General features: G+C 56.0%; 35 protein-coding genes, 1 rRNA gene and 1 pseudogene. 22 read left to right on the top strand and 15 right to left on the bottom strand.

Annotated elements, in window-relative coordinates; translation table 11 throughout:
- From rrf to birA, 3 genes are all read left to right on the top strand, one after another.
- A 5S ribosomal RNA gene (rrf, locus tag ACOTX5_RS21210) occupies nucleotides 1-94 on the top strand; the annotation flags it as partial.
- 134 nt (nucleotides 95-228) lie between these two features.
- Nucleotides 229-1,257 (top strand): UDP-N-acetylmuramate dehydrogenase, encoded by a 1,029-nt coding sequence (gene murB, locus ACOTX5_RS21205; RefSeq protein ID WP_017384196.1) that lies wholly within the window; start codon nucleotides 229-231, stop codon nucleotides 1,255-1,257.
- The gene (gene birA, locus ACOTX5_RS21200) at nucleotides 1,254-2,216 is read left to right on the top strand and encodes a bifunctional biotin--[acetyl-CoA-carboxylase] ligase/biotin operon repressor BirA (protein ID WP_017384195.1); all 963 of its coding nucleotides are present in this window, start codon (nucleotides 1,254-1,256) and stop codon (nucleotides 2,214-2,216) included. The genes murB and birA overlap by 4 nt, the downstream gene beginning before the upstream one ends.
- A 35-nt stretch (nucleotides 2,217-2,251) precedes the next feature.
- Here birA and bcsG read toward each other — a convergent pair whose 3' ends face one another.
- The 3 genes from bcsG to bcsE are packed head-to-tail and all read right to left on the bottom strand — an operon-like array spanning nucleotide 2,252 to nucleotide 5,677.
- A complete protein-coding gene (gene bcsG / locus ACOTX5_RS21195) occupies nucleotides 2,252-3,931 on the bottom strand; it encodes a cellulose biosynthesis protein BcsG (RefSeq protein ID WP_017384194.1) in 1,680 nt (559 codons plus the stop codon).
- Nucleotides 3,924-4,118 carry a cellulose biosynthesis protein BcsF gene (gene bcsF / locus ACOTX5_RS21190; RefSeq protein WP_017384193.1) on the bottom strand — a complete coding sequence of 65 codons (195 nt, stop codon included), beginning with the start codon at nucleotides 4,116-4,118 and terminating at the stop codon, nucleotides 3,924-3,926. Before bcsF ends, bcsG begins: the two co-directional genes overlap by 8 nt.
- Nucleotides 4,115-5,677 carry a cellulose biosynthesis c-di-GMP-binding protein BcsE gene (bcsE, locus tag ACOTX5_RS21185; protein WP_017384192.1) on the bottom strand — a complete coding sequence of 521 codons (1,563 nt, stop codon included), beginning with the start codon at nucleotides 5,675-5,677 and terminating at the stop codon, nucleotides 4,115-4,117. The genes bcsF and bcsE overlap by 4 nt, the downstream gene beginning before the upstream one ends.
- Before the next feature lie 174 nt (nucleotides 5,678-5,851).
- On the opposite strand from bcsE, the gene bcsR reads away from it, so the two are divergent.
- The 9 genes from bcsR to ACOTX5_RS21140 all read left to right on the top strand — a co-directional run bounded on the left by bcsR (nucleotide 5,852) and on the right by ACOTX5_RS21140 (nucleotide 21,713).
- Nucleotides 5,852-6,040, top strand: a complete 189-nt coding sequence (gene bcsR, locus ACOTX5_RS21180; RefSeq protein WP_003861175.1) for a cellulose biosynthesis protein BcsR — start codon at nucleotides 5,852-5,854, stop codon at nucleotides 6,038-6,040.
- An 11-nt stretch (nucleotides 6,041-6,051) separates the two neighbouring features.
- Nucleotides 6,052-6,804: a cellulose biosynthesis protein BcsQ gene (bcsQ, locus tag ACOTX5_RS21175; protein ID WP_003861177.1), complete on the top strand. Its 753-nt coding sequence runs from the start codon at nucleotides 6,052-6,054 to the stop codon at nucleotides 6,802-6,804.
- On the top strand, nucleotides 6,801-9,416 hold the full coding sequence (gene bcsA / locus ACOTX5_RS21170; protein WP_023295581.1) for a UDP-forming cellulose synthase catalytic subunit: 2,616 nt from the start codon (nucleotides 6,801-6,803) through the stop codon (nucleotides 9,414-9,416). The genes bcsQ and bcsA overlap by 4 nt, the downstream gene beginning before the upstream one ends.
- A gap of 10 nt (nucleotides 9,417-9,426) precedes the next feature.
- Nucleotides 9,427-11,850: a cellulose biosynthesis cyclic di-GMP-binding regulatory protein BcsB gene (gene bcsB, locus ACOTX5_RS21165; RefSeq protein ID WP_071888808.1), complete on the top strand. Its 2,424-nt coding sequence runs from the start codon at nucleotides 9,427-9,429 to the stop codon at nucleotides 11,848-11,850.
- 6 nt (nucleotides 11,851-11,856) lie between these two features.
- Nucleotides 11,857-12,963 carry a cellulose synthase complex periplasmic endoglucanase BcsZ gene (gene bcsZ, locus ACOTX5_RS21160; protein WP_017384189.1) on the top strand — a complete coding sequence of 369 codons (1,107 nt, stop codon included), beginning with the start codon at nucleotides 11,857-11,859 and terminating at the stop codon, nucleotides 12,961-12,963.
- Entirely contained in the window at nucleotides 12,945-16,427 is a 3,483-nt protein-coding gene (bcsC, locus tag ACOTX5_RS21155; RefSeq protein ID WP_045910936.1) for a cellulose synthase complex outer membrane protein BcsC, read from the top strand. Before bcsZ ends, bcsC begins: the two co-directional genes overlap by 19 nt.
- Before the next feature lie 120 nt (nucleotides 16,428-16,547).
- A complete protein-coding gene (gene hmsP / locus ACOTX5_RS21150; protein WP_045910935.1) occupies nucleotides 16,548-18,554 on the top strand; it encodes a biofilm formation regulator HmsP in 2,007 nt (668 codons plus the stop codon).
- A gap of 159 nt (nucleotides 18,555-18,713) precedes the next feature.
- Entirely contained in the window at nucleotides 18,714-20,000 is a 1,287-nt protein-coding gene (gene dctA / locus ACOTX5_RS21145; protein ID WP_015571524.1) for a C4-dicarboxylate transporter DctC, read from the top strand.
- 222 nt (nucleotides 20,001-20,222) lie between these two features.
- A complete protein-coding gene (locus tag ACOTX5_RS21140) occupies nucleotides 20,223-21,713 on the top strand; it encodes a M16 family metallopeptidase (RefSeq protein WP_023295577.1) in 1,491 nt (496 codons plus the stop codon).
- Between the two features lie 62 nt (nucleotides 21,714-21,775).
- Here ACOTX5_RS21140 and ACOTX5_RS21135 read toward each other — a convergent pair whose 3' ends face one another.
- Complete coding sequence (locus ACOTX5_RS21135; protein WP_017384186.1) at nucleotides 21,776-22,705, bottom strand: sugar kinase; 930 nt, start codon at nucleotides 22,703-22,705, stop codon at nucleotides 21,776-21,778.
- A 230-nt stretch (nucleotides 22,706-22,935) separates the two neighbouring features.
- On the opposite strand from ACOTX5_RS21135, the gene pdeH reads away from it, so the two are divergent.
- Both pdeH and ACOTX5_RS21125 read left to right on the top strand, forming a co-directional pair.
- Nucleotides 22,936-23,709 carry a cyclic-guanylate-specific phosphodiesterase gene (gene pdeH / locus ACOTX5_RS21130; RefSeq protein ID WP_015571521.1) on the top strand — a complete coding sequence of 258 codons (774 nt, stop codon included), beginning with the start codon at nucleotides 22,936-22,938 and terminating at the stop codon, nucleotides 23,707-23,709.
- 65 nt (nucleotides 23,710-23,774) lie between these two features.
- Nucleotides 23,775-25,817 (top strand): AsmA family protein, encoded by a 2,043-nt coding sequence (locus tag ACOTX5_RS21125; RefSeq protein WP_045357941.1) that lies wholly within the window; start codon nucleotides 23,775-23,777, stop codon nucleotides 25,815-25,817.
- A 131-nt stretch (nucleotides 25,818-25,948) separates the two neighbouring features.
- Here the strand turns inward: ACOTX5_RS21125 and ACOTX5_RS21120 are convergent, their stop codons facing one another.
- The 3 genes from ACOTX5_RS21120 to ACOTX5_RS21110 form a co-directional block, all read right to left on the bottom strand.
- Nucleotides 25,949-27,271, bottom strand: coding sequence for an MFS transporter (locus tag ACOTX5_RS21120; RefSeq protein WP_045910934.1), 1,323 nt, complete (start codon nucleotides 27,269-27,271; stop codon nucleotides 25,949-25,951).
- Nucleotides 27,272-27,531: 260 nt separating this feature from the next.
- Nucleotides 27,532-28,557, bottom strand: a complete 1,026-nt coding sequence (gene yhjD / locus ACOTX5_RS21115; protein WP_023295574.1) for an inner membrane protein YhjD — start codon at nucleotides 28,555-28,557, stop codon at nucleotides 27,532-27,534.
- A gap of 50 nt (nucleotides 28,558-28,607) precedes the next feature.
- Nucleotides 28,608-29,507 carry a LysR family transcriptional regulator gene (locus ACOTX5_RS21110; protein ID WP_017384184.1) on the bottom strand — a complete coding sequence of 300 codons (900 nt, stop codon included), beginning with the start codon at nucleotides 29,505-29,507 and terminating at the stop codon, nucleotides 28,608-28,610.
- A gap of 119 nt (nucleotides 29,508-29,626) precedes the next feature.
- Between ACOTX5_RS21110 and ACOTX5_RS21105 the strand changes: the two genes are divergently transcribed.
- Nucleotides 29,627-30,385, top strand: coding sequence for an SDR family NAD(P)-dependent oxidoreductase (locus ACOTX5_RS21105; RefSeq protein WP_047726912.1), 759 nt, complete (start codon nucleotides 29,627-29,629; stop codon nucleotides 30,383-30,385).
- Nucleotides 30,386-30,559: 174 nt separating this feature from the next.
- Nucleotides 30,560-31,162 (top strand): response regulator transcription factor, encoded by a 603-nt coding sequence (locus tag ACOTX5_RS21100; protein ID WP_017384182.1) that lies wholly within the window; start codon nucleotides 30,560-30,562, stop codon nucleotides 31,160-31,162.
- Here the strand turns inward: ACOTX5_RS21100 and ACOTX5_RS21095 are convergent.
- Together ACOTX5_RS21095 and ACOTX5_RS21090 are read right to left on the bottom strand one after the other, a co-directional pair.
- Entirely contained in the window at nucleotides 31,141-31,479 is a 339-nt protein-coding gene (locus tag ACOTX5_RS21095) for a lysozyme (RefSeq protein WP_015571514.1), read from the bottom strand. The two genes, ACOTX5_RS21100 and ACOTX5_RS21095, sit on opposite strands and share 22 nt — an antisense overlap.
- Nucleotides 31,480-31,556: 77 nt before the next feature.
- Nucleotides 31,557-32,090, bottom strand: a complete 534-nt coding sequence (locus tag ACOTX5_RS21090; RefSeq protein ID WP_045910933.1) for a GNAT family N-acetyltransferase — start codon at nucleotides 32,088-32,090, stop codon at nucleotides 31,557-31,559.
- Nucleotides 32,091-32,236: 146 nt separating this feature from the next.
- On the opposite strand from ACOTX5_RS21090, the gene ACOTX5_RS21085 reads away from it, so the two are divergent.
- Nucleotides 32,237-33,823 carry an STY4199 family HEPN domain-containing protein gene (locus tag ACOTX5_RS21085; protein WP_045910932.1) on the top strand — a complete coding sequence of 529 codons (1,587 nt, stop codon included), beginning with the start codon at nucleotides 32,237-32,239 and terminating at the stop codon, nucleotides 33,821-33,823.
- A gap of 33 nt (nucleotides 33,824-33,856) precedes the next feature.
- On the opposite strand, the gene ACOTX5_RS21080 is transcribed toward ACOTX5_RS21085, so the two are convergent.
- From ACOTX5_RS21080 to ACOTX5_RS21065, 4 genes are all read right to left on the bottom strand, one after another.
- Entirely contained in the window at nucleotides 33,857-35,506 is a 1,650-nt protein-coding gene (locus ACOTX5_RS21080) for an alpha,alpha-trehalase (RefSeq protein ID WP_126489828.1), read from the bottom strand.
- Nucleotides 35,507-35,747: 241 nt separating this feature from the next.
- Nucleotides 35,748-36,035 carry a hypothetical protein gene (locus ACOTX5_RS21075; RefSeq protein WP_032672213.1) on the bottom strand — a complete coding sequence of 96 codons (288 nt, stop codon included), beginning with the start codon at nucleotides 36,033-36,035 and terminating at the stop codon, nucleotides 35,748-35,750.
- A 162-nt stretch (nucleotides 36,036-36,197) separates the two neighbouring features.
- A complete protein-coding gene (gene gorA / locus ACOTX5_RS21070) occupies nucleotides 36,198-37,550 on the bottom strand; it encodes a glutathione-disulfide reductase (protein ID WP_045910931.1) in 1,353 nt (450 codons plus the stop codon).
- Nucleotides 37,551-37,620: 70 nt separating this feature from the next.
- Nucleotides 37,621-38,463 carry a 23S rRNA (adenine(2030)-N(6))-methyltransferase RlmJ gene (locus ACOTX5_RS21065; RefSeq protein ID WP_006808562.1) on the bottom strand — a complete coding sequence of 281 codons (843 nt, stop codon included), beginning with the start codon at nucleotides 38,461-38,463 and terminating at the stop codon, nucleotides 37,621-37,623.
- Between the two features lie 208 nt (nucleotides 38,464-38,671).
- Here ACOTX5_RS21065 and prlC point away from each other — a divergent pair, with 208 nt between their 5' ends.
- Complete coding sequence (gene prlC, locus ACOTX5_RS21060) at nucleotides 38,672-40,714, top strand: oligopeptidase A (RefSeq protein WP_045910930.1); 2,043 nt, start codon at nucleotides 38,672-38,674, stop codon at nucleotides 40,712-40,714.
- A 7-nt stretch (nucleotides 40,715-40,721) separates the two neighbouring features.
- Nucleotides 40,722-41,474, top strand: coding sequence for a 16S rRNA (guanine(1516)-N(2))-methyltransferase RsmJ (rsmJ, locus tag ACOTX5_RS21055; RefSeq protein ID WP_045910929.1), 753 nt, complete (start codon nucleotides 40,722-40,724; stop codon nucleotides 41,472-41,474).
- A 91-nt stretch (nucleotides 41,475-41,565) separates the two neighbouring features.
- Here rsmJ and uspA read toward each other — a convergent pair whose 3' ends face one another.
- Nucleotides 41,566-42,003: a universal stress protein UspA gene (uspA, locus tag ACOTX5_RS21050; protein ID WP_003861223.1), complete on the bottom strand. Its 438-nt coding sequence runs from the start codon at nucleotides 42,001-42,003 to the stop codon at nucleotides 41,566-41,568.
- A gap of 283 nt (nucleotides 42,004-42,286) precedes the next feature.
- Here uspA and uspB point away from each other — a divergent pair, with 283 nt between their 5' ends.
- On the top strand, nucleotides 42,287-42,622 hold the full coding sequence (uspB, locus tag ACOTX5_RS21045) for a universal stress protein UspB (protein ID WP_003861224.1): 336 nt from the start codon (nucleotides 42,287-42,289) through the stop codon (nucleotides 42,620-42,622).
- Nucleotides 42,623-42,676: 54 nt separating this feature from the next.
- Here uspB and pitA read toward each other — a convergent pair whose 3' ends face one another.
- A complete protein-coding gene (gene pitA, locus ACOTX5_RS21040) occupies nucleotides 42,677-44,176 on the bottom strand; it encodes an inorganic phosphate transporter PitA (RefSeq protein ID WP_003861225.1) in 1,500 nt (499 codons plus the stop codon).
- Between the two features lie 228 nt (nucleotides 44,177-44,404).
- Here pitA and ACOTX5_RS21035 point away from each other — a divergent pair, with 228 nt between their 5' ends.
- Nucleotides 44,405-45,607: an NAD(P)/FAD-dependent oxidoreductase gene (locus ACOTX5_RS21035; protein ID WP_045910928.1), complete on the top strand. Its 1,203-nt coding sequence runs from the start codon at nucleotides 44,405-44,407 to the stop codon at nucleotides 45,605-45,607.
- 142 nt (nucleotides 45,608-45,749) lie between these two features.
- Nucleotides 45,750-46,256: pseudogene (locus tag ACOTX5_RS21030) on the top strand (TnsA endonuclease N-terminal domain-containing protein); the annotation flags it as partial.
- Between the last annotated feature and the right edge of the window lie 117 nt (nucleotides 46,257-46,373).

Below are 46,373 nucleotides of genomic sequence, written 5' to 3'. Positions count from 1 at the left end.
TCCCACCTGACCCCATGCCGAACTCAGAAGTGAAACGCCGTAGCGCCGATGGTAGTGTGGGGTCTCCCCATGTGAGAGTAGGGAACTGCCAGGCATCAAACAAGTGAAGAGGCCATCCGCAAGGATGGCCTTTTTGCGTTTGTGCACCTGCTTCCTTTCCATAAACAAATCACCTATCCCCCCATATATACGGTAAACTATCCCGGTTTTTGCATCAGGATAGCGTCTATGAATCACTCCCTTAAGCCCTGGAATACCTTTGGTATTCAACGGAATGCTAATCAAATTGTACGTGCCGACAGTGCTCAGCAGTTGCTGAATGCATGGCAAAACGCAACAGAAAACGGTGAACCCGTACTTATTCTGGGCGAAGGAAGTAATGTCCTGTTTCTCGATGATTTTGCGGGGACGGTAATCGTCAATCGCATCATGGGGATTGAGCGTAAAGAGAGCGCTGACAGCTGGCATTTACACGTGGGTGCTGGCGAGAACTGGCACCATCTGGTGCAATATACCCTCGAAAAAGGGATGCCAGGGCTGGAAAACCTGGCTCTGATCCCGGGCTGTGCAGGATCATCTCCTATTCAAAACATCGGTGCCTACGGCATCGAACTGAAACACGTCTGCGAATATGTCGACTGTATCGAACTCGCGACCGGAACGGCGAAGCGCCTGACCGCAGAGCAGTGCCGCTTTGGCTATCGCGACAGCATTTTCAAGCACGACTATCAGGATCGTTTCGTCATTGTGGCCGTTGGCCTGCGCCTGGCGAAAGCCTGGAAACCCGCTCTGACTTACGGCGATCTGACCCGTCTCGACCCGGCTACCGTCACACCGCGTGAGGTATTTGATTCCGTTTGCCACATGCGAATGACCAAGCTCCCGGACCCGAAAGTAAACGGAAATGCGGGTAGTTTCTTCAAAAACCCGGTGATCAGCAGCGAAAATGCAAAAGCGTTTCTCGCCGGCTGGCCAACGGCCCCGCATTATCCTCAGGCGGATGGTAGCGTGAAGCTGGCCGCAGGCTGGCTTATCGATCAGTGTGAATTAAAAGGTACGACTCTTGGTGGCGCTGCTGTTCATCGTCAGCAGGCGCTGGTACTGATCAACCAGTCCAACGCGACAAGTGAAGATGTCGTCAACCTGGCGCATCATGTGCGCCAGCGCGTGGGCGAAAAATTCGACGTCTGGCTGGAGCCTGAAGTTCGCTTTATTGGCCGAACGGGCGAAGTGAATGCCGTGGAGACCATTGCGTGAAGGACAATACTATTCCGTTAACTCTCATCGGTATCCTTGCCGATGGCGAGTTTCATTCTGGCGAGCAGCTGGGCGAACAGCTGGGCATGAGCCGTGCTGCGATCAATAAGCATATTCAAACGCTCCGCGACTGGGGCGTGGATGTGTTTACGGTGCCGGGAAAAGGCTACAGCCTGCCGGAACCGATCCAGTTACTGAATGAAGAGGTCATCCGCAGCCAGATTGGGCACGGTAACGTCGCGGTATTGCCGGTCATTGATTCGACGAACCAGTATCTGCTGGATCGCCTGAGCGAGCTGAAATCCGGTGATGCCTGCGTTGCCGAGTACCAACAGGCAGGACGTGGCCGCCGGGGGCGTAAGTGGTTCTCACCATTTGGCGCCAACCTCTACCTTTCCATGTATTGGCGGCTTGAACAGGGGCCAGCTGCGGCCATCGGGCTGAGCCTGGTGATCGGCATTGTGATGGCAGAGGTGCTGCACGATCTGGGTGCCGATCAGGTGCGGGTAAAATGGCCCAACGATCTGTATCTCAACGATCGAAAGCTGGCGGGGATCCTGGTTGAACTGACGGGAAAAACAGGCGATGCCGCACAGATCGTCATTGGGGCGGGACTGAACATGGTGATGCGAAACGTGCAGAACGATGTCGTGAACCAGGCCTGGACCAACTTGCAGGAAGCGGGGATCACCATCGATCGCAATACGCTTGCCGTCCGCATGATCAATGAGTTGCGTAGTTCGCTGACGCTCTTTGAACAAGAGGGGTTAGCGCCATTCCTGTCCCGCTGGGAAAAGCTGGATAACTTTATTAACCGACCGGTGAAGCTGCTGATTGGAGATAAAGAAATTTACGGCACATCACGCGGCATTGACGCGCAGGGCGCGTTGCTTCTTGAACAGGATGGCGTGATTAAGCCCTGGGTGGGCGGTGAAATTTCGTTACGAAGTGCGGAGTAACCCTCTCCCCACAGGGGAGAGGGTGTAGCAGGTCATCACTGCGGATACGGCACCCAATCCCCGGCATTCAGTCGGACATAAGGCTTATTCTGATACTGGATCACCACCGCATTGGCGTTTTCCGATACCTCCGCCGTCTGCGGCAGCCCGCTGGTGAGTTGATCCCAATTCGCGCTATCTTCCACAAACAGCTTACCGTCTACAGCGCGAGCAACCAGTTCCGAGATAGCCAGGTAGCTGCTTGGCTGGGTGATTTCAATGGGCGCTCCCTGATGCGGCGCCTTCATGCCAAAGAACTTAATCCCGGCCGGAACGTTAGTGATGGACGGGCTTGGGATATCGCGCAGACCAGACACCTGCATCCTGTCGCCTTTCAGCGCCCCTCCGTGTTCTGGTACCACCACCACCATCACTTTGCGACCTGATTTTTCCAGCTCGTTGAAGAACGCGTTCAGCTCGTCAAAGAACTTCTGAGCACGGGCCTTATAATCGGCCGTTTTACTCACGCCGGGATAATGGTTCCCGTCGTGCAGCGGCAGCGTGTTATAGAACGTCGCACTACGTGTCCCTTCCTCTTTGCCGACGGTATCTAACCAGCGCTGAAGCACGGCGGTATCGTCATACACCGGCGAGCCATCAAAGCCCAGCAACGTTACCGGCAGCCCTTTCTGGTCCATCAGCGGGGCCTGCATGCCACCCTGTTCACGCACTTCTTTCAGGAAGTTACCGAACTGACCGTTATGGCCCATCATCAGGTGCTGGGTAAAGCCCAGTTTTGCGAGGTTATCAAACAGATAACACTGGTTAGCTGCCGGCTGGTAGAGGTTCTTATGCGAAGGCTGTCCGCAGCTGGCGCGCAGCAGGCGGATAGCCGCCGGGCCGCTGTACGACGTGGCCGAGTTGAAGTCCTTAAACTGAATATCGAAATGCGACCACAGTGGGTGCGACATCAAACCAGCCGCGTCAACGTCAGCCCAGGACAGAGAACAGATGTTAATGACCAGCAGCTCAAACGGCTGAGCATCGGCAGGCAGCGCGTCCGGGAATTTCGTCTGACGCTTATCTTCCGCAGCGTAAAAACTGGAGAGCCACGCGTTCAGGTTAGTGGATGTCGGCGGTGCAGTCTGCGCAGGAATATCCCCAACCACAGGCGTATCCCCTGCTGTCGCAACGGTCGCGGCGGCGGAACCGCCCGTGGTGGTCACGGTTGTCGTCGGCTGACCGGCTGGCCACAGCGAGAAGCTCGGGCCCGTCAGCGTCAGGACGTTAAGCCAGATCATAATCGCGACGACAAACACCGTCACCCGGATCCACTGAGACAGGAACAGCCAGGCGACCAGCAGGACAAATACCGCGCCAATCATCTGCCAGTTAATAAAGCGCTCAACCAGATCGAGCATATAGTCCGCACTGAAACCTGCGACCTGGGAGCCCTGGCTCATGATGCTTTCAGGGCCGGGCAGCCAGGTATCATGCCAGAACAGGGCGAAACCGATGGGGATAGCGACCCAGTGACGTATACGGTGCAGCCTGAGGTTCGGGATTGGCATCAGCAGGAATGCCATAAACACCAGGTTAAGCAGAGGGTGGAAATTAAGATAGCCTGCCCACAGCAGACCAAACTTCACCAGAAAGTAGAAATTCCAGCCGGACAGGCCGCGCCAGTATTGCCAGAGTGGCGAGGGCGCCGAAGAGGTATAGGTAGAATTAGTCATGTTTTCGGTTTGCCTTGACGTTCGGAGCGCGAGTCAGTGTTCCGGCGGGTTTAATATAGCGAGGTTTGACGAACAGTAATCTGATCGTATCGCGAATACGGCGCAGGGAATGGCGTGCATAGTAGCCAAGCGGCAAAAAAATCAGCGCGCACAGAACAACCAGTTGGATGATATCGCTGATATTCATAATGGCGCGCTCTCCTTGTTCTCATCCAGTAAGCGTAGCGGCTCGGGTACCCGTCGCCAGACATGCCCGTCATGTTTCGCGTTCAGAACCGGTTTGGCGCCGCTTGTGACAGGCAACGGTTTGGCCCACTTTTCAGGTGGCAGGGCACGCATCTGGACAAGCTCAGCCGCGATCAGGTTATCTTCAAACCAGACCATACGGTTCGAGAAGATATCCGCGGTAGGAAGCGGGAAGATATGGTTAAGCGCAGTATCCAGATCGTTCACCCGGCAGAAGGAGAGGAACAGCACCAGGCGGTTATCGCCAATGGTCATGATGTCCCCGATACGGTTAGGGCGGCACAGAGTGAGCGCCTGCTCAACGCGAATACCCGGCACGGGGCGCAGGGCAACCATCACCCCTTTTCCGTCTGCCGGTAACAGCGTATTGCTCATCATGTTGCCCACCGCATCGCAGAAGGTGTCCCATTTCTGGTAGCCGCGCAGTTTCATCGGCTGCGTCATTGAAAGCAGGGTGCTGATATCTTCCGGAACATGTCGATTAAACTGCTGGCCCTGGATGCTTTCGATCAGCGTCAGACAGCGCGACAGGGGAGCATTCCACGGAATGACCATATTCGCGCCGCAGCCCAGTAATAAGCGCTCATCGGTGGCGCGCAGGCTGGTATTATTTTCACGCACCACAATTTTTAACGCGCTGCCGCGCTGGCGACGTAATGTGTGAATGTGCCTTGCCAGCGTTTCGATTTGGTTATTCTGGATCAACGAGAAGATAATAGTCGCCGCCTGCGTGGTGCGCGCCTCATCAAATAAGGCTTCATTGGTATCGAACAGTGACCAGTGCTCAGACAGTGCAGGCGCACCTTCCAGTACCGCAATATGGCTCAGAACGCGTTTTTCATCACTGCGTGGCTGAACTACTGTTTCTTCTTGTTGAGCAAGATGCCACTCATCCCCGACATGTTTGAGGGTAAGTTGTTGTCGGGAGCTTACCCCTTTTTCATTGCACCAGAAAGCCACGTCGTAAAGATGGCTGTCGGTCTGGACCCGAATACTGGCCAGGCCATAGAGAGAACGGTATTCACTCATTAAAAGTGAAAAAAGCTTGTCATTATTACTGCCTGGGTTAACAACCAATAAGGTGCAATTTTGATTTTTTGCCCATCTGTTGATTCTTCCCAGCCATTTCAGCAGCTTTTCAGACGGTATATTTTGCAGGCCATCATTAGAGCATTTTAGAATCAGTAAATAGTGCTCAGGAACAATAGAACACTGAATATCGCGGGGTAAAAAGTATAGACTGTCAGCCTCCGCAGGCATGGAAAATAATCGTACTGTCTGGGGCCCACGGTCACTGTCGAGCCTGATGATTGACTTCGGCTCTTCGCCCATCGTAATGACGGCCACGCGGGAATCCTTCCCCTGCGCCGCTATCGTCTGGTTTACCAGACTGATGGCATCTTCATTACGATCCGTATTAACCCACCAGACTCCTCCGACTGGCATGTGGCGCAATTCGTCCCATAATGACTGGATGCCAATAGAAAATATGGAGTCCACGGTGTCCCTCTTTTCGTCGAATTTCTATGTCTCTCAGTTTACTAGCGAAAGCGTAGAAATAAACCTAACATTGAAATTAAAGAACATCAGATTTAGCATGTAAATGAAATTTAATGGGCAGGACGCCTCGCTGCATCTGAATCTTATGATTTTACTCAAAGGGATGAAAAAAGAATGCAAAATAACGAACCCGCAACCCCAGTCGACTCAAGTCTGGGTTACACATTCCAGAACGATTTTTTGGCACTCACGCAGGCTTTTTCTTTGCCTGAAATAGATTACACCGATATTTCCCAGCGTGAACAGTTGGCGGCGGCTATTAAACGTTGGCCGTTATTAGCTGAGTTTGCCCAACAACAATAAGGAAGCCATTGATGGCTGTACTAGGATTACAGGGCGTCCGTGGTGGGGTGGGTACAACTTCCGTTACCGCGGCGCTGGCGTGGTCATTGCAGGTATTAGGTGAATCGGTACTGGTCATTGATGCCTGTTCCGATAATTTGCTGCGCATGTCATTCAATGTCGACTTTACGCATGCAAACGGCTGGGGACGCGCGCTTCTGGACGATAAAGACTGGCGGGATGCGGGTTTGCGTTATACCTCCCAGCTCGATTTGCTTCCCTTTGGTCAATTGACCGAAACCGAGCGCGGGAATGAAGCCGCGTACCAGCGCCTGTTCTCTCGCTTCATCACCGCATTGCAGAGCCTGAAAGAGAGCGGGCACTATCAGTGGATCCTGCTGGACCTGCCGCACGGTGCCGCGTCGCTGACCCGCCAGCTGCTGGCGCAGTGCGACCATGTGCTCTCCATCGCGAACGTAGATGCGAATTGTCATATCCGTCTGCATCAGCAGCCGATGCCTGCCAATGCCCATATTCTGATCAACGATCTGCGCATTGGCAGCCAGATCCAGGACGATCTCTACCAGGTCTGGCTCCAGAGTCAGCGCCGCCTGTTGCCGATGGTGATCCATCGTGACGAAGCGATGGCGGAGTGCCTCGCGTCCAAACAACCTCTCGGGGAGTACCGTAGCGATTCACTGGCGGCGGAAGAGATCCTGACGCTGGCAAACTGGTGTCTGCTGCACTTTGCTAAACGGCCGGAGCCTGCCGGGAGTTCAGTATGAGCCGCCTGACTAACTGGCTGCTCATTCCGCCGGTCAGTTCGCGCTTAAGTGAACGCTACCGCCATTACCGTCATCACGGCGCCTCGTCGCTGAGCGCTGCGCTGGGCTGTTTGTGGATGATTCTGGCGTGGATGTTCATCCCCCTCGAACATCCCCGCTGGCAACGCATTCGTGCGCGCCACGGTGAACTCTATCCGCATATCAACCCTGACAAGCCGCGTCCGCTGGATCCCGCGCGCTACGCTATTCAGTCCATCTGGCTACTAACGACCTCAACGGGCGCGGAGAAAAAAACGTCCCGCTGGCGCAGCTTCGATCGTGTGCAGAACCTGCGTGAACACTACCACCAGTGGCTTGACCGGCTACCTGACCGGGTGGGCGACAAAACGGGTCATTTAGATAACCACAAAGAGCTCGGGCACCTACACCCGGGCTTGCGGCGTTTTATTCTCGGCGTGGTTGTGGTGTTCTCGCTGATTCTTGCGCTGGTCTGTATTACCCAGCCCTTCAATCCGCTGGCGCAGTTCACCTTCCTGATCCTGCTGTGGGGCGTGGCGCTGCTGGTGCGGCGCATACCAGGGCGTTTTTCTGCCCTGATGCTGATTGTGCTATCGCTGACCGTTTCCTGCCGCTACATCTGGTGGCGATATACCTCAACGCTGAACTGGGACGATCCGGTCAGCCTGGTGTGCGGCTTAGTGCTGCTGTTTGCTGAGACTTACGCCTGGATCGTGCTGGTGCTGGGTTACTTCCAGGTTATCTGGCCGCTAAATAGACAGCCGGTGCCGCTGCCAAAAGACACGACCCAGTGGCCTACGGTGGACCTCTTCGTGCCGACCTACAACGAAGACCTGTCGGTGGTAAAAAACACCATTTACGCCGCGCTGGGTATCGACTGGCCGAAGGATAAAATCAAAATTTGGATCCTCGATGACGGTGGCCGTGCCGAGTTCCGCCAGTTCGCGGACGAAGTGGGGGTAGAGTACATCGCCCGTACCACGCATGAACACGCGAAAGCCGGTAACATCAACAATGCGCTGAAATATGCCAAAGGGGAGTTCGTCTCTATTTTCGACTGCGACCACGTGCCAACGCGCTCGTTCCTGCAAATGACCATGGGCTGGTTCCTGAAGGAGAAAGAGCTGGCGATGATGCAGACGCCGCACCACTTCTTCTCGCCGGACCCGTTTGAACGTAACCTCGGCCGTTTTCGTAAAACCCCGAACGAGGGCACGCTGTTCTATGGACTCGTGCAGGACGGGAACGACATGTGGGACGCAACGTTCTTCTGCGGCTCCTGTGCGGTGATCCGCCGGAAACCGCTGGATGAAATTGGCGGGATCGCCGTCGAGACGGTCACGGAAGATGCGCACACCTCGCTGCGTCTGCACCGTCTTGGCTATACCTCCGCCTACATGCGCATTCCTCAGGCGGCGGGGCTGGCCACGGAATCCCTGTCGGCGCATATCGGCCAGCGTATTCGCTGGGCCCGCGGCATGGTGCAAATTTTCAGGCTCGATAACCCGCTGATGGGTAAAGGGCTGAAGCTGGCGCAACGGCTGTGCTACGTCAACGCCATGTTCCACTTCCTGTCCGGTATTCCACGGCTTATCTTCCTCACTGCGCCGCTGGCGTTCCTGCTCCTTCACGCTTACATCATCTATGCGCCTGCGCTGATGATTGCCCTGTTCGTTCTGCCGCACATGATCCACGCCAGCCTGACGAACTCGAAGATTCAGGGGAAATATCGCCACTCCTTCTGGAGTGAAATTTACGAAACGGTGCTGGCCTGGTACATCGCGCCGCCAACCATGGTGGCGCTGATTAACCCGCATAAAGGGAAATTCAACGTCACCGCGAAGGGCGGGCTGGTGGAAGAGGAGTATGTCGACTGGGTGATCTCCCGGCCCTATATCTTCCTGGTGCTGCTGAATATTGTGGGCGTGATTGTTGGGATCTGGCGCTACTTCTACGGCCCGGAAAACGAAATTCTGACGGTCTTCGTGAGTATGGCGTGGGTGTTTTATAACCTGATTATCCTCGGTGGCGCGGTGGCGGTATCGGTGGAGAGCAAACAGGTTCGCCGTGCGCATCGCGTCGAAATCAGCATGCCAGCGGCCATTGCCCGCGACGATGGACATCTCTTCTCCTGTACCGTACATGACTTTTCGGATGGCGGTCTGGGTATCAAGATCAACGGTCAGGCAAAGGTGCTGGAGGGGCAGAAGGTCAACCTACTGCTTAAGCGCGGCCAGCAGGAGTATGTCTTCCCGACGCAGGTGGTGCGTGTGAGAGGAAATGAAGTGGGTCTGCAACTGATGCCGCTGACCAAAAAGCAACACATTGATTTTGTGCAGTGTACGTTTGCCCGCGCGGATACGTGGGCTCTCTGGCAGGACAGCTTCCCTGAGGATAAGCCTCTGGAAAGCCTGCTGGATATTCTTAAGCTGGGGTTCCGTGGCTATCGTCACCTTGCAGAATTTGCCCCGTCGTCGGTGAAATTAATTTTCCGGTCACTTACTTCACTGGTTTCCTGGGTCGTGTCGTTCATTCCGCGTCGACCTGAGCGAGATGAAGCGAAGCAGGCGGACCCGGTTATGGCTCAACAATGATGATAACGCGATGAAAACAAAACTTTCCTGGTTATGTGCAGTGGCAATGGGGATGAGTGCGCTCCCTGCAACAGTGGCTAACGCAGCGCCTGATAACGCAGCGGCCACGCCCGCGCCAACGGTGCCTGTCGTCGCGCAAGCGACCGATCCGGTTGTGACGGCCGCGCCGGGGCAGACGGAAAACGTCGTCCCGAATCAGCCGACGACGGGGAATACGCTGCCCGCCGACAACCCGGTGGTTGGGCAGGTCATGCCTGGCGTGCCGGGAGCCAGTGCGCCGGTGGTTGCCGAAAATACGCCGTCGCGTGACGTTAAGCTGACGTTTGCCCAGATCGCGCCTCCTCCGGGCAGCATGGTTCTGCGCGGCATCAACCCAAATGGCGGTATCGAATTCGGTATGCGCAGCGATGAAGTCGTGTCGAAAGCGATGCTCAACCTGGAATACACCCCATCGCCGTCGCTGCTGCCGGTGCAGTCCCAGCTTAAGGTCTATCTGAATGACGAGCTGATGGACGTCCTGCCCGTCACCAAAGAGCAACTGGGTAAGAAAACCCTGGCTCAGGTGCCGATTAATCCGCTGTTTATCACCGACTTTAACCGCGTGCGTCTGGAGTTTGTCGGCCACTACCGCGATGTCTGTGAAAACCCGGCCAGCAGCACCCTGTGGCTGGATGTCGGGCGTAACTCTTCGCTTCAGATGACCTATCAGCCGCTGGCGTTGAAAAACGATCTCTCCGCCTTCCCGGTGCCGTTCTTCGACCCGCGTGATAACCGTCCGCTGAACCTGCCGATGGTCTTTGCCGGCTCTCCCGATGTGACCGAACAGCTGGCGGCCTCTATCGTGGCATCCTGGTTTGGTTCCCGCTCCGGCTGGCGTGGTCAAAGTTTCCCGGTCATGTACGACAAAATGCCGGACAAAAACGCGATCGTGTTTGCCACCAACGCCAAACGTCCGGCTTTCCTGCGTGACCATCCGGAGGTGAAAGCGCCCACCATCGAGATGATCAGCCATCCGGACAATCCGTACGTGAAGCTGTTGGTGATCTTCGGCCGTGATGACAAAGATCTGGTGCAGGCGGCGAAAGGCATTGCGCAGGGGAATATCCTGTTCCGCGGTAACAGCGTTGTGGTGGACGAGGTGAAACCGCTGCTGGCACGTAAGCCTTATGATGCGCCGAACTGGGTACGTACCGACCGGGCCATCACCTTTGGCGAACTGAAAACCTATGAAGAGCAATTGCAGTCAACCGGGCTTGAACCTTCTCCTGTCAGCCTGTCGCTGAACCTGCCGCCGGATCTCTATCTGCTGCGCACCAACGGCATTGATATCAATCTGAACTACCGTTACACCGCGCCGGCAACCAAAGACAGCTCGCGCATGGATATCAGCCTCAACAACCAGTTCCTGCAATCGTTCAGCCTGACCAGCAGCCAGGAGACAAACCGGTTAATGCTTCGTCTGCCTGTATTGCAGGGGCTGCTGGACGGCAAAACCGATGTGTCGATTCCGGCGCTGAAGCTTGGTGCGGTAAACCAGCTGCGGTTTAACTTCCAGTATATGAACCCCATGCCGGGTGGATCGGTGGAAAACTGTATTACCTTCCAGCCGGTGCAAAACCACGTGGTGATTGGCGATGATTCCACGATCGACTTCTCGAAGTATTACCACTTTATTGCGATGCCGGATCTGCGTGCCTTTGCTAACGCCGGCTTCCCGTTCAGCCGCATGGCAGACCTCTCTGAATCGATTGTCGTGATGCCAAAAGCGGCCAACGAAGGCCAGGTTACCACGCTGCTGGACACCATGGGCACCGTCGGGGCGCAAACCGGCTTGCCGGCTATCAACGTGATGGTGACGGATGACGGGAGCCAGATCCAGAACAAAGATGCCGATATCATGGTCATCGGCAACATTCCGGACAAGCTGAAAGACGAGAAGCGCGTCGATCTGCTGGTGCAGGCGGCTCAGTCGTGGGTTAACACGCCGCTGCGTCAGACCGAGTTCCCGAGCATCATGCCGGACAGCGGCGATCGTCAGGCCAATATCAGGACGACCGTAAGCTCAACGGGTCCGATGGCCGCGATTGTCGGCTTCCAGTCGCCGTATAACGACCAGCGCAGCGTTATCGCCCTGCTGGCGGACAGCCCTCGCGGGTATGAGCTACTCAACACGGCCATGAACGACAGCGGTAAACGGGCGGCAATGTTCGGTTCCGTCTCGGTGATCCGTGAGTCGGGGGTAAACAGCCTGCGCGTGGGGGATGTCTACTACGTCGGTCATCTGCCGTGGTTCGAACGCCTGTGGTACGCCCTGTCTAACCACCCGGTGCTGCTGGCCGTGCTGGCTGCGCTCAGCGTTGTACTGCTGGCGTGGGTACTGTGGCGTCTGCTGCGAATCATCAGCCGTCGTCGTCTTAACCCGGACCATGAGTAAGCGGTGATGAAAATCTTTCGCGGGTGTGTAGTCGCAGCGTTGATGCTGGCGGCGGCGAATCTTCACGCCGCCTGTCGCTGGCCTGCCTGGGAGACGTTCAAGCAGGATTATATGAGCGAAAGTGGACGCGTCATTGATCCCAGTGACGCGCGCAAAATCACCACCTCCGAAGGGCAAAGCTACGGACTGTTCTTTGCCCTCGCGGCAAACGATCGCAAGGCGTTCGATCTGCTGCTGGCATGGACGCGCGATAACCTTGCCGAGGGAGATTTAACCCAACATCTCCCGGCCTGGCTGTGGGGGAAAAAGGACGACGAAACCTGGGCGGTTATCGACCCTAACTCCGCGTCTGATGCCGATATCTGGATTGCCTGGTCGCTGCTGGAAGCCGGGCGGCTGTGGAAAAATCCCGATTACACGCGCACGGGTAAGGCGCTGTTGACGCGCATTGCCAGTGAGGAAGTGGTGAAGGTGCCGGGGCTGGGTTCTATGCTGCTGCCGGGTAAAGTCGGTTTTGCCGAAGAGAGTGTCTGGCGCTTCAACCCCAGCTACCTGCCGCCGCAGCTTGCGAGCTATTTCACCCGTTTTGGCGCGCCGTGGACGACGCTCCGTGAAACCAACCTGCGTCTGCTGCTGGAGACCGCGCCTAAAGGATTTTCCCCGAACTGGGTGAAATACCAGAAAAAGGGCGGCTGGCAGCTGTCGCAGGATGCATCCCTGATCGGCAGCTACGATGCGATTCGCGTCTATCTGTGGGTAGGGATGATGAACGATAACGATCCGCAGAAAGCCCGGCTACTGGCGCGTTTCAAGCCCATGGCCACCACCACAATCAAACAAGGCTTGCCGCCGGAGAAAGTGGACGTCGCGACCGGGAAACGCACCGGAGATGGGCCGGTAGGGTTTTCTGCCTCCCTCCTTCCGTTTTTACAAAACCGGGACGCGCAAGCGGTGCAACGCCAGCACGTCGCCGATCGTTTTCCCGATAACAATGCTTATTACAGCTACGTTCTGACCCTCTTTGGACAAGGGTGGGATCAGCATCGTTTTCGTTTCACCGTGCAAGGTGAATTACTACCGGATTGGGGCCAGGAATGCGCACGTTCACACTGAATCTACTCACCTTATCGCTTGGCCTGGCGCTAATGCCCCTGGCCCAGGCCGCCAACTCCCCGCAGCAGAGACAGCTGCTGGAACAGGTCCGTCTGGGGGAATCCACCCAGCGTGAGGATTTAGTGCGCCAGTCGCTCTATCGCCTTGAGCTGATCGACCCCAACAACCCGGACGTGATTGCCGCGCGCTTCCGCTACCTGTTACGACAGGGCGATACGGCGGGCGCGCAAAAAGAGCTGGATCGCCTGAAAGGAATGGCACCCGATTCCAGTGCCTACCAGTCATCCCGTACTACTATGCTGCTCTCCACGCCGGATGGTCGCCAGGCCCTCCAGCAGGCTCGCCTGCTTGCCACCACCGGGCACACCCAGGAAGCCATTGCCGCGTATGACAAACTGTTTGACGGTAAGCCGCCCAGTGGCGACATCGCGACGGAGTACTGGAACGTGGTGGCGAAAGAGCCAGCCCGCCGCAACCTGGCCATTAATCAGCTTAAGAAAATAAACGCCAGCAGTCCGGGCAACGTCCCGCTACAGTCCTCGCTGGCACAGCTTCTGTTCCAGAGCGGACGGCGTGATGAAGGGTTTGCGGTGTTACAGGAGATGGCCAAATCGAACAATGGCCGCAGTCAGGCGTCGGACATGTGGTACCAGCAGATCAAAGATCAGCCGGCCAGCAGCGCCAGCGTTACCGCGCTGCAACAATACCTGAGCGTGTTCAGCGATGGCGATAACGTGACGGCAGCGCGCGCCCAGCTTGAAGCGCAGCAAAAACAGCTCGCCGATCCGGCGTTCCGCGCCAAAGCCGAAGGGTTAGCCGCAGTGGATGCCGGGCAGGGCAGTAAAGCGGTAACGGAGTTGCAAAAAGCAGTCAGCGCCAACCACGCCGACAGTGAAGCCGTAGGCGCGCTGGGGCAGGCCTATTCTCAGAAAGGCGATCGCGCGCGTGCGGTTGCGCAGTTTGAAAAGGCGATCGCCCTCGATCCGCAGAGCGATAACCGGGGCAAATGGGACAGCCTGCTGAAGGTCAACCGATACTGGCTGCTGATCCAGCAGGGGGATAACGCCCTGAAAGCCAACAATACGGCCCAGGCCGAACGCTATTACCAGCAGGCGCGCAATATCGACAATACCGACAGCTACGCGGTTCTGGGCCTCGGTGATGCGGCGGCGGCGCGCAAAGATAACGACGCGGCCGAGCGCTATTACCGCCAGGCGTTGCGGATGGACAGCGGCAACAGCAACGCGGTACGCGGTCTCGCCAATATTTATCGCGCGCAGTCTCCGGAGAAGGCGACGCAGTTTATTCAGTCGCTCTCTGCCAGCCAGCGCCGCAGCATTGATGATATAGAACGTAGCCTGACGAACGAGCAGCTGTCAGCCCAGGCCGAACAGCTGGAAAGCGAGGGGAAATATGCGCAGGCCGCAGAAATTCAGCGCCGACGCCTTGTGCTTTCCCCGGGCGACGTGTGGATCACCTACCGACTGTCACGCGATCTGTATAGCGCGGGTCAGCGCAGCCAGGCGGATAACCTGATGCGTCAGCTGGCAAGCCAGAAACCGGGCGATCCGGATCAGGTTTACGCCAGCGGGCTGTACCTGTCCGGTAACGATCAGGACCGGGCGGCGCTGGCGCATCTGAACACGCTGCCGCGCGACAAGTGGAACGGCAACATTCAGGCGCTGGCGGACCGCCTGCAAAGTAACCAGGTGCTGGAAACCGCCAACCGCCTGCGCGACAGTGGAAAAGAGCAGGAGGCGGAAACGTTGCTTCGCCAGCAGCCTCCGTCCACCCGTATCGACCTGACGCTGGCGGACTGGGCTGAACAGCGTGGCGATCATGAGGCCGCGAAAACCGCCTACAACACCGTCCTGCAACGCGAACCGCAGAACGAAGACGCGATCCTCGGCCTGACCGAGGTCTATCTTGCCCAGGACAACAAGGACGCGGCGCGCGCGGCGCTGGCGAAACTGCCCGCGGCACAGAACGGCGAACCGCTCTCCATCAATATGCAGCGCCGGCTTGCCATGGCGCAGGCTGGCCTGGGGGATCATGCCGCGGCAGAAAAGACCTTCAACGCCATTCTTCCGCAGGCCAAATCGCAGCCGCCTTCGATGGAAAGTGCGCTGGTGATGCGCGATGCCGCCCGTTTCCAGGCACAAAATGGTCAGCCTCAGCAGGCGCTGGACACCTGGAAAGATGCGATGGTCTCATCGGGCATCACAACGACCCGTCCGACCGATAACGACAGCTTTACGCGGCTCACGCGTAACGATGAGAAAGATGACTGGCTGAAGCGCGGCGTGCGCAGCGATGCAGGCGATCTTTATCGTCAGCAGGATCTGAACGTCACGCTGCAACACGACTACTGGGGCTCCAGCGGCACGGGAGGCTATTCCGACCTGAAAGCGCACACCACCATGCTCCAGGTTGATGCGCCGCTGTCGGACGGACGTATGTTCTTCCGTAGCGATCTGGTCAATATGAACGCCGGTTCCTTTGACACCGATAACGGAACCTACGATCCGACATGGGGTACCTGCGCCGAAACGCCATGTCACGGCAGCACGAACCAGTCGGCCAACGGCGCCAGCGTGGCCGTCGGCTGGCAGAACAAAACCTGGGCGTGGGATATCGGTACAACGCCGATGGGCTTCGACGTGGTCGATGTGGTGGGTAGCCTGAGCTACAGCAACGATTTAGGGCCGATTGGCTACACCCTGAACGCCCATCGCCGTCCGATTTCCAGCTCGGTGCTGGCCTTCGCCGGGCAAAAAGATCCCAATACCGACACCACCTGGGGCGGCGTGCGTGCCACCGGTGGCGGCGTGAGCATGAGCTACGACAAAGGCGAAGCTAACGGGATCTGGTCAAGCCTGAGTGCCGACAGCCTCACCGGGAAGAATGTCGAAGATAATTGGCGCGTCCGCTGGATGACCGGCTATTACTACAAGCTCATCAATCAGAACAACGAACGCCTGACGGTGGGCGTGTCCAACATGCTCTGGCATTACGATAAGGATTTAAGTGGCTATTCGCTGGGCCAGGGCGGTTACTACAGTCCCCAGGAGTATGTGTCGTTCGCCTTACCGGTGAACTGGCGTAAACGCACAGAGAACTGGTCATGGGAGCTGGGCGGCTCCGTCTCCTGGTCTCATTCAAAAACAAAAGATGTGATGCGTTATCCGTTACAGGGACTGATCCCGGACAATGAGCCAGGCCGTTATACCGATAAAGGTGTAATGGAAACCGGAAGTAGCTCGTCAGGCACGGGTTATACCGCAAGGGCGATTGTTGAACGCCGCGTGACGTCCAACTGGTTTGTCGGACTGGGCGTCGATATTCAGGAAGCAAAAGACTATACCCCGAGCCATGCGCTGCTCTACGTTCGGTATTCTGCCGCGGGCTGGCAGGGTGATATGGACTTACCACCGGAACCGCTGGTGCCTTATGCAGACTGGTGATCGGATTTTTTCTTAATCTAATTGTAAGTCTCTCTTAAAAGTGCAGCTATCGGGTATACTCGGGCGCACCAGGTTTACACCCTGGTGCGCCCTGCGCTTCGAGTTTTGTGGAGAGTCATTTTGCGTGTCAGCCGTTCCTTAACGATCAAACAGATGGCGATGGTGTCTGCCGTCACAATGCTGTTTGTCTTCATCTTCTGCGTCATTTTGCTGTTTCACTCCGTACAGCAGAATCGCTATAACACGGCTTCGCAACTGGAAAGTATTGCCCGCTCGGTGCGGGAACCCCTGTCAGCCTCGATCCTGAAAGGGGATATCCCCGAGGCGGAATCCATCCTGAAGCGCATTCAGCCCGCCGGTATCGTGAGCCGCGCGGATGTCGTGCTGCCGAACCAGTTCCAGGCGCTGCGGATGAGTTTTATCCCGGAGCGTCCCGTCCCGATGATGGTGATGCGCCTGTTTGAACTGCCGGTGCAAATTTCCCTGCCTCTCTATTCCCTGGAAAGACCGGCTAACCCGCAGCCGCTGGCCTACCTGGTGCTACAGGCCGACTCGTACCGCATGTATAAATTCGTCATGAGTTGGGTTGCTACGTTAGTGACTACTTACTTACTTTTGACACTAATGCTGAGCGTGGCGCTGACGTGGTGTATCAACCGGTTAATTGTGCATCCGTTGCGCCGCATAGCCCGGGAGCTGAACGACCTCTCTCCACAGGAGCACATGGGGCATCAGCTTCCCTTGCCGCGCCTGCATCACGACGATGAAATTGGCATGCTGGTCCGGAGTTACAATATCAACCAGCAGCGTGTCCTGCGTCAGCAGGAAGAGCTCAGTAGCAATGCCACCCGTTTTCCGGTATCCGATCTGCCAAACAAAGCGTTTTTAATGGCCTTGCTGGAGCAGACCGTCGCCCGCCAGCAGACCACCGCGCTGATGGTGATTGCCTGCGAAACCTTGCAGGACACGGCGGGCGTGCTGAAAGAGAGCCAGCGCGAGATGCTGTTGCTGACGCTGGTGGAAAAGGTGAAATCCGTTCTGGCGCCGCGCATGGTGCTCACCCAGGTCAGCGGTTATGACCTGGTGGTGATCGCGCACGGTGTTAAAGAGCCGTGGCACGCCATTACGCTAGGTCAGCAAGTACTCACTGTCATTAATGAGCGGCTGCCCATTCAGGGTATCCAGCTTCGCCCGAGCGCCAGCATCGGTATTGCGATGTACTACGGGGGGCTGACCGCCGAGCAGCTTTATCGTCGGGCCTTCTCGGCCGCGTTCACCGCGCGCCGGAAAGGCAAAAACCAGATCCAGTTCTTTGATCCGGAGCAGATGGAAAAAGCCCAGCAGCGCCTGACGGAAGAGAGCGACATTCTGACGGCGATGGACAATCGCCAGTTTGCGCTCTGGCTACAGCCGCAGGTCAATTTGCGCACGGGTGAAGTGACCAGCGCCGAAGCGTTGCTGCGTATGCAACAGCCGGACGGCACGTGGGAGCTGCCTGAGGGGATGATCGAACGTATCGAGTCCTGCGGCCTGATGGTCACCGTCGGCTACTGGGTGCTGGAAGAGTCCTGCCGCCAGCTTGCGGCCTGGCAACAACGGGGCATCACGCTGCCGCTGTCGGTGAATCTCTCTGCGCTACAGCTGATGCACCCGACCATGGTGCCGGAGATGCTCGAGTTGATCCACCGCTACCGCATTCAGCCCCACACGTTGATCCTGGAAGTCACCGAGAGCCGTTGTATCGACAATCCTGACGACGCTGTCGCCATTCTGAAACCGCTGCGTAATGCCGGGATCCGCATTGCGCTGGACGATTTTGGTATGGGGTATTCCGGCCTGCGTCAGCTCCAGCACATGAAAACGTTGCCGGTGGACGTCCTCAAAATCGACAAAACCTTTGTGGATGGGCTGCCGGAGGATTGCAGCCTGGTACAGGCCATTATTCAGATGGCGCACAGCCTGAATCTGCACGTAATTGCCGAGGGTATTGAAACCGACGCCCAGCGTGATTGGCTGGCTGCGGCGGGCGTGGAGAGCGGACAGGGCTTCCTGTTTGACCGCGCCGTACCGACGGATATCTTTGAGCAACGCTATCTCTCCGACGCTGGCAATAACGCAAAAGTGTAATTTTGTTGCTGGCTTGTGCGAGCCAGCTCAAAGTTCTTAACATTTGTGTTTCAAATTTGAACCCCGTTTATTTCTGTCCTGTTATGTGGGTGTTATTTTAAAGCCGCAGGTTAACCATAACCTTACAAAGCCTGTAGTTTTTCTTTCCAGGGACACCCTATGAAAACCTCACTCTTCAAAAGTCTTTACTTCCAGGTCCTGACAGCCATCGCTATCGGTATTCTGCTCGGTCACTACTACCCGGAGCTGGGCGCGCAGATGAAACCGCTTGGCGACGCGTTCGTTAAGCTCATCAAAATGATCATCGCGCCGGTCATTTTCTGTACCGTGGTGACCGGTATCGCTGGCATGGAAAGTATGAAGGCGGTCGGGCGTACGGGGGCGGTTGCCCTGCTGTACTTCGAGATTGTCAGTACCATCGCGCTGATTATCGGCCTGATAATTGTCAACGTGGTACAGCCTGGCGCGGGCATGAACGTCGACCCGGCCACGCTGGATGCGAAAGCGGTGGCGGTTTACGCTGAACAGGCGAAAGATCAGGGGATTGTTGCCTTCCTGCTGGACGTGATCCCGAGCAGCGTGATTGGCGCGTTCGCCAGCGGAAACATCCTCCAGGTGCTGCTGTTTGCCGTGCTTTTTGGCTTTGCCCTGCACCGTCTTGGCAGCAAAGGCCAGCTGATTTTTAACGTCATTGAAAGCTTCTCGCAGGTGATCTTCGGCATCATCAACATGATCATGCGTCTGGCCCCGATTGGCGCCTTTGGCGCGATGGCCTTCACCATCGGGAAATATGGCGTCGGCACGCTGGTACAGCTGGGCCAGCTGATCGTCTGCTTCTACATCACCTGTATTCTGTTTGTGGTGGTGGTGCTCGGCTCCATCGCCCGTGCGACCGGCTTCAGCATCTTCAAATTTATCCGTTACATTCGTGAAGAGCTGCTGATTGTCCTCGGCACATCCTCTTCGGAGTCCGCGCTGCCGCGTATGCTCGATAAAATGGAAAAGCTGGGCTGCCGTAAGTCAGTGGTGGGGCTGGTTATTCCTACGGGCTACTCCTTTAACCTGGACGGCACCTCGATATACCTGACGATGGCGGCGGTCTTTATTGCCCAGGCCACTAACAGCCACATGGATATCTTCCATCAGATTACGCTGCTGGTGGTGCTTCTGCTCTCTTCAAAAGGGGCGGCGGGCGTAACGGGCAGCGGATTTATCGTGCTGGCGGCCACCATTTCGGCGGTGGGCCATCTGCCGGTGGCGGGCCTGGCCCTGATCCTCGGTATTGACCGCTTTATGTCTGAAGCCCGTGCGTTAACCAACCTGGTCGGCAATGGCGTGGCGACGATTGTGGTGGCGAAGTGGGTGAAAGAGCTGGATCACAAGAAGCTTAACGATACGCTGAATAACCGCACATCTGAGGACAAAACCCCCGGTTTATCCTCTTAATCCCTCATAAATGCCCGTATTCCCTTGTGGGGATGCGGGCACCTGCGCATAATAACCGTTCATACCTGTCATAATTCGACAAGATTTTTTTTGGGTATATTTCACTTCCGCCCGTGACGTTTAGCCGAACACGCTGTCTAATCGGAAGGTTTTCATCGTCATCTTTGAGTGCTCACGTCGCGAGACACTCTCTTTAACCAGGAATGTTGATCAGGGGTTCACATGCAGGGCACAAAAATTCGACTCTTAACCGGCGGTTTGCTGATGATGGCAGCAGCCAGTTATGTGCAGGCAGATGCGCTCCAGCCAGACCCGGCCTGGCAACAGGGAACACTGGCGAACGGTTTCCAGTGGCAGGTATTATCCACTCCGCAACGTCCGAGCGATCGCATTGAAATCCGTCTTTCTGTGAATACCGGCTCCCTCACTGAAAGCACCCAGCAGACCGGCTTAAGCCACTTTATTCCTCGACTGGCGCTCACCCAGAGCGGCAGTTTGCAGGCGGTTCAGGTGCGTTCTTTATGGCAACAGGCCATCGATCCGAAACGCCCGCTGCCCCCGGCTGTGGTCTCCTATGACTACACCATGTTTAACCTGAGCCTGCCCAACAACCGTAACGATCTGCTTAAAGAAGCACTGACCTATCTTTCGGATGCCACCGGCAAACTGGCGATTACGCCTGAGACCGTTAACTATGCGTTGAGCAACAGCGACATGGTGGCGACCTGGCCGACGGATACCAAAGAAGGTTGGTGGCGCTACCGCCTGAAAGGGTCAACGCTGCTTGGCCACGACCCGGCAGAGCCGCTGAAACAGCCGGTTGATGCCGCGCAGGTGAAATCTTTCTACCAGCAGTGGTACACCCCGGATGCCATGACCCTGATTGTGGTGGGCAACGTGGACAGCCGTGCGGTGATAGAACAGATCAACAAAGCATTTGGCGATCTGAAAGGGAAGCGTGAAACGCCCGCCCCTGTTCCTACCTTGTCCCCGCTGCGTCCTGAGACGGTCAGCATCATGACGGATACCGTGCGTCAGGATCGTCTTTCAATGATGTGGGATACGGCCTGGCAGCCGATCCGCGAGTCTTCTGCGCTGTTGCGTTACTGGCGTGCGGATCTCGCGCGTGAAGCGCTGTTCTGGCACGTTCAGCAGACGCTCAGCAAGAACAACGTGAAAGATATTGGCCTGGGATTTGACTGCCGTGTGCTGTTCCAGCGCGCCCAGTGCGCCATTAACGTGGAATCGCCGGGTGATAAGCTGAATGCCAATCTCGGCGTGGTGGCGAAAGAGCTGGCTAAGGTGCGGAAAGAGGGCCTGTCTGAAGAGGAGTTTAACGCGCTGGTGGCGCAGAAATCCCTCGAATTGCAGAAACTGTTCGCCACCTATGCCCGCGCCGATACCGATATCTTAATCAGCCAGCGCATTCGCTCCTTGCAGAATCAGGTGGTGGATATCGCGCCGGAGCAGTATCAGAAACTGCGTCAGGACTTCCTGAACGGTCTGACCGTGGAGATGCTGAATCAGGATCTGCGTCAGCAGCTGTCGCAGGATATGGCGTTGATTCTGTTGCAGCCGAAAGGTGAGCCGGAATATGACATGAAAGAGTTGAAGGCCACCTGGAGCGCCATCATGGCGACGCCGCCGCAGCCAGCGCAAACGGCAGCCGATGATTTACACCAGGATGCGAGCGATATTCCGCAGGGCCAGTAAGCTCTGCGTTCCCTCAGCCCTGAGGGAGAGGGTTAGGGTGCGGGCATCAGCCCGCACAGTCCTTAAGCAGGCATCGCCTCGCGCGGAATAATCGCTCCGCGATACTGAATCACCGTGCTGGCCGTCAAGTGACCGCGCTGCGCCGCCGCTTCCGGCGTTCCCCCCGTCAGACGTACCGCCAGATACCCCGCGCTGAAAGAATCTCCCGCCGCCGTGGTATCGATTACCTTCTCTTTCGCCAGCTTCACCGCCGGCACCTCTGTCACGGCTTCACCCGCAACCGCCACCAGGCAAGACTCCGCCCCGCGCTTGATCACCACTTCGCTGACCCCGGCAGCCTGCGTCCGGGCAATGACCTCATCAACCGGTTTTTCGCCCCACAGAGCATCTTCATCATCCAGCGTCAGGAAGGCGATATCGGTGCATTCGAGCATCTGCTGGTAGACCTGCTGCGTCTCTTCGCGGCTGGCCCACAAACGCGGACGGTAGTTGTTATCGAAAATCACCTTACCGCCATTGGCCCGGCATTCGCGCAGCAGTGACAGCAGCTTTTCACGGCTCTCCTGGCTCAGGATCGCCAGGCTGATCCCGCTCAGGTAGAGATAATCGAAGGTCGCCAGTTCTTCGCAAATGGCAGCGGCGGCCTCGCTTTCCAGCCAGAATTTGGCGGCCGCTTCATTACGCCAGTAATAGAAGGTGCGCTCGCCGGTGCTGTCGGTTTCGATGTAGTACAAACCCGGCAGGCGGTTTTCCATTCGCTGGATCAGCGAGGTCCCAACGTTTTCACCCTGCCAGGCTTCCAGCATCTGCTGGCTGAAGCTGTCCGTTCCCAGCGCGGTAACGTAGCTCACGCTCAGCGCGTCGGGGGCGACCTGACGGGCAATGTAAACGGAGGTGTTCAATGTATCGCCACCAAAACCGCGGCTGACTTCCGCGCCTTTCTGGGACAGCTCAATCATGCATTCGCCAATCACGGCAATTTTTTTAGACATAGTCGTGAACCTGAACAAAGTAATTAAGGGTAGTGTGCGCTGTGTGTTTTTTATGGTCAACTATATTAAAACGACGTTCCATTATTTTTTTTGAGCCAGCGCGTATTCCGGCATATTTCTGTCATCTTAATTTCATTTTCCCGGTGAATTGAACATAAAGTTCTCACCTGGCGGGCCGATAACTCAATGACGAGTCCAGAAAGGCTATCCCATACAACAGGACATCCGAAATGAAGTCAGAGCAGGTTATCCAGCGGCTGAGCACTACGCCTGAGGCAAGTATTGAGAACTTGCAGGAGCATCGCTACTGGCTGCAATGTGAGCGAGCGTACACCTATCAGCCCATCTACCGTACCGACGGTCGGTTAATGGCGATTGAGGTGTTAACGGTCGTCACTCATCCATCGAATCCTTCACAGCGTATTGCACCGGACCGCTATTTTGCGGAGGTTGCCGTGCGTCAGCGTATCGACGTGCTGGAAGAGCAGCTGAGAATGCTGGCGACGAAGCAGGCGTTCTTCGAGCAGCACGGTATTCTGGCGTCGGTGAACGTGGATGGCCCAACCCTGATGGCGTTACGTCAGAACGCGACATTGCAGGCGCTGATTGCCACCTTGCCGTGGATGCGCTTCGAGCTGGTGGAACATGTTCAGCTGCCACAGGACTCCTCGTTTGCCTCGATGTGTGAGTTTGGCCCGCTGTGGCTGGATGATTTCGGTACCGGTATGGCCAACTTCTCCGCCCTGAGCGAAGTGCGTTATGACTACATCAAAGTGGCCCGCGATCTGTTTATCATGCTGCGCCAGACGCCGGAGGGACGGAACCTGTTTACGATGCTCCTGCAACTGATGAACCGCTATTGCCAGGGCGTCATTGTGGAAGGCGTAGAGACGCTGGAGGAGTGGCGCGACGTGCAAAATTCCCCGGCAGCGGCGGCACAGGGTTATTTCCTCTCTCGTCCTGTCCCCATGGATACCCTGGAAAAGGTGATAACCACCCTCTGATCTGCCCGCTTCCCTTTGTCTGAACTATAGTTTTAGAGGCAAGTTCATCAGGAAAGGGGACAACAATGACAAAAACAACCAGGGTGATTTCCTGGACAGCAGGGATTTTCTTGTTGCTGATCGTGGTCTTAATCATCATTATCGCCACGTTTGACTGGAACCGGCTCAAACCGACCATCAACCAGAAAGTCTCAACCGAGCTAAACCGCCCCTTCGCAATACGTGGCGATTTGGGTGTCGTGTGGGAGCGCCAGAAAGAGGAAACCGGCTGGCGAAGCTGGGTGCCATGGCCGCACGTTCACGCCGACGACATCATTCTCGGCAACCCGCCGGACATCCCCGAAGTGACCATGATCCACCTGCCGCGCGTGGAAGCCACGCTGGCGCCGTTAGCCCTGTTAACCAAAACGGTGTATCTGCCGTGGATCAAACTTCAGCAGCCCGACGCGCGGCTGATTCGCCTGTCAGAGAAAAACAATAACTGGACGTTTGATCTCGCCAGCAGCGGCGATAAAGATCAGAATGCGCAGCCCTCTTCGTGGTCTTTCCGCCTCGACAATATTCTGTTCGATCGGGGGAGGATCGCCATTGACGATAAGGTGAGTAAGGCTGACGTGGAGATCCTCGTCGATCCGCTGGGCAAGCCGCTGCCGTTTAGCGAAGTGACGGGCAGTAAAGCCAAAGGCGATGACAGCAAAGCGGGCGATTACGTCTTCGGCCTGACGGCGAAAGGGCGCTACAACGGCCAGCCGCTGACCGGTAAAGGCAAAATCGGCGGCATGCTGGCGCTCAGGAGTGAGGGCACGCCGTTCCCGGTGCAGGCGGATTTCCGCTCGGGCAACACCCGCGTGGCGTTCGTGGGCACGGTTAACGACCCGATGAACATGGGCGGCGTCGACCTCCAGCTTAAGTTTGCCGGGGATTCGCTGGGTGAACTGTACGATTTGACCGGCGTGCTGCTGCCGGATACCCCGCCGTTTGAAACGGACGGGCACCTGGTTGCCAAAATCAACACCGAAAAATCGTCCGTCTTTGACTACCGGAATTTTAACGGGCGCATCGGCGACAGCGATATCCACGGCACGCTGACCTACACCACCGGTAAACCGCGCCCGAAACTGGAGGGGGACGTTGAATCCCGCCAGCTGCGTCTGGCCGATCTTGGTCCGCTGATTGGCGTAGATTCGGGCAAAGGCACGAAGTCTAAAGAGGTTAAAAAAGACGTTCAGCCTGCGGGTAAAGTGCTGCCCTATGACCGCTTCGAAACCGACAAATGGGACGTGATGGATGCGGATGTACGCTTCAAAGGACGTAAAATTGAGCATGGCAGCACGCTGCCGCTGAGCAACCTCTCGACCCATATCATCCTGAAAAACGCCGACCTGCGCCTGCAACCGCTGAAGTTTGGCATGGCCGGGGGAACCATCTCATCGAATATCCACCTGGAGGGGGATAAAAAGCCAATGCAGGGAAGGGCGGAGATCCAGGCGCGTCGGCTGAAGCTGAAAGAGCTGATGCCGGACGTGGAGCTGATGCAGAAAACCCTCGGTGAGATGAACGGCGACGCGGATATTCGCGGCACGGGTAACTCGGTAGCGGCGCTGCTGGGTAGCGGAAACGGCAACCTGAAGCTGCTGATGAACGACGGGCTGGTGAGCCGTAACCTGATGGAGATCCTGGGGCTGAACGTCGGGAACTTTATCATCGGGCAAATCTTCGGTGACGACGAAGTACGCGTTAACTGCGCGGCGGCAAATCTGGATCTGGTCAACGGCGTGGCGCGTCCGCAGATTTTCGCCTTCGACACGGAAAACGCGGTTATCAATGTCACCGGTACCGCCAGCATGGCGTCCGAGCAGCTGGATTTAACCATCGATCCGGAAAGTAAAGGCATTCGTATCATTACCCTGCGCTCGCCGCTGTACGTTCGCGGAACCTTCAAAGATCCGCAGGCGGGCGTGAAGGCCGGGCCGTTGATTGCGCGTGGTGCGGTCGCCGCCGCGCTCGCTACGCTGGTCACTCCTGCGGCGGCGCTGCTGGCGTTGATTTCGCCGTCAGAAGGCGAAGCGAATCAGTGTCGGACGATTTTATCGCAGATGAAGAAGTAGTCCCGTTTCTCCCTCTCCCTGTGGGGAGAGGGGGCCGTCTGTGCAGGCATTATTTTGTGGGGAGCCCTCAGCCCTGTGGGTGAGGGCTGAATCGTTGGCCGGGTAAGGCGTAGCCGCCACCCGGCATTCACTTACAGCGCCTGATGCTTCGTCTCATGCGTCAGCAGCAGCGCAATCAGCGTCAGCGCTGCCATTGCCGCCAGATAGACACCCACATAGAACAGACCATAATTCGCCTGAAGCCAGGTGGCGATATACGGGGCCACCGAGGCGCCCAGAATCGACGAAACGTTATAGGAGAACGACGCGCCGGTGTAACGCACTTCAGTCGGAAACAGCTCCGGCAGCAGCGCGCCCATTGGGCCAAAAGTCAGCCCCATCAGGCTCAGGCCAATCAGCAGATACGCCATCACCAGCGCAGGGCTACCTGAACCCAGCAGCGGCGGGAAGACAAACAGCGCGAACAGAATAATCAGCGAGGTGATGACGATCATGCTTGAACGACGGCCAAATTTATCCGCCAGCAGGCCCGCGATGGGCACCATCACACCAAATCCGATGACCGCCATCATCAGCATCCACAGCACTTCGTTACGCGGCAGGCCCAGGCCGACCGGCACGGCGGCGGTGCTGAAGGTCATGGAGTAAACGGTCATGATGTAGAACAGCGTGTAGGTCGCCAGCATGATGAACGTGCCCAGCACGGTCACGCGGAGGTGTTTGGTCAGCAGCGTCCCCAGCGGAACTTTAACCTGCTTTTTCGCCGCGGCGACTTTAGCAAAGACCGGCGTCTCGTGCAGCGACACGCGCACGTACAGGCCAATCAGCACCAGCACGGCAGAGAAGACGAACGGAATACGCCAGCCCCAGCTCATGAACTGTTCATCGGTCAGCAGCCAGGAGAGGAGCAGGAAGGTGCCGTTAGCAAAGAAGAACCCAATCGGTGCGCCCAGCTGCGGGAAAGAGCCATACAGGGCACGCTTGCGCGCCGGAGCGTTTTCGGTCGCCAGCAGTGCCGCGCCGCCCCATTCCCCGCCCAGCCCCAGACCCTGACCAAAGCGCGCCAGCGCCAGCAGCACAGGCGCCAGAATGCCGATAGTTTCATAGGTCGGCAGCAGGCCGATGGCGACGGTGGAGATCCCCATCGTCAGCAGCGAGGCAACCAGCGTCACTTTACGGCCGACGCGATCGCCAAAATGCCCAAAGACCGCTGAACCAATCGGACGCGCAACGAAGGCGATAGCAAAGGTGGCTAAAGACTGTAGCGTGGCTGCCGTCGGGTCGCCCTGAGGGAAGAAAATATGCGGAAAGACAATGACCGCAGCGGTGGCGTAAATATAAAAGTCGAAGAACTCAATGGCGGTGCCAATCAGCGATGCGACGACGACTTTATTGCGCGAGTTGACCGGAACGTGTTCCGCCCCTTCGTTAAGTGTGGTGGCTGTTGCTTGCATAATATTTTCTTATTTTTGGACGAACGAAGGGCCATATTAGGCATAGCAAAAGCGACATTTCAATCTGTAACAAAGGCGTGATGCGGTCATAAAAGCAACAAAAAGCGGATAATTTTCAGACCAACGAAAACACTTCTATGAAATGCTTCACACTTTTTAAATATCAGTCATTAAAACTGGTTTTGCGTTAAATAAAAGTTACGGCCTGGATTTATATGCTGAAATGGCGGATCGGGCTGAAATATCAGCCCGACATGATATCAGCGGTGGGTTTTACCCGGCATGCGCGGGTCATCTTTATACTCTGCCGTGGCGATCCACGCGGCGCAGAACAGCGTCAGGCGAGCGAAGAAATAGAAGAACGCCATCAGCCCCAGCACCGAACCAAAGGCCGCGCCGGAGGGAGACTTCACCAGGGACGGCAGCGTATAGGTCATCACAATCTTGATCACCTCAAAACCAATGGCGGCAATCAATGTCCCGCGCATCAGCGCCTTCTTGCGCGGACGATGGCGGGGCAAACGCCAGAAGATCCAGAAGAACAGCAGGTAGTTAGCAAAGATGGAGATGGCCAGCCCAATGCCGCGCCAGGCCGGTTTCAGCCATTCAATGTAATCCAGGTACAGCGCGGAGATGATCATCTGCTGCGCGGAACCGGCGACCGAGGTGATGGAGAGCGTAATGACCAGCGCCACCAGCAGCCCAATCAGCGAAATAAAGTCGCGCAGATACTTCACCCATATCTTCTCCTGATCCTGCGGTCTACGCTCCCAGACGTCACGCGACTGGGCGCGAATAGCCTCACGCAGGTTGCCCATCCAGTTCACCCCGGAATAGAGCGCAATCAGCAACCCGACGATACCCACGGTGGTACGCTGCTGCACGGCGGTGTTGATGGTGCTTTTGAGCGTTGCGGCGAGCGTCTGGTCGCTGACGTTGGTCAGGATCTTGTTGAAGATGTCCTGCAACAGCGTCGGGTGAGACGCCAGCACAAAACCGGCGGCGGCAAATGACACCATCAGGATGGGGATCATCGACAGGAACGAGAAGTAGGTAATCGCCGCGCCAAACTGATTTCCCATGCGGTCGTTAAAGCGCTCAGCGGCGCGTATCAGGTGAGCAATCGCGGGTATCTGCTGAATTTTTTCGGCTATGCCGGTCACGGTGCCCAGCGCTTTGCTGGCCGTTCCAGGCTCTTTCGGCGCTTCAGGCTCGTTATCCATCTTTTTGATGGGTTCATAATCTAAATGTTGAGTCGGTCGTTGCGGGTTATTTTCCGGCGTCACGCGCATTTTCCTTTTCGTTGAGCTGGATGTTACTGAATTATAGCTTGTGACTAGTCGACGTAACCTTTTGTGAGTTCGGTAAGCCACTCCATAAACACATGCACCCGGCGGGAGAGGTTACGGCGGTGGGGATAAATGAGGGAGACGGGCATCGGTTCAGCCCGGTATTGCGGCAGGATCTCAACGAGTTTTTTCGTGCGCAGGGCATCACGTACCCCGACGCGCGGAACCTGAATAATGCCAAGCCCGGCGATACAGGCGGCCTGGTAGGTTTCAGTGCTGTTAACCGTCAATACGCCTCCCGTTTTTACCCACTGGGTCGCGCTGCCGTTGTAATACTCAAAACCCTGCGGACGCGTGCCCAGCGTGGCGGAGTAGTGGATGAGGGCATGCGAAGCCAAATCGTCCAGCGTCTCAGGGTAGCCGAATCGCGTCAGATAATCCGGGCTGGCGCAGTTAATCACCGAGAGTTTCCCAAGCGGGCGGGCGATAAGCCCGGAGTCCTTTAAGTTTCCCACGCGAACCACACAGTCAAATCCTTCGCGGATGACATCGACCAGACGATCGCTGCTACTCAGCTCCAGCTCAATGCCGGGAAACTGTTGTAAAAATGCAGGCAGTTTCGGAATGACTACATTTCGCGCAATGGCAACGGGCATATCCACACGTAGCCGACCGCTGATGGTTGAAGGGTCGTGCAGGAACATGCCGTCCAGTTCGTCCAGATTCATCAGCAGATCTTTAGCGCGCTCGTAATAAACCATGCCGTCCTGCGTCAGGCTGACGCGGCGGGTAGTGCGGTGCAGCAGCTGCGTGCCCAGTGCGTTTTCCAGTGCCTGGATCTGTCGCGATACGCTCCCCTTCGGCAGGCTTAACGTCTCCGCCGCGCGGGAAAAACTTTCCAGTTCCGCGACCCGAAGGAAAAGCTGCATTGCGTGTATTTTATCCATAGATGTTGGTCATTGTTGTTATGAATGAAACAGTGAAGCGCTGACGGCACTATTTATTGATTTTCTACCATCTAATAAGCTCTTTCTCAATCTTCATCACAGCCGAAACGAGGTGAATTATGAGTGAACGTATTGCTTTAGTGACGGGCGGTAGCCGCGGCCTGGGGAAAAATGCCGTTTTGAAGCTGGCCGCGGAAGGGACAGGCATCATCCTGACCTGGAACAACAGCCAGCAGGAGGCGCAGGATGTTGTGCGCGAAATCGAGGCAACAGGCGGGAAAGCGGCAGCATTGCAGCTTAACGTCGGCGATACGGCAAGTTTTTCGCGCTTTGCTCAGCAGGTGAAGGATACCCTCAAACACGTCTGGCAACGTGACACCTTTGACTATTTAGTGAACAACGCAGGCACGGGGTTATACGCACCCTATACCGAGACGACGGAGGCGCAGTTTGATGATGCGCTGAACATTCACTTCAAAGGGCCGTTTTTCCTCACGCAACAGCTGCTGCCGCTCATAAAAGACGGAGGGCGGATCCTGAACGTCTCCAGCGGACTGGCCCGTTTTACTCAGCCCGGTTCAGGCACCTACGCGGCAATGAAAGGGGCGATGGAGGTGCTGACCCGCTATCAGGCAAAAGAGCTTGGCGCGCGCGGAATTTCCGTCAATATCATCGCGCCCGGTGCGATTGAAACCGACTTTGGGGGCGGACACGTGCGGGATAATGCGGAGCTTAACCAGCTGCTGGCCTCGCAGACGGCGCTGGGACGCGTGGGCCTGCCCGATGATATTGGTGATGCCATTGCGGCGTTGCTCAGTGACAAACTGGGCTGGATGAATGCACAACGTATTGAAGTTTCAGGCGGTATGTTCCTGTAATGTTCAGTCTTAAGGGGGAGGGAACCCTCTTAAGGAAATCCTTAAAACAGGTATGTCTAAATGCTGGAAGATATAAAGAGAGCTGGGTGATTTGTAACCTCTCCATTCATTGAGTTTTTTCTTAAAAAATGCCTCTGTAGAATCCCCCTTCGCTATTCTCAGAGGAGTAAAACGATGCGAGTAATCATGTTTGACAGGCAGTCATTATTTATTCATGGAGCGATGTACAGTTTGCAGAAGTTAATTCCGAAAATAGAGATGACAGGGGCTCGTCAGACTGATGAATTATGGGCGCAATTATCCGCGTCACCCTCCGCTATCGTCATGATAGATGGGTATTTAATTCGTGATAATGGTGTGGCTTTACTGGAAGAGATTATGGATCGTTTTCCAGCGTCGCGCGTGGTGTTGGTGTTAACGAAAAAAGAGCGACGTTGGGTTGAGCAAATGTTTCAGCGCAACGTGGTGGCGATAATTCCCCGCAATGCGAATCCCGAACGCTTTTCCGCAGTGCTGGATTCCGTATCGCGTGGAATGGTCTGTTTTCCCGGCGAGTGGCTGAAGCAGCACTCCTCTCAGGATGAACTGGCAGTGTTAAGCGAGCGCCAGCGTGAGGTATTGAAGTTACTGGCGGCCGGAGAGTCCAATAAAGAGATTGGTCGTAATCTCAATATCAGTGCGGCAACGGTAAAAGCCCATCTTGAGACGCTTTTCCGGCGTCTTGATGTCAAAAACCGGACGCAGGCCGCGATGTACTACACCCGGGCGACGGCCTGAAGGATCTTCTCAGGCAGAGGGGACTCTTCCCCAAAACTGAAGAGGGTTAATATCAGGGCGTCATGCTGCTGTTGGGTTAATGGGCGTTTGTTCATTTCCCGCAGCAGCGCCTCACATAATTGAATATCATTAAAAAGCAAATTCTCCGCCTCAATCGGCGTGATGAGACTGTTAAATTTTTCCCACTGGCGAATCACGTGACCATAACCAATAACCCATATACCCTTTTCGTCACGGTATTTCTCCAGGGAAAGACCCTGTTGTTTTTTAATTAATGCGATTGCAGCAGAAGATATCTGCATTGCATAACCCGTCATAAGCGTTTCCTCTTAGTGGCGCGACTATAGAGGAAACGCCGCCGGGGAAATATCCGCCAAATGGCTGTTGATCAGGTTTAACTGAACGGGAATTCCTTTTTCAGTAAACCGAATAACCAGTCGTTATGCCATTGCCCTGAAAGGAAATAACTCTCACGCAACTCACCTTCCAGTTGAAAACCTGTTTTTTCCAGCAGTCGCCTTGAGGCGATATTTCCCGCCGTCACGGTGGCGGTGAGCCGACGGATATTACCCTGAGTCAGCGCGAAATCACACACAGCCCGCAGAGATTCAAAGCCGTAACCTTTCCCCTGCGCAGAGGGCGCAAAGAGAAAACCGACTTCAGCACAATCTGCTTCCCGGTGCACATAGCCGGTTACGCCCAGCGGCGTCTGGCTGGCCGTCTCACGCACCACAAGGCAGAGCCAGTACGAGCTGCCCGGCATCCACGGCAACAGACGAGACTCAAAGGCTTCCCGAATGTCCGCCTCGCTACGCGCAGGGGCGACAAAACGCATCACCTCAGGATTTTGCTGTAGCGACAGAAAAAAGGGCCAGTCTTGCTCTTGCAGCGGCGAGCAGGTGAGACGCGCGGTGGTTAAGGCGGGCATGACGATCCTCCGGAGGCATTGCAAATGATTATAAGGTTGTCACTTTATTTCAACAGAAAGTCAGGTATGTTTAACCTCATATAAATAAAAAGAAAAACGACTTTTAATGCCGCTTTAGCGGTACTCATTGTCTCTCAAGGAAAACAATGATGATTAGCTCATCGCATCATACCCGCGAACAGTTTGAACACTGTCTGGCAGCGATCCGTCAGGCGTCTGTTGAAATTTTACTTCTGTTGAATGTACATGTTTCTGAAGGAAAAGATCCACGCTGGTTTCTGGAGCAACTGGATAGCGCCCGCCTGGGGCTGGGCGGGTGGGGCGCCGTAGCCAGGAAGCTGAATCTGAATGATGCGGAAATGACGGCCTTTACGCTGCAATTACGCTTGCTTCAGCAGCGTGTTCCCCAGTATGAAAGCGGGCAGGATGTCAGCGAAAATCAGCTGATTGCGGCGATGCGCTTCGTCACCTCCCTTGAATATCTGCGCCTGCAACAGCCCCTCCTGACCTACGAAACCGGGAGGGTGCCAGAGAAGGAGAGCCAGCTTCAGGCGCAGAAACAGGTGCGTGCCATTGAGCTGATGATTAAAGGACTGATACAACAGGCGTGGCCCGATCCGGTGCGGCTGAATAATCATCTTAAGACCTTGTTTAACGCTGAACGCGTGCGTCGCTGGCTGAAAAACGGTGAGATTAATGATGTTCTGAGCGGCATGTTGTTCAGCGAACTGGCCCAGCTGCTGGTGGATAAAAAAGAATTTAGCCGCTACTACGCGCCGCTGTTTAACGCTCCGGACATGCTGACGCTGCTGGTAGAGCCCCGCAAAACCCTGCAAACCTTCCTCGAAGATATTCGACAAATCCGCAACAGCATCACCGTGCAGCAGCCGTTAAGCGGGGCGCAAATCCAGCTGCTCGACTGCTATTACACGCAGATCACCCGCTCCGTTCAGCGCGCGTTTGAGGAAGGGCGGACACGCGTTAACCCGGCGGCGCTGATGGCGGTGGACGAAAGCGAGCTGCACGCGTTCTGGGAAAAGGCGCAAAAAATGGACCGCACCACAGGCGGCGATCTTTTTGAAGTGCGCGACAGTATAGAAAAACCGACTCAGCGCGCCGCGCGTACGCCAGAGCAGCGCGAACAGCTGATTTCCGGCGTGCTGTGGGGAGCGGTTGGCGTGATGGTTATCGCGATTGTCGTGGGGGGATTCTGGCTGGTGACCAGCAGTAAACCGCAGCCAGCTGTAGCCAGTACGGCATCTCCCGCGCCGGTGCAGGAGATGCGCGAAACGCCTTCCTCGCGAGAAACGCTGACGCGCATGGGTGTCACCTGGGATGAAAACAACTTCCGTTCAGCGATTAGCCGCAACGATACTCGCGTGGCGCTCCTGTTTTTGCAGGGTGGGATGGACTGGAAAATGTCATGGACGGAGGAGGCGTTGTCGGCAGGCTACGACGACGTGCTGGAAGTGTTGTTGCGCTACCGCCTGCAAATGACAGAGCAAAAGCCCTGCCGACGCTTTATTAATACGCTTAGCCATGCGATGGCGAACGGCGAATCGCTGACGTCTATGCGTAAGCAGTACCTGAAAGCATTCTGTACCGTCCCGGCGGTAGTGAAACGTCAGCAGCACGACGCCGATATGGCAACGCGCCGCGCGAAGACGCAGCCCGATGCCAGCACAAAAAAATGGCAGTCCATCCAGACTGCCATTTATGAGGTGATCCGCTGATTATTTTTCCCCCTCACCCCAAAGGGGCAAGGCTCAGGGCTCCCCATACAGCCCAATCAACCGCCGCACCACGCCATTCGTCCAGCCGAAGCCATCCTGCAACGGATACTCCCCCCCGCCACCTTCGCGTGGCGTGCTGCTGGCGATGTGGTACTTCTCAATCAGCTTATGATGGGTTTTGTAGTAATGGTTCACCGTGTGCAGCCAGCTCCAGGCGATCTCATCTCCCAGCGAGTCATTGCCGTACTGCTTGAACCCCTGGATCGCCATCCACTGGAGCGGCGCCCAGCCGTTCGGCTTATCCCACTGCTCCCCGGTTTCATATTCGGTGGCGAGAATACCGCCCGGCGTGAGCAGACGGGCTTTAACGGCATCGGACAGCCGTTCAGCCTGCTCATGCGTCGCCATGCCCACATACAGCGGCACAATGCTGGCCGCAGAGAACAGCGCCAGGGCTTCACGCCGCCAGTCGTAATCACGATAACAGCCGTTCTCTTCGTCCCACAGATAGCGGTTCACCGCCGCGCGCCGGTCGCTGGCTTTCTGGCGGAACAGATCAGCCGTCTCTTTATCCCCTTTCGACGCGGAGATATTGGCGATAGCGCTCTCCAGTTTGAACAGGAATGCGTTCAAATCAATGGGGATAAATTGTGTCGTGCGGATGCTGGCCAGCCGCGCAGGATCGCGCAGCCAGCGGGATGAGTAATCCCATCCTGAGGCTGCCCCGGCGCGCAGGTCGCGATACACCTCGTTCGGCGGACGACCGGAATGACGGGCGGTTTCCACGTCCTCAATCCACGATTCATCTCGCGGCGTGTCGCGATCGTCCCAGTAGCGGTTGAGCAATGAGCCATCCGGCATGAGTACCGCACTGCGATAGGCCTGATTGAGCAGCAGCGATTCCGCCCCGTCCATCCAGAAGGCGTACTCCATCTTAAGATGCTCAAGATAGCGCTTCGCCCCGCGCACGCCGTCCTCTTCAAACAGCTCCACCATCAGGGCAAAAACGGGCGGCTGAGAGCGGCTGAGATAGTAGGTACGGTTGCCGTTCGGGATATGGCCGTAGCGCTCAATCAGCCAGGCGAAGTTATCGGCCATACATTTCAGCAGATCGTTACGACCGCTTTCAGCAAGCCCCAGCATGGAGAAGTAAGAGTCCCAGTAGTAGGTCTCACTGAATCGCCCGCCGGGCACAATATAGGCCTGCGGCAGCGCCAGCAGCGACGACCACGGGATGTGATCCTGCGGCTCACGCGTCAGCACCGGCCACAGATTATCAATATGTTCTTTCAGGGACAGGCCGGGGTCAGAGACGTACTCTTTGCTGTAGTCCTCCGGCAGCCAGAAGTGATTCTCCACAAAGCGCGCCAGGTCAAAATCACGGTGACGACGCACCTTGCGATAGCGGATCAAAATATCCAGCGGATCCATCTTCGGCGCGCAGTCGGGAAAGGTTTTGCTGTCCGCAAACAGCCGCGACGACTGGACGTGTTCAAACAGTTCAAGGTAGCGGTCTGCGGGCGTAAGGGCATCGGACGCCGGCAGCCCTTCAATCATTTCCGGTTCCGGCTCTGCCTCGATCATCTCATCCAGTTTTAACTCACAGGGATCGGTTTCGTAGCGCAGCTCTTCTGCAATCTCGAACTCGATATCCTCGGCAGTCTGTAGTTTCTGGTTGAACATGGTGTTCAGGACCTCCGGTTTTTGTCGTAACCAATACGGGTTTTTCCCGGCTATCTTTAAAGCGTAGACATTCGCTTCGGTTAATGCGGTGCGAAGTGTGCGGTAGATCACGCTTTCAAAATGGATTTAAACACGCTGAAAATCAGATATCCCTTTGATTATGAAATTATTAAATCAGAATCTTTGGAAACAGAGCAGGAATAAAATTCAGAGCATTCGGTATTCTGCATATACGCAGGGATTAATGCGCCTGACGCGCATTGCCCTGAAGGCTTTTGGCGGTTTGATTGGCTTTCTGGCTGGCGCCTTCGCTTTTATCCATCGCTTTGCTGGCCGCTTTTTCCGCATGGGCGGCGCTGTACGCAGCCAGATGGGAAATCACGATGGCGTAAATGCTCATTAACGACACCCACAGAATGCTGTTTTTCCACCACAGCAGGGTAGGAATAGTCAGTATCGCCCAAACCAGCGCGAGAACAAGGTGCATTTTGGCCATCAGTTTTGCGGTGATCTTTACGTGCATTTTCATATCTCTAATCTTTTTCCGTAGTAACAGGCGAACGCGTAGCGCTTTCTAAGATTAGTTAATTCCACCGCGGGTACCGGGTTATTTTGTTACCGTTTGTACAGCCGTTGGGTTTACCTGCCCAGGGCATAAAAAAACCGGCCAGCTGGCCGGTTTTGTTGCGGATCAGCGCATAGTCACAAACTCTTCCGCCGCAGTCGGGTGGATCGCCACGGTGTTATCGAAGTCTTTCTTCGTTGCGCCCATCTTCAGCGCCACCGCGAAGCCTTGCAGGATCTCGTCCATGCCGAAACCAATGCCGTGGATGCCGACGATCTTCTCCTCCGGGCCCACGCACACCAGCTTCATGCGGCATGGCTGACGGTGCGAGGTGACCGCGGTATACATCGCGGTAAAGGCCGATTTATACACTTTCACCTGGTCATCGCCGTACTGCTCACGCGCCTGCGGCTCGGTTAAGCCGACGGTACCGATTGGCGGGTGGCTGAAGACCACGGTCGGGATGTTGCTGTAGTCCAGATGTTCGTCCGGCTTGTTATTAAACAGACGCTCGGAAAGACGACGCCCCGCCGCCACGGCAACCGGCGTCAGCTCTACGGCGCCGGTGTTATCACCGACGGCATAAATGCCCGGTACGCTGGTGTTCTGGAATTTATCAACGACAATGTAGCCTTTTTCATTGGTTTTCACCCCGGTTGCGGCCAGGTTGAAGTTGTCGGTGGCCGGTTCACGACCAATCGCCCAGATCAGGCAATCAACGGTCTGGCTGCGACCATCTTCCAGCTCCAGAGTCAGGCTACCGTCCGCATTTTTCACCACCGCTTTTGGCACGGCGTTGGTGTGCAGGGTTGGGCCTTCGGTGTTCATCACCTCGACCAGCGTGTCGACGATCAGCGGGTCAAAGCTGCGCAGCGGCGCGTGTTTACGCACGAACAGGTGCGCTTCCGCTCCCAGGCCGTTAATCACGCCGGCCAGCTCAACCGCGATGTAACCTGCGCCCACAATGGCAACGCGTTCTGGCAGAGCAGGCAGCTCGAAGAAACCGTCGGAGTCGATACCGTATTCCGCGCCCGGAATGTTCGGGTGGCTCGGACGGCCGCCAGTGGCGATCAGGATGTGATCGGCGGTGATCGTCTCGCCGTTCACTTCGATCGTCTTCGCATCCACGAAACGGGCGAAGCCGCGGATCACATCGACGTTATTCTTGCCCAGCACGTTATCGTACGAGGTGTGAATACGGTCGATGTAGGCGGTACGGCTGGCGATCAGTTTATCCCAGTCGAAGTGGTTGATGGTGGTGTCAAAGCCGTAGTCCGGGCCATACATATGGATAGCTTCACGGATTTGCGCGGCATGCCACATCACTTTCTTCGGTACACAACCCACGTTCACGCAGGTGCCGCCGAGTTCCTTGGCTTCAATCAGCGCACACTTCTGGCCGTACATGGCCGCACGGTTGATGGAGGCGATGCCGCCGCTGCCGCCGCCGATTGCGATGTAGTCATAATGCTTAGTCATAGCGTTGTCCTTAATCGTGAATTGCCGCGATTGTATACCTGAAATCAATAGTTTCCACCGATGGCTGCGATTACTCCGGCACGATCCAGCTCACGGTGGCGTGACCCGTACCGGCTGGCACCAGCGTTTTGTGCAGCCACGGCAGCACGTTGTTCATCTGTGCTTCGAGCTTCCACGGCGGGTTAATGACGATCATGCCGGACGCGGTCATGCCGCGCTGGTCGCTGTCAGGGCGCACCGCCAGCTCAATTTGCAGGATTTTACGAATGCCGGTCGCTTCGAGGTCTTTGATCATGCGTTTAATTTGCGCGCGCAGCACTACCGGATACCACAGGGCATAGGTGCCGGTCGCAAAGCGTTTGTAACCTTCGTTAATGCCGGTCACCACCGCCTGATAGTCGGTTTTGATTTCGTACGGCGGGTCGATCAGCACCAGGCCGCGACGGGAAACCGGCGGCAGTTTGGCTTTCAGCTGCTGGTAGCCATCGGCTTTGTCCACGCGGGCGCGGTTATCTTTCTGAAACTCAGAACGCAGCAGCGGGAAGTCGCTCGGGTGCAGCTCTGTCAGCTGAAGGCTGTCCTGCTCACGCAGCAGCTGGCGGGCAATCAGTGGTGAACCCGGGTAGTAACGCAGTTGGCCGTTGCGGTTGAAGTGATTCACCACGCCAATGTACGGCTCCAGCTCGGCAGGCAGATCGTCCTGCTGCCAGATACGCGCAATCCCTTCCAGATATTCACCGGTACGCTCGGCATGCTCGCCGCTCAGCTGATAACGGCCCGCGCCCGCGTGGGTGTCCAGATAAAGGAACGGTTTATCCTTTTCTTTAAGCGATTCGATGATCAGGCTCTGAACGGTATGTTTGAGGACGTCGGCGTGGTTGCCTGCGTGGAAGCTGTGGCGATAACTGAGCATGGGTAATGATATTCCGCTGAATTGACGATTTGCCACAGTTTACAGCAGAACGGCACAGATTACCCGCAGGCCCGGTAAGCGCAGCGCCACCGGGCGTTTTTCGACAACCTTCGGCATTGAAATCCTCTACACTTAACCCCATTACTGAAAACAATATGCACAGCGCCGGATGCGCGCTTCATTCATCTATTTCAACAGGACAGCGTTTATGACCAATCCATTACTGACGCCTTTTTCGTTGCCACCGTTTTCTAAAATCCTCCCTGAGCATGTGGTTCCGGCCGTTACCCAGTCGCTGAACAACTGCCGTGCGGCGGTAGAAAACGTGGTCGCGCAGGGCGCGCCGTACACCTGGGAAAATCTGTGTCAGCCGCTGGCCGAAGTGGACGACGTGCTGGGGCGTATCTTCTCCCCGGTGAGTCACCTGAACTCGGTGAAAAACAGCCCGGAGCTGCGTGAGGCCTACGAACAGACCCTGCCGCTGCTCTCTGAGTACAGCACCTGGGTCGGTCAGCATGAGGGGCTCTACAAAGCCTACCGCGACCTGCGCGACGGCGACCACTATGCCGAACTGAACACGGCGCAGAAAAAATCGGTCGATAACGCCCTGCGTGATTTCGAACTGTCCGGGATTGGCCTGCCAAAAGAAAAACAGGTTCGCTACGGCGAAATCGCCGCGCGCCTGTCCGAGCTGGGCAACCAGTACAGCAACAACGTCCTCGACGCCACCATGGGCTGGACGAAGCTGATTACCGATGAATCTGAACTGGCGGGTATGCCGGAAAGCGCGCTGGCGGCGGCAAAAGCCCAGGCCGAAGCGAAAGAGCAGGAAGGCTTCCTGTTAACGCTGGATATCCCAAGCTATCTGCCGGTGATGACCTACTGCGACAACCAGGCCCTGCGCGAAGAGATGTACCGCGCCTACAGCACCCGCGCCTCCGATCAGGGGCCGAATGCCGGTAAGTGGGACAACAGCCCGGTGATGGCGGAGATCCTCGCCCTGCGCCACGAGCTGGCACAGCTGCTGGGCTTCGGCAGCTACGCGGATAAATCCCTCGCCACCAAAATGGCTGAGAACCCACAGCAGGTGCTCGACTTCCTGACCGATCTGGCGAAACGCGCCCGTCCTCAGGGTGAAAAAGAACTGGCTCAGCTGCGCGCCTTTGCGAAAGCGGAGTTCGGCGTGGACGAGCTTCAGCCGTGGGATATCGCGTACTACAGCGAAAAACAGAAACAGCATCTCTACAGCATCAGCGACGAACAGCTGCGTCCGTACTTCCCGGAAAACAAAGCCGTTAACGGCCTGTTCGAGGTGGTGAAACGCATCTACGGCATTACCGCGAAAGAGCGTACCGACATCGACGTCTGGCATCCGGACGTGCGCTTCTTCGAGCTGTATGACGAGAAAAACGAGCTGCGCGGCAGCTTCTATCTGGATCTTTACGCGCGAGAAAACAAACGTGGCGGGGCGTGGATGGACGACTGCGTGGGCCAGATGCGTAAAGCAGATGGTTCCCTGCAAAAACCGGTCGCCTACCTGACCTGTAACTTCAACCGCCCGGTGAGCGGCAAACCTGCGCTGTTTACCCACGATGAAGTGATCACCCTGTTCCACGAGTTCGGTCACGGCCTGCACCACATGCTGACCCGCATCGAAACCGCTGGCGTCGCCGGTATCAGCGGTGTGCCATGGGATGCGGTCGAGCTGCCAAGCCAGTTTATGGAAAACTGGTGCTGGGAGCCGGACGCGCTGGCATTTATCTCCGGCCATTACGAAACGGGCGAACCGCTGCCGAAAGAACTGCTGGATAAAATGCTGGCGGCGAAAAACTACCAGGCGGCGATGTTCATCCTGCGTCAGCTGGAGTTCGGCCTGTTCGACTTCCGCCTGCACGCCGAGTTCAGCCCGGAGCAGGGGGCGAAAATCCTCGAAACCCTGGCTGAGATTAAAAAGCAGGTCGCGATTATTCCAGGCCCGACCTGGGGACGCTTCCCGCACGCGTTCAGCCATATCTTCGCAGGCGGGTACGCCGCAGGCTACTACAGCTACCTGTGGGCCGACGTGCTGGCGGCAGATGCCTTCTCGCGCTTCGAAGAAGAGGGGATTTTCAACCGCGAAACCGGTCAGTCGTTCCTTGATAACATCCTGACGCGCGGCGGTTCAGAAGAGCCTATGGAGCTGTTCAAACGCTTCCGTGGCCGCGAGCCGCAGCTGGATGCGATGCTGGAGCATTACGGAATCAAAGGCTGATTGCTACGTGAAGATCTGCTTAGTAGATGAAACAGGCGCCGGGGACGGCGCCTTATCTGTTCTGGCGACCCGCTGGGGGCTGGAACATGATGAAGACAACCTGATGGCGCTGGTGATGACGCCGGAACATCTGGAGCTGCGCAAGCGCGATGAGCCGAAGCTTGGCGGGATTTTTGTCGATTTTGTTGGCGGCGCGATGGCGCACCGACGTAAGTTTGGCGGCGGTCGCGGCGAAGCGGTGGCCAAAGCGGTCGGCATTAAAGGCAGCTATCTGCCGGACGTGGTGGATGCCACGGCGGGGCTGGGGCGCGATGCCTTTGTGCTGGCGTCTGTCGGCTGTCGGGTGCGGATGCTGGAGCGTAATCCGGTTGTCGCCGCGCTGCTCGACGACGGGCTGACGCGGGGCTACGCGGACCCGGAAATCGGCCCGTGGTTACAGGAACGTTTGCAACTTATTCATGCCTCCAGCCTGACGGCGCTGACCGATATCACCCCGCGCCCGCAGGTGGTCTATCTCGACCCCATGTTCCCGCATAAGCAGAAAAGCGCGCTGGTGAAGAAAGAGATGCGGGTGTTTCAGTCTCTGGTGGGGCCAGATTTAGATGCCGATGGCCTGCTGGAGCCGGCTCGTCAGCTGGCGACGAAGCGGGTGGTGGTGAAGCGGCCGGACTATGCGCCGCCGCTGGCGGACGTTGCGACCACTAACGCGGTGACCACCAAAGGACACCGATTTGATATTTATTCGGGAACGCCAGAATAAAAAAGCCGGGTGGCGGCTTCGCCTTACCCGGCCTACATTCAGTGCCGCTTGTAGGCCCGGTAAGCGTTAGCGCCACCGGGCTTTTTTGCACTTACTCGTCTTCTTCGTCACGCAGTGGAACAATCAGCATATCCACGTGTACGGTGTTAATCAGCTGGCGCGCGGAAGACATCAGCTTGCTCCAGAAGTCCTGGTGATGACCGCATACCACCAGGTCCATATCGTATTTCTTAATCGCATCAACCAGCACCTGGCCCAGATCGCCGCTACCGCTTAAGGTTTCAGTGATTGGATAGCCCGCGTTGGTAGAAAGCTCGCTCAGCGCGTGGTGAGTCTCTTCGGAGATGCGTTTCTGCATATCGCCGAGATTCACGTCGATCAGACCGGTGTAGAGGTCGGAGTAATTCACATCAACGTGAATCAGCGAAACTTTCGCGTTGTAGGGACGTGCCATGGATACTGCTTTATCAACCAGCACTTTACTCTCCGGGGAGAGGTCTACCGCGATGAGAATGTGTTTGTAAGCCATAGTGTTACTCCTTCCTTAAGTTATCGATGACTAAATGGGAAAGCCGTCGTCTGATGCTTTCATTACGGCCCAGTTAAACATATTTTTCAAGCTTTGGTGTTGATAACGATTAACCTTGTGGCAAAAAAATTAACGGATCTCCTACACTATTTAATGAGCCGTTCGGATATTAAAACGCGAACCGGATCGACTTTTGGTCATTCTTTCACTGAACTGTCTGTCAGGGCATTGGGGTGCGGTAGCTCAGGAGCCTTGCTTCGTGGGCGGACGCCGGGGAGGATGTATGATTAGCACCGTCGCATTGTTTTGGGCGTTATGCGTGGTTTGCATAGTGAATATGGCGCGCTACTTCTCATCGTTACGTGCGCTGTTAGTGGTACTTCGTGGTTGCGATCCGTTGCTTTATCAGTATGTGGACGGTGGAGGGTTCTTCACCTCGCACGGACAGCCCAGCAAGCAGATGCGTCTGGTGGGGTATATCTACTACCAACGCTACCGCGATCACCACGATGAAGAGTTTATCCGTCGCTGCGAGCGCCTGCGTCGTCAGTTCATTTTGACCAGCGCCCTGTGTGGTCTGGTTGTGGTGAGTATGATTGCGCTGATGATTTGGCACTGAGCATAAAAAAAGCGGGCCAGTTTCCTGACCCGCTTTTTTGTCGCCTTCAGCCGATTAAATCAGCTTCAGCGAAATCCAGTACAGACCGCCAGACAGCAGGATGGACGCCGGGAGGGTGAACACCCAGGCCATCAGAATGTTGGTCACGGTTTTACGCTGCAAACCGCCGCCGTCAACAATCATGGTACCTGCCACGGACGAAGAGAGTACGTGGGTGGTGGAGACTGGCATACCTGTGTAGCTTGCCAGACCGATAGATACCGCCGCCGTCATCTGCGCGGACATACCCTGCGCATAGGTCATGCCTTTCTTACCGATCTTCTCACCGATGGTGGTCGCCACACGACGCCAGCCAATCATCGTACCGATACCCAGCGCCAGCGCGACCGCCATGATGATCCAGATTGGCGCGTACTCAATGGTGTTGAGCATATCGCCTTTCAGTTTCTTCAGCAGACGCTGGTCGTCAGCATTAACCTCTGGCAGCTTCGCGACTTTATCGGTCACGTCGGAGATACAGAGCATGATGCGACGCAGCTGACCACGCTGTTCAACAGCCAGCTTGTCGTAGCTTTCGATATCGGCCAGCATGCCTTTCGCACGTTCCAGCGCGTTAATCGCGTTTGCCGGATGGCAATGGAACTCGCCCGGTGCCGTCGTTGCGCCTGACTCCGGAGAAGGAATCAGCTGGTCCACGCCGGTCGCTTTCTTCAGCAAATCAGGATGCTGCTGGAAGTAAGTCTCAACGTTGTTTACCGCATCACGGGTACGGGTGATTTCGTAACCGGAGGCGTTCATGTTAACCACGAAGCCCGCCGGTGCGACGCCAATCAGAACCAGCATCACCAGGCCGATACCTTTCTGACCATCGTTCGCGCCATGAGAGAAGGCGACGCCGATAGCGGAAATGATCAGCGCGATACGCGTCCAGAACGGCGGCTTTTTCTTGCCGTCTTTCTTCTCACGCTCTGCTGGCGTCAGGTGGATACGCGCACGTTTTTTCGTGTTGCTCCAGTAGCGACGCAGGATGAAAATCAAGCCACCCGCCACCACCAGACCGACGATAGGGGAGATGATCAGAGAGCCGAAAATACCGAGAACTTTCGGGATATTCAGCGCATCAACGACGGAGGTCCCGGTCATCAGGGCATTGGTTAACCCGATACCGATAATCGCGCCGATGAGGGTGTGAGAGCTGGATGCCGGCAGGCCGAAATACCAGGTACCGAGGTTCCAGATAATCGCAGCAAGCAGCATAGAGAACACCATGGCCAGGCCATGACCGGAACTCACGTTAAGCAGCAGATCCGTTGGCAGCATATGCACAATGGCATACGCAACGCTCAGTCCGCCCAGGAGGACACCAAAAAAGTTAAATACCGCCGCCATAACGACCGCAAGCTGCGATCGCATTGCGCGAGTGTAGATAACCGTTGCTACTGCGTTTGCAGTGTCGTGGAAGCCGTTGATCGCTTCGTAAAACAGCACAAAAACCAGAGCAAGCAATAATAAAAGCCCGGTATGTAAATCCAGGCCGGCAAACAAATGTAGCATAGGACGTTACGCCATTTTGAGGACATGAACGCGGCGCATTATCCAGGACAAATGCGCAACGGGCAAAGTGAAATATAGACTTTTTTTGACATACTACCTGATTTGAGAAATGTGCCTGAAAGGATAATCTTTAAATATCAATGAAATGGCTTTGTAATATCTTTTTACGCTGGTGCGACCACTGAGGAAACTTTACAATCCGCGGCAGTTAACGAAGAGGATTTTGACGTGGAAAGGTTTGATGCCGTAGTAATTGGCGCCGGTGCGGCGGGTATGTTTTGTGCGGCGATGGCCGGACAAGCGGGTCGTCGCGTGCTGCTGCTGGATAACGGAAAAAAGCCTGGCCGCAAGATCCTGATGTCTGGCGGCGGGCGCTGTAACTTTACTAATCTTTATGTCGAGCCTGCGGCCTATTTGAGCCAGAACCGTCATTTTTGTAAATCTGCGCTGGCGCGTTACACCCAGTGGGATTTTATCGAACTGGTGGGTAAACACGGTATCGCGTGGCATGAGAAGACGCTGGGACAGCTGTTCTGCGACGACTCCGCGCAACAAATCGTTGATATGCTGGTGGCCGAGTGCGAGAAAGGCGGCGTTGTAATGCGCCTGCGCACCGAAGTGCTGGACGTCGCCCGTGACGAGCAGGGCTACACGCTGCAACTCAACGGTGAAACCGTCAGCGCCGATAACCTGGTGATCGCCAGCGGCGGCCTCTCGATGCCGGGGCTGGGTGCCTCACCGTTCGGCTATAAAATCGCCGAGCAGTTTGGCCTGAAGGTACTGCCCACCCGCGCCGGGCTGGTACCGTTCACGCTGCATAAGCCCCTGCTGGAACAGCTTCAGACGCTCTCCGGCGTGTCTGTGCCGTCGGTCATTACGGCCGAAGACGGCACGGTGTTCCGCGAAAATCTGCTCTTTACCCATCGCGGACTCTCGGGCCCGGCGGTATTGCAGATCTCCAGCTACTGGCAGCCGGGGGAGTTTGTCTCCGTAAACCTGGTGCCGGACTGCGATCTGGAAGCCTTCCTCAACGAGCAACGCGCCGCGCACCCGAATCAAAGCCTGAAAAATACCCTGGCGATGCAGCTGCCGAAGCGTCTCGTGGAGTGCTTGCAGGCGTTAGGGCAAATTCCGGATGTTACGCTCAAGCAGCTCAACAGCCGCGAGCAGGAAACGCTGGTGGAGACGCTGACGAACTGGCGCGTACAGCCAAACGGCACCGAAGGCTACCGCACCGCGGAAGTGACGCTCGGCGGCGTGGATACAAACGAACTCTCATCCCGCACGATGGAAGCCCGCAACGTGCCGGGTCTTTATTTCATTGGTGAAGTGATGGACGTGACCGGCTGGCTCGGCGGGTATAACTTCCAGTGGGCGTGGGCGAGTGCCTGGGCATGCGCGCAGGCACTCGCTGATGTCCGAGGACAATAAAGTTGTACACAAAGCACTAAAGTTGTAACCATTCTCAAAAAACGACGCTAATGTTGTATACTTACTGAATGTGTGGTTATAGGGTTGGAGACTATAAAATACACATATAGGTACGTATCAATGTCGTTTTTAGGGTACGATCATGGCTAGGGGTAGGCGTCTCAAATCCTATTTGGATTATGAAAATGCGCTAGGTGACGGCATAGGAGTGGGCTATGGCCAAAGTTATCAGCCCTGGCTTAGAGCTCAGGACGTTAAATCCCGTGGAAACCGTTCGATAGTCTTTGGCCTTAAGACGTTTCGAAACCATCATCTCCTTTCTTCTGTCGAAAGTAACTTTTTCTATCTGGCTGAGTTTAATGACTCGGTGATTGATATCCGGGAACAATTCCCACTCTTTCCTCTCCGGCTTACCCAACAAATAGCAAATCATCTACATTTTCAACATCCTATGGTGAGGGGAGTAAGAGGAGTACCTGTCGAAGTTCTGAATGTTATGACAACCGATTTTTTACTGACCTTGAGAACTCCTGAAGGCGGACTTCGATACAAAGCTATAGCAGTAAAACATAACGAGAGCATACCTGAACGCGAAGCCCAAAAACTTGAAATAGAGAGGATGTTTTGGCAGTTGATTGATGTTGAGTTCTGATGAATCCCCTAATGATTTTGGTAAAAATCATTAAGTTAAGGTGGATACACATCTTGTCATATGATCAAATGGTTTCGCGAAAAATCAATAATCAGACAACAAGATGTGCGAACT

The sequence above is a fragment of the Enterobacter cloacae complex sp. IR5441 genome, from assembly GCF_049238215.1.
Lineage (GTDB): Bacteria > Pseudomonadota > Gammaproteobacteria > Enterobacterales > Enterobacteriaceae > Enterobacter > Enterobacter hormaechei_C.
The sequence above is the reverse complement of the archived record's forward strand: the minus strand, read 5'-3'. Positions and strand labels throughout refer to the sequence as shown.

Bases quoted from the DNA above. Each gene is read 5' to 3' on its own strand.
- murB (WP_017384196.1), top strand. From the start codon at position 229: ATGAATCACTCCCTTAAGCCCTGGAATACCTTTGGTATTCAACGGAAT.
- bcsG (WP_017384194.1), bottom strand. From the start codon at position 3,931: ATGACTAATTCTACCTATACCTCTTCGGCGCCCTCGCCACTCTGGCAA.
- bcsF (WP_017384193.1), bottom strand. From the start codon at position 4,118: ATGAATATCAGCGATATCATCCAACTGGTTGTTCTGTGCGCGCTGATT.
- bcsR (WP_003861175.1), top strand. From the start codon at position 5,852: ATGCAAAATAACGAACCCGCAACCCCAGTCGACTCAAGTCTGGGTTAC.
- bcsQ (WP_003861177.1), top strand. From the start codon at position 6,052: ATGGCTGTACTAGGATTACAGGGCGTCCGTGGTGGGGTGGGTACAACT.
- bcsA (WP_023295581.1), top strand. From the start codon at position 6,801: ATGAGCCGCCTGACTAACTGGCTGCTCATTCCGCCGGTCAGTTCGCGC.
- bcsB (WP_071888808.1), top strand. From the start codon at position 9,427: ATGAAAACAAAACTTTCCTGGTTATGTGCAGTGGCAATGGGGATGAGT.
- bcsZ (WP_017384189.1), top strand. From the start codon at position 11,857: ATGAAAATCTTTCGCGGGTGTGTAGTCGCAGCGTTGATGCTGGCGGCG.
- bcsC (WP_045910936.1), top strand. From the start codon at position 12,945: ATGCGCACGTTCACACTGAATCTACTCACCTTATCGCTTGGCCTGGCG.
- dctA (WP_015571524.1), top strand. From the start codon at position 18,714: ATGAAAACCTCACTCTTCAAAAGTCTTTACTTCCAGGTCCTGACAGCC.
- ACOTX5_RS21140 (WP_023295577.1), top strand. From the start codon at position 20,223: ATGCAGGGCACAAAAATTCGACTCTTAACCGGCGGTTTGCTGATGATG.
- ACOTX5_RS21135 (WP_017384186.1), bottom strand. From the start codon at position 22,705: ATGTCTAAAAAAATTGCCGTGATTGGCGAATGCATGATTGAGCTGTCC.
- pdeH (WP_015571521.1), top strand. From the start codon at position 22,936: ATGAAGTCAGAGCAGGTTATCCAGCGGCTGAGCACTACGCCTGAGGCA.
- ACOTX5_RS21125 (WP_045357941.1), top strand. From the start codon at position 23,775: ATGACAAAAACAACCAGGGTGATTTCCTGGACAGCAGGGATTTTCTTG.
- ACOTX5_RS21120 (WP_045910934.1), bottom strand. From the start codon at position 27,271: ATGCAAGCAACAGCCACCACACTTAACGAAGGGGCGGAACACGTTCCG.
- ACOTX5_RS21110 (WP_017384184.1), bottom strand. From the start codon at position 29,507: ATGGATAAAATACACGCAATGCAGCTTTTCCTTCGGGTCGCGGAACTG.
- ACOTX5_RS21105 (WP_047726912.1), top strand. From the start codon at position 29,627: ATGAGTGAACGTATTGCTTTAGTGACGGGCGGTAGCCGCGGCCTGGGG.
- ACOTX5_RS21100 (WP_017384182.1), top strand. From the start codon at position 30,560: ATGCGAGTAATCATGTTTGACAGGCAGTCATTATTTATTCATGGAGCG.
- ACOTX5_RS21095 (WP_015571514.1), bottom strand. From the start codon at position 31,479: ATGACGGGTTATGCAATGCAGATATCTTCTGCTGCAATCGCATTAATT.
- ACOTX5_RS21090 (WP_045910933.1), bottom strand. From the start codon at position 32,090: ATGCCCGCCTTAACCACCGCGCGTCTCACCTGCTCGCCGCTGCAAGAG.
- ACOTX5_RS21085 (WP_045910932.1), top strand. From the start codon at position 32,237: ATGATGATTAGCTCATCGCATCATACCCGCGAACAGTTTGAACACTGT.
- ACOTX5_RS21080 (WP_126489828.1), bottom strand. From the start codon at position 35,506: ATGTTCAACCAGAAACTACAGACTGCCGAGGATATCGAGTTCGAGATT.
- ACOTX5_RS21075 (WP_032672213.1), bottom strand. From the start codon at position 36,035: ATGAAAATGCACGTAAAGATCACCGCAAAACTGATGGCCAAAATGCAC.
- gorA (WP_045910931.1), bottom strand. From the start codon at position 37,550: ATGACTAAGCATTATGACTACATCGCAATCGGCGGCGGCAGCGGCGGC.
- ACOTX5_RS21065 (WP_006808562.1), bottom strand. From the start codon at position 38,463: ATGCTCAGTTATCGCCACAGCTTCCACGCAGGCAACCACGCCGACGTC.
- prlC (WP_045910930.1), top strand. From the start codon at position 38,672: ATGACCAATCCATTACTGACGCCTTTTTCGTTGCCACCGTTTTCTAAA.
- uspA (WP_003861223.1), bottom strand. From the start codon at position 42,003: ATGGCTTACAAACACATTCTCATCGCGGTAGACCTCTCCCCGGAGAGT.
- uspB (WP_003861224.1), top strand. From the start codon at position 42,287: ATGATTAGCACCGTCGCATTGTTTTGGGCGTTATGCGTGGTTTGCATA.
- pitA (WP_003861225.1), bottom strand. From the start codon at position 44,176: ATGCTACATTTGTTTGCCGGCCTGGATTTACATACCGGGCTTTTATTA.